This is a genomic window from Segetibacter sp. 3557_3 (assembly GCF_004354985.1).
Classification (GTDB): Bacteria; Bacteroidota; Bacteroidia; order Chitinophagales; family Chitinophagaceae; genus Segetibacter.
Genome location: NZ_SMSK01000028.1, coordinates 1 through 43,010, shown reverse-complemented (window position 1 = coordinate 43,010; position 43,010 = coordinate 1). Strand labels below are relative to the sequence as shown.

27 protein-coding genes and 1 pseudogene are annotated in these 43,010 nt (G+C 42.3%); 17 read left to right on the top strand and 11 right to left on the bottom strand.

Annotation, left to right across the window (positions count from 1 at the left end):
• Positions 1-178: 178 nt before the first annotated feature.
• From EXU57_RS24125 to EXU57_RS24115, 4 genes are read right to left on the bottom strand one after another with little or no spacing between them, the layout of a single operon-like run.
• On the bottom strand, positions 179-478 hold the full coding sequence (locus EXU57_RS24125) for a hypothetical protein (RefSeq protein ID WP_133270839.1): 300 nt from the start codon (positions 476-478) through the stop codon (positions 179-181).
• Positions 475-642, bottom strand: coding sequence for a hypothetical protein (locus tag EXU57_RS25995; protein WP_410528417.1), 168 nt, complete (start codon positions 640-642; stop codon positions 475-477). The genes EXU57_RS24125 and EXU57_RS25995 overlap by 4 nt, the downstream gene beginning before the upstream one ends.
• Positions 643-662: 20 nt before the next feature.
• Complete coding sequence (locus tag EXU57_RS24120; protein ID WP_133270838.1) at positions 663-1,544, bottom strand: hypothetical protein; 882 nt, start codon at positions 1,542-1,544, stop codon at positions 663-665.
• Positions 1,535-3,133, bottom strand: a complete 1,599-nt coding sequence (locus tag EXU57_RS24115) for a DNA polymerase ligase N-terminal domain-containing protein (protein WP_133270837.1) — start codon at positions 3,131-3,133, stop codon at positions 1,535-1,537. Before EXU57_RS24115 ends, EXU57_RS24120 begins: the two co-directional genes overlap by 10 nt.
• A gap of 351 nt (positions 3,134-3,484) precedes the next feature.
• Between EXU57_RS24115 and EXU57_RS24110 the strand changes: the two genes are divergently transcribed.
• From EXU57_RS24110 to EXU57_RS24090, 5 genes are all read left to right on the top strand, one after another.
• Positions 3,485-4,264: an SOS response-associated peptidase gene (locus EXU57_RS24110; RefSeq protein WP_133270836.1), complete on the top strand. Its 780-nt coding sequence runs from the start codon at positions 3,485-3,487 to the stop codon at positions 4,262-4,264.
• Between the two features lie 108 nt (positions 4,265-4,372).
• The gene (locus EXU57_RS24105) at positions 4,373-4,975 is read left to right on the top strand and encodes a thioredoxin family protein (protein ID WP_133270835.1); all 603 of its coding nucleotides are present in this window, start codon (positions 4,373-4,375) and stop codon (positions 4,973-4,975) included.
• 538 nt (positions 4,976-5,513) lie between these two features.
• Positions 5,514-8,465 carry a T9SS type A sorting domain-containing protein gene (locus EXU57_RS24100; protein WP_133270834.1) on the top strand — a complete coding sequence of 984 codons (2,952 nt, stop codon included), beginning with the start codon at positions 5,514-5,516 and terminating at the stop codon, positions 8,463-8,465.
• 425 nt (positions 8,466-8,890) lie between these two features.
• Positions 8,891-11,263, top strand: a complete 2,373-nt coding sequence (locus EXU57_RS24095) for a restriction endonuclease (protein ID WP_165958285.1) — start codon at positions 8,891-8,893, stop codon at positions 11,261-11,263.
• Between the two features lie 425 nt (positions 11,264-11,688).
• Positions 11,689-12,960 carry a hypothetical protein gene (locus tag EXU57_RS24090; RefSeq protein WP_133270832.1) on the top strand — a complete coding sequence of 424 codons (1,272 nt, stop codon included), beginning with the start codon at positions 11,689-11,691 and terminating at the stop codon, positions 12,958-12,960.
• Between the two features lie 268 nt (positions 12,961-13,228).
• Here the strand turns inward: EXU57_RS24090 and EXU57_RS24085 are convergent, their stop codons facing one another.
• Positions 13,229-13,558, bottom strand: coding sequence for a hypothetical protein (locus EXU57_RS24085; protein ID WP_133270831.1), 330 nt, complete (start codon positions 13,556-13,558; stop codon positions 13,229-13,231).
• Positions 13,559-14,468: 910 nt separating this feature from the next.
• Between EXU57_RS24085 and EXU57_RS24080 the strand changes: the two genes are divergently transcribed.
• The 7 genes from EXU57_RS24080 to EXU57_RS25990 all read left to right on the top strand — a co-directional run bounded on the left by EXU57_RS24080 (position 14,469) and on the right by EXU57_RS25990 (position 19,193).
• Positions 14,469-14,882 carry an antitoxin Xre/MbcA/ParS toxin-binding domain-containing protein gene (locus tag EXU57_RS24080; protein ID WP_133270830.1) on the top strand — a complete coding sequence of 138 codons (414 nt, stop codon included), beginning with the start codon at positions 14,469-14,471 and terminating at the stop codon, positions 14,880-14,882.
• Positions 14,879-15,334 carry an RES family NAD+ phosphorylase gene (locus EXU57_RS24075; protein WP_133270829.1) on the top strand — a complete coding sequence of 152 codons (456 nt, stop codon included), beginning with the start codon at positions 14,879-14,881 and terminating at the stop codon, positions 15,332-15,334. Before EXU57_RS24080 ends, EXU57_RS24075 begins: the two co-directional genes overlap by 4 nt.
• Before the next feature lie 464 nt (positions 15,335-15,798).
• Entirely contained in the window at positions 15,799-16,374 is a 576-nt protein-coding gene (locus EXU57_RS24070; RefSeq protein ID WP_133270828.1) for a DUF4062 domain-containing protein, read from the top strand.
• Between the two features lie 240 nt (positions 16,375-16,614).
• A complete protein-coding gene (locus tag EXU57_RS24065) occupies positions 16,615-17,223 on the top strand; it encodes a hypothetical protein (RefSeq protein WP_133270827.1) in 609 nt (202 codons plus the stop codon).
• Between the two features lie 469 nt (positions 17,224-17,692).
• Positions 17,693-18,466 (top strand): tetratricopeptide repeat protein, encoded by a 774-nt coding sequence (locus EXU57_RS24060; protein ID WP_165958283.1) that lies wholly within the window; start codon positions 17,693-17,695, stop codon positions 18,464-18,466.
• Positions 18,467-18,646 (top strand): hypothetical protein, encoded by a 180-nt coding sequence (locus EXU57_RS24055; protein WP_133270825.1) that lies wholly within the window; start codon positions 18,467-18,469, stop codon positions 18,644-18,646. It begins immediately after the preceding gene.
• A gap of 298 nt (positions 18,647-18,944) precedes the next feature.
• Positions 18,945-19,193: a DUF6934 family protein gene (locus tag EXU57_RS25990; RefSeq protein ID WP_410528418.1), complete on the top strand. Its 249-nt coding sequence runs from the start codon at positions 18,945-18,947 to the stop codon at positions 19,191-19,193.
• Between the two features lie 292 nt (positions 19,194-19,485).
• Here EXU57_RS25990 and EXU57_RS24050 read toward each other — a convergent pair whose 3' ends face one another.
• On the bottom strand, positions 19,486-20,328 hold the full coding sequence (locus EXU57_RS24050) for a hypothetical protein (RefSeq protein ID WP_133270824.1): 843 nt from the start codon (positions 20,326-20,328) through the stop codon (positions 19,486-19,488).
• Positions 20,329-21,502: 1,174 nt separating this feature from the next.
• On the opposite strand from EXU57_RS24050, the gene EXU57_RS24045 reads away from it, so the two are divergent.
• From EXU57_RS24045 to EXU57_RS24030, 4 genes and pseudogenes are all read left to right on the top strand, one after another.
• Positions 21,503-26,884: a hypothetical protein gene (locus EXU57_RS24045; RefSeq protein WP_133270823.1), complete on the top strand. Its 5,382-nt coding sequence runs from the start codon at positions 21,503-21,505 to the stop codon at positions 26,882-26,884.
• Positions 26,877-30,548 (top strand): hypothetical protein, encoded by a 3,672-nt coding sequence (locus tag EXU57_RS24040; RefSeq protein WP_133270822.1) that lies wholly within the window; start codon positions 26,877-26,879, stop codon positions 30,546-30,548. The genes EXU57_RS24045 and EXU57_RS24040 overlap by 8 nt, the downstream gene beginning before the upstream one ends.
• Before the next feature lie 5 nt (positions 30,549-30,553).
• A complete protein-coding gene (locus tag EXU57_RS24035) occupies positions 30,554-33,337 on the top strand; it encodes an OmpA family protein (RefSeq protein ID WP_133270821.1) in 2,784 nt (927 codons plus the stop codon).
• A 281-nt stretch (positions 33,338-33,618) separates the two neighbouring features.
• A pseudogene (locus EXU57_RS24030) lies at positions 33,619-33,951 on the top strand (transposase); the annotation flags it as partial.
• A gap of 610 nt (positions 33,952-34,561) precedes the next feature.
• On the opposite strand, the gene EXU57_RS24025 reads toward EXU57_RS24030, so the two are convergent.
• Genes EXU57_RS24025 through EXU57_RS24005 form a run of 5 tightly spaced genes read right to left on the bottom strand, consistent with a single transcriptional unit; the run spans position 34,562 to position 38,872 of the window.
• The gene (locus EXU57_RS24025) at positions 34,562-35,098 is read right to left on the bottom strand and encodes a uracil-DNA glycosylase family protein (RefSeq protein WP_165958282.1); all 537 of its coding nucleotides are present in this window, start codon (positions 35,096-35,098) and stop codon (positions 34,562-34,564) included.
• A 10-nt stretch (positions 35,099-35,108) separates the two neighbouring features.
• Positions 35,109-36,494 (bottom strand): B12-binding domain-containing radical SAM protein, encoded by a 1,386-nt coding sequence (locus EXU57_RS24020; RefSeq protein WP_133270818.1) that lies wholly within the window; start codon positions 36,492-36,494, stop codon positions 35,109-35,111.
• Positions 36,495-36,496: 2 nt separating this feature from the next.
• Positions 36,497-37,300, bottom strand: coding sequence for a hypothetical protein (locus tag EXU57_RS24015; RefSeq protein ID WP_133270817.1), 804 nt, complete (start codon positions 37,298-37,300; stop codon positions 36,497-36,499).
• Positions 37,301-37,302: 2 nt separating this feature from the next.
• Positions 37,303-37,815, bottom strand: a complete 513-nt coding sequence (locus tag EXU57_RS24010; protein ID WP_133270816.1) for a hypothetical protein — start codon at positions 37,813-37,815, stop codon at positions 37,303-37,305.
• On the bottom strand, positions 37,799-38,872 hold the full coding sequence (locus tag EXU57_RS24005) for a helix-turn-helix domain-containing protein (protein ID WP_133270815.1): 1,074 nt from the start codon (positions 38,870-38,872) through the stop codon (positions 37,799-37,801). The genes EXU57_RS24010 and EXU57_RS24005 overlap by 17 nt, the downstream gene beginning before the upstream one ends.
• A 314-nt stretch (positions 38,873-39,186) precedes the next feature.
• On the opposite strand from EXU57_RS24005, the gene EXU57_RS24000 reads away from it, so the two are divergent.
• Positions 39,187-42,276 (top strand): YecA family protein, encoded by a 3,090-nt coding sequence (locus EXU57_RS24000; RefSeq protein WP_133270814.1) that lies wholly within the window; start codon positions 39,187-39,189, stop codon positions 42,274-42,276.
• Positions 42,277-43,010 lie beyond the last annotated feature (734 nt).

The window sequence follows — 43,010 nt, the reverse complement described above, 5'->3', positions numbered from 1 at the left end:
TATACATTCGAGAATTACTTAACTCCAGTTCATAACCGCTCTTTGCTTACTGATCATCCACTTTTACAAAGGGGGTCAACATCACCGGAATAGGGGGGTCAATATCAGCGGAATTTACAGTCTTGATCATTCAAGTAAGACACTCGATGCCTCATCCAGTCTAAGTTGCCTCGCTGGTCTACGTAGATTGCTCCGAAGCAAATCTTAGTTGAACAAGATTTGACAGTTCGTTCGGGTCTTCTGTGGCCCATAATCCGTCAGTATAAGATACGTAATGACCCATATTTTGATAGTTATCTAATAGCCGCTGAATTAGAACAACTTCTTGGGATGAGGCTGATTTCCCTCTCAACAGGCCATTTAGAATTTTTACAACTTGCTTTTCTTCCTCAAAGGTCAATCGACGAGCTTCAGACCTGTCTTTACTTTCAACTTCAAGTAATTGAGTTGAAGCTTCCTGATGCGCTGCTGTAGTCATAACAATAGCTTTAATCTTTTGCTGTTTGTACTTGCTATTTTGCGGTCATTCACCGCAGCAAATAGGTCTCCCTTCTTTTCCAATCGTGCAAAAATCGTGTCAATAGTAAACAGCGAAGGATCAAGTCCAGGCTTGATCTCTCTCCATTCTAATGGCGTAGACACCTGCGGATGATGATAGGGTCTTAAACAATAGGCTGCAGCAACGCAGCAACGGTATCTGCTTCATCATTCTGGTTAGGATCGATATATAACTTATCACCCCGCTTGGAAACCGTCACTTGGGTTGTGGTAATGTCCGGGAAAAGCAAATGCACCTGCTCACAAATGTGTTCGGCAATCTTCCGTGCCTGTGGGAAGGAAAAACCTTCACATGGAATGTAAAGATGTAGACCGGTTTTGCCTGAGGTCTTTGGATAAGCCTTAAGCTTCAACTTATCAAATACCTGTTTTGCGGCTTGTGCTGTGGTAATGGCTTTTTTAAAATCTTCGTCTGAAGGATCCAGGTCAATGATAATATAATCCGGTTGCTGGTAATTATGGGTGCGGGAAGTCCATGGGTTAATATCAATACAGCCAAGGTTAGCCATGTACAACAAAGTAGCTTCATCGTTACAAACAAGGTAATCAATCTGGTCCCGCTTTCCCTTCTTTTTATGCTTCCGCGGGGTTGAAAATAGCTCTGCCCATTGGGGTTGTCTGCCTTCCATATCTTTGATATACATACCCGGTGCACCAGGGCCATTATGCTTGATGTGCAGCGATTGTGGACGGTCTTTGAGGTAGGGGAGGATATACTCAGCGATATTGTGATAATAGATAATCAGATCGCTTTTTGTAACTCCCTTCCAGAGTTGGCGTTCAACATTGGTTAAGCTTAGATCCTTACCCTCAATGGTAAAAACTTCCTCGGTGGTAATCTGCTGTGCCTCCAGCTCTGGCCAGTTGCTGTCGGCCATTGTTGTGGCTGCAGTAGCTATAGGCTTGTTGGTAGTCTGGGCAGATTTGACTGGCGCTTCCTTCTTCTCTTTAATAACTTTTACCTCCTCCTTTTCTGTCAGCGGCACCTCGCGGGAGATTGTTTGAGCTGGCTTGTCATCCCTAAATCCAAGAAATACCGCTGGTTTCCTGATCTTTTTGGCAGTGGTCCAGGTCGCAAACTGTATGTTAGCGACCAGCTCTGGTTTACAAAGTGAACCGGGGTGTCGGTGTCTACCTCATTTACAAATGGGTTCTCTATAACCTCAAGCTTTTTCAAACGGTTCAGAATGCCCTTTCTGTCTTCATCTTTAAAGCCGTGGCCAGCGTGGCCGATGTAGGTGAGCGATCCGTTCTCGTAAGCCCCAAAAACAAGTGATCGAAAGGCGTGGCCGGAGCCACTTTCTGTCCAGCCGCCTATGACAAACTCCTGCTGGATACTGGTAGGCAATTTGAGCCAATAGTTACCGCGTTTCCCGGGCTGGTACAGGCTGTCCTTTGCTTTGTAAATTATACCTTCCAGGCCCGACTCCTTGATAACATCAAACATAAGAAAGCCCTCTTTCAAATCCTCACTAAACCTGATATAATCACTCTCCCTCACCAGTTCACGCAGTATTTTCCGCCTGTTCTCCAATTTTACCCCCATCAGGTCATATCCATCCAGCCACACCAGGTCAAATACATAGTAGACCAGCTGGGCAGCTGCCTTGTTTCGCCGATAGCGCTGCAGGGCATCGAAGTCCGGGTGCCCGTTTTCATTTAAAACCACTATCTCCCCATCAATAATGAAATCCTTTCCGAGGGATTTAAGGGGTGTCAGCAGTACTTCATAATCCTTTGTATAATTCAACCCACCGCGTGATTGAAGCTTCACTTCGCCGTTCTTGCACCAGGACAGCACCCTATAGCCATCTAATTTAAGTTCATAGATCCAACCTGGCTCATTAAATGGTTTTTGGATGAGCCGGCACTCCATCGGGGCAAGGTTATTGGGCATAGGCGCCTTTACGGCTCCTGGAACGTCACTTAGATCACTTTCGCTCTTAGCAGACTTTTCAGGCTTGCCAGTGCGATTACTTTGCCAGGCAGCTGCATTAGGATCTTCAGCTACCTGTTCAATCGTGCGTCCGGACAACGCGGACATATCCTTTTTGATGATATCGCTTTTTAAAACATAACGGTCTGGTTGTTTTACCAGGTACCAGGACTTTTCATCTTTATCCTTTGCACGACTGATTTCGAACTTGCCTTTTAGTTTAGTCCCGTGAAGGGTAAAGGTGATCTTCCCCTTATAGTACTGGCTTAATAGTGAGTGTTCCTGCGCCTTCTTATCTTTGTCCTTGATTAAGGTTGTCTCAAAAGTACCGGCATCCCACACGATTACCGTTCCGCCCCCGTATTGACCTTTAGGTATAATCCCTTCAAAATGCAGGTAATCAAAAGGATGATCTTCGGTTTGCATTGCAAGACGATTTTCACCAGCTTTCATGGAAGGACCTTTAGGGACTGCCCAGCTGATTAAGACACCCCTGACCTCCAGTCTGAAATCATAATGCAGGTGGGAAGCAGCGTGTTTCTGGACGACAAACTGCAGCTTACTGTTATCGGGCTGCCCACCTGTGGGTTCAGGTGTTTTGCTGAAGGATCGTTTGCTATTGTAGGTCTCTAAGCTCATGGCTCAATTCTGCTTACTTAAGGTAGTAATAAGCAAAACAAAATCGTACCATTAAAGGGCGGTCTGATTACCGGACACTTGAGTATTAGAGCTGTAACTACAAACAGCACTTGACTCAAGCCCTGAGCTAATGGGAACAACCATCATTGTCTCTGGGCCTAAGTTGCCTTGCGGAGAGATAGAGATAGAAAATGATTTTCTCGGATATAGAGTAGCAATAAGTAAAGGCTAATAACTCGCAAAAAGCTGTATCCTTAACATCAACGGAACCGATCCCCCGATACTTCTGAAGGGAATTTTAAACTTATTAAGCAAAATGCGATTTCATATTAACCAGCTATCTTAGAGACTATGTGCTATGATATTTCCTTTACCATAGATGTACGGACGTTGGGCGACTACTTTCCTGATCTTGTTACCGACACCCAGATTTCAATGAATTTCGATGGTACCCACATCATTGGGCACACCTACAATGAACATCCGATCATCTACAGACATCGTGAGGACAACCTCCCACATATAAGAATGATGGAGTGGGGGTGTATACCATATTACGTTAAGGAGCTGGAGAAGTTTAAAAAACAGCGTGCAACGATGCTCAATGCCCGGAGCGAACGTATATTGACCGATACAAAAAGTTACTGGAATAAGATAAAATCACGACGCTGTCTAATCCCTGTTACTGGCATATATGAACATCGTGCAATCAAGGGATGGAAAAACAAAGTACCTTATTTTGTGAAAGTAGCGGGAGAGCACATGTTCTTTCTCCCAGGGCTTTATTCAGCAACGGAATTAGTGGATACTGAAACGGGAGAACTCACCAAAAAGTGGACATATACAGTCGTGACACGAGCAGCAAATGGGTTAATGAAGCAAATTCATAGTGAAGGGGAAAACAAGTGGAGGATGCCGCTGTTTGTACCATTTGAAACGGCTCTCCATTGGCTAGAGCATGATTTGACGGATGAAGAATATAAGCAGATACTTGACTTCGAGATGCCGTCAGACAATCTGGAAGCTATACCTGTATTTAGCATTAGAACGTCCAAACTTCGTCCGGACGACAAGGCCAAAAACGAGAGGTATGAATGGGAAAACCTACCACCTCTGGAGCTTGCAGATTGACATGCAAAACAATCCCGACAGTGAACCACCGTTGGTAACAGGTTCGAATATTTTAGCATGATGATACCAACTTCCGTTTAACCTTTAACACCGACATACACCACCTTCATGAAATTTCAAGAATACAGCGACTACTTCAAAAGTATCTTGGACCAAGCCAGCACAGAACATCAGGCACCTTATAACAACGCGGATTACATGGACTATACCAAGTTGAATTGGTCACGTATGAACCGTTGGTTTAAGACCGGTAAACTTACAAATGAAATCATCAACATCGTTTTAAAAATAGACCGACCTCAAAATTGGATCATTATCACCGAACCCTGGTGTGGCGATGCAGCTCACAATATCCCGTTCATTGAAATGATTGCAAAGGAAAACCCCTTGATAACTACATCCTATGAATTACGCGATGCACCGCCTAATAGGATTGAACATTACCTCTTCCAAAACACAAAATCAATTCCCAGACTTATTATAAAGGACGAGCAAGGTAATGATTTGGGAACCTGGGGACCTCGTCCAAAAGATTGTCAAAAGCTGTACGCTGAACTACTTAAAAATGAAGTTGATTTTGAAAAAATGAAATTTGAGTTACAGAATTGGTATAACTCTAACAAGGGAGAAGATCTCCAACGGGAGTTGTCAAGTTTGCTTGCAAGCCTGATTAGTACTCAGATCGGCAGTAATCATATTGAAAAGGAATGATTTTACTGATACTTGCAAGACAGCTGTGACAAATTATTCCCTTCTGGGAGTTAGGTTCAAAAAGTAGAAGAGCCCGGCGTGTTGTTGTTTGTCTTGAGGGATCATACCCTTGGCAGAGCGTTGAGTGAGTCCATGAAGGAAGAAAAGGCCTTAATGGCACTCAGACAAGCCTTAGAGGAGGCTCTGGAGATGCCTGTGCAACGAGCATGGCTGGCAATGTTTGTTGAAAAAGTGTGCCAGGCATTTGACGAACGAATAGGCTGAGCGGGTAAAGTAATGTTATAACAGGAAACTATAAGTTCATTAATAGCGCTGCAATACTCATCTAGGAAACGACGGTACGGGCGAGACTCAGCATGCCGGATCATACCACCCACATCGCAAAGTCGAGGCATGTATGAATGGGAGAGAAGGCAGGAATGGCACGGAGCCAAGCACCTCCAGGAGTTTATCCGTAAGTAGCGAACAATTTATCAAACTTCCGTTTGCAACCGTTCGAATAGCTTAATTTACAAGTACACCCTTTCAAACCCTCCATATGAAAACGTTTCTTACCCTGCTGTTTTTTACTTTTTTATCATACGGACTTTGCGCTCAACCCGGCACTTTGGATCCAACCTTTGGTAACGGTGGAAAAGTTCTTATCCCAATCAGATCAAATACAAGCGACCAGATTAGTGATATCGGAATACAAAAAGACGGTAAGATAGTGGCTGGTGGTTCTACTCAAGGATCCATTAATAATACACGCGTACTAGACTTTGCCCTTGCCAGGTTCAATCTGGATGGAAGTCTTGATAATAGCTTTGACGCAGATGGTAAAGTGACTACCCTTATTGAATCAATCAGTGCGATTTTAGCAATTGCCGTGCAGAATGATGGCAAAATTGTAGCTGCCGGGTGGAGTAGTGGTGTTAATGATTATCCCAGAAATATCACTCTTGCCCGTTATAATGTCGATGGAAGTCTTGATCAGACTTTCAACGGTAACGGTATAGTCATAACGCTATTTGGAGGCGACAGCTATGCACATGCTATTGCAATACAAAATGATGGAAAGATAGTCGTTGTAGGTAGGGCAAACAGCCGTTTTGCGTTAGTGAGATATAATCCCAATGGAAGTCTCGATAACACGTTTAACGGAAGTGGAATAGTAACCACTCAGATTTCGCCTGCATCACAAAGTGATGCTGCTTATGCACTGGCGATCCAGAAGGACGGTAAGATAATAGCAGTAGGTGATAATGCTACGGCTAACCCTTATTTCAATGTAGCAGTTGTGAGGTACAACACCGATGGTAGTCTTGACGTCAGTTTTGACGGGGATGGTAAACTTGCCGGTCCAGTTAGGGGACAGGCTCGCAGTGTAGCGTTACAAAATGATGGAAAGATTGTCGTAGGAGGTTATCCCGACAGTGGATTTTTCTTGCTTAGCAGGTTCAACTCTGACGGTAGCCTTGATCTGAACTTTGATGGAGACGGGGTAGTCAATACCAGGATTCAATCAGCGTCATATGCCCAGGAAATTGCAATTCAAAACGATGGCAAAATTGTAGCCGGTGGCAGTTCTTACGACAATCGAACCAGTTCCGACTTTGCAGCGGCCCGGTATGAGACCAACGGAAATCTGGACCAGACATTCGGTAATGGCGGGATAGTAGTAAATGACTTAGGAACTGCAGCGGCTCATAATGACTTTGCCCTAGCAATGAAAGTAGCCCCGAATCGAATTTACCTCGCAGGGTATGGTTCCGTGAGTACGCAATTCGCAATTGTTGCCTACAAGAATGACGAACCCACTCTGGACTGTTCAAATGAGTTTACGCCACCGTCAATTACAACAAAAAATGTGATGATTTCTTTGGATGCATCCGGCCAAGCTAACATAAAGCCTTCTGATGTTATCCAAAGGATTTTTGACAATTGTTCCCTTGATAGTTCGAGCATTACGGTAACGCCTAACACATTTACCTGTGCTAGTATCAGTTCGGGTGAGAACCATCAGGCTTATATTGCAAATACAATAACGGGTAATCAAGATTTTTATGGCGAGTTAGGGCTAGACTTTACAGTAAACGTTCCGGATGGTATCGTTGTGGATCAATTAGGCGCCTTCGATGATCAGGGAAACGGTATTACTGGTACACAAGATGGAGGTATAAGGGTATCTATTTTCAATAAGGTAACTCAAAAGCCCATCCCTGGGTTAGATGTTAGAATTGTAGGTAAAGGAGATTACTATACAGCGAACTACCGTTTTAAGAAGATTGCTCCAATTTCTTTACCAAAGGGCACCTATGTGATCGTTGCAAAAGGGTACAATCTTTACGAGAAAAACGGCAATGTCGGTTATAATGATGGCCAATATCCCCTGGGGGACTCAGGCAGCGGGGCTATTACGTTTGGCACTACTGCCTATTGGGGGGAAAATATTCCTGAAGGCTTTAGCTTTCCGAATCATTCTGCAAGCCTGACCTCTCCTGCTTACCTCGCTGGAAGCTTTAGTTATTCTGGTAATCAATCGAAGTACCAGGCATATATGTCCTCTACATCGACTGGAAATCAGGAGTTTTTGGGCGAACTCGGTTTGGAGTTTGCCGTAAACAGTTCCGGCATCATCATCAGTCAATTAGGTGCCTTTGACCATCAGGGTAATGGGGTCAAGGGCACGCAAAATGGAGGAGTAAGAGTTGCGATTTTCGATAAACAATCACGTTCTATTGTATTGGGCCTTGACACCATCGTAGTTGGTAATGCGGATAGCTATTCGTCTAATTACCGGTTTACAAACATTACCCCGGTATTCTTGCCAGAAGGAGAGTATGTTGTAGTAGCGAAAGGTTACAACCAGAATGAAAAAAATGGCAACATTGGGTACAGTGGCGGCCCATATCCAACTCAGCAAGATGGTGCGGGATTGATCAAATTTGTAAATACGCCCTACTGGGGCGAAAACATAACAGAAGGCTTTAGTTTTCCAAATCATTCAAGTAGTCCCGGAAACTTACCTGCCTATCTTGCCGGAACCTTCAAGTTCGGAACATCAGCGCCATCATCAGACCATATCGTTACAATTTCTGCCAAGGATCTAAGTGGAAATGTTGCAACTGCGACAGCTCATGTCGTCTTACAGGATCCGCATGGGATTTGTAAAACCTTACCGAATACTATAAATACAAGCGATCTCCTAATAACACAAACAAAAAACTCCGCGGAAGTACTGTTGCGAAAGGAAAACATCGTGGTGTATCCAAATCCCAACCGGGGAAACTTCAGGGTTCAATTGAAGGATCTCAAACTAGGTAAGGCATCAGTGCAGGTCTTCAATACAGATGGGAAGTTGATTGAGCATAGGCCAATTCAAGTTAGTTCTGCTAAGGTTAGCCTAGAGGAAAATATCAATTTAACTCATCTGCCATCGGGTATATACATCATCAAAGTAATCGATACTGGGGGAGTGCGCACAAGTAAAGTAGTTGTTGAGCATTGACGTAAGTCAATTACGAGGGTGCGATCGCTTCTGTAGTGGTAAGGATGCCGCTGTTTGTGTCATTTGAAACGGCTCTTCATTGGCTAGAACATGATTTGGCGGATGAAGAAATAAGCAGATAGTTGATTTCGAGGTGCCGTCAGAAAACCTGAAAGCGATACCTGTATTTAGCATTAGAACGTCCAAACTCCGTCCGGATGACAAAGCTAAAAATGAGCAGTTTGATTGGGAAATCATCCTCCATTGGGGTTGGCTGATTAGAATGTTATCCGCTTTTTACCGTTTTTCCAGCTCCGCGGTTCGTCAGTTGAATTATTATCAAGTTCAGCCATAGCTAATTAGGTGGTCTAGCTCATAATTTGAACCGGCTATGTTAATCTATGACCAGTTATCAAATCTTAATATTAAACAAACAGAAGCTTTCTATGGCAACTTACGAGCTTGAAAAACTGAATGATAAGGAATTTGAGGAACTTTCACGTGACTTGCTGCAAAAAGAGATGGGGGTACGCTTCGAATCGTTTCGCAGAGGAAAAGACAAAGGAATTGATCTACGGCACAGTGTTTCTGAAGAAGACAATGGAATTATAGTTCAAGCCAAGCACTATAAAGGCAGCGGGTTCAACAAGCTGTTAAACATGCTTCAAAGGGAAGAGCTGGCAAAAGTGATTAAGTTAAACCCGTCTCGTTACATTTTAATTACATCAGTTCCATTAAACCCTGGAGAAAAGGATAAAATAAGGGCAGTCTTTTCAAAATTCATTGTAAGCAGTGCTGACATTTACGGAGAGGATGATGTCAATAACAGCATATCCCGGTTTCCAGAGGTGCTGCGCTTGCATCCAAAGGTCTATCTCGCCAGCTTGCAGGTTCTAAACGAGGTTTTGAATGCTCATATTCATTCACGCTCCATTGACAAGATAAAAGATATTCAGCATCGTATACATTTGTTCGTAGCTAATGAAAAATACAGCAATGCCGTAGAGATCATAAACGAGGATCATTTTCTTATTATAACTGGTGAGCCCGGAATTGGAAAAACGTCGCTAGCGAACTTTATTTCTTTTCAGCATCTGGCTGAAGGATTTCGGTTTACTTACATTCTATCTGATTTAACAGATGCGGAGAAGTTGCTAACAAATGATGAAAAAGAATTATTCTTCTTCGATGATTTTCTAGGCGCCAATTACTTACGAATAAAACATTCTCCCCACCATGATGCCATGTTGCTAAACTTTATAGGCCGGGTAAGGACTTCTAAAAATAAACGCCTCATCTTAACTACACGAACAACAATTCTCAACCAGGCACGAGCAGATTTTGAAAAACTGAAAAACCCGACATTGGATCTCGCCAAACATGAAATCCATATTTCACACTACAACGACTTACATAAAGCGCAAATTCTATATAATCATGTATACCATTCAAGCTTGGATGTGGCATTTCTAAAGATATTTATGTCAAACAAGAGCTATCAAACTATTGTTAAACACCCCAACTACAACCCAAGACTGATTGAATATATAACGGACGTGATTAGGCTGAAGAATGTACCTGCGGAATCTTATCACAAATTTATTCTGGAAAAGCTCGATAAGCCTGAAGATATATGGCTTGACCCTTATGAATCTCAGCTTAGTGATGCAGCAAAGTTTTTGCTGCAGACGCTATTTACAATGCCGGCGCGGACGCCGGAGCACCAGGTGCAGGAAGCTTTTAACGAACGCGTCCGTTATGAAGTTAAAACAAACGGATTTCAGAAGGGTCCAAACTTATTCATTCGTACGCTTTTTGATCTTTTGGGCGGCTTTATTCATCGCAGGGCAGGACTCGAGACAAGTTATTTAGAATTCTATAATCCGTCCTTTGCTGATTTTATGAGCAATTACCTTGCATCTAATGAAGAAGAAGTAGATCAAGTCTTAAGAAGCTTGCTCTATACTGATCAGTTTAAACATGCGTTTAAATTGCAAGAACAACCTGACCCCGGCAATATTAATTCTTTGAACGTTCTGTTTAATGATTTATTCTTCGTAAGAACCCTTTCAAAAGTCAAGGTTTCAAGGAAAAAGCTGATGCAGCATATACTTCCGCGTCTAGAGGTGTTGAAGCCGATCAATGTTGGGAAATCCAACGAACTAAACCTTTGTTCATTTTTGTTAACGCATTTTCCTCTTTCGGATGTAGGTACCTATATTTCAACCATTTATCCATACATTGAATTTTCGAGTGTTCTGTACAACCAATTTCAAGACCTTTTTACATTAATAACAGTTCTTGAAGACAAAGAAGTACAAATAGCAAAACTTATAGATGAGGACTTTGACAAGATCGTGTGGCGAATGTTCGAGATAGCGGAGTACGAAGATGACTTCTTGAGGGTCAAAGAATTATTTGATGAACACAGCAAAAGCTATGAATCGTTTAGAAGAAAGCACGGCGCTAATTTGCAGGCGGTTATAGACTCCTTCTGGCTTAGAGGTGAAATCGATGCTCGGTTAGCAAAAGGTGACTTCTCAAAAATCTATGATGAAGAAATAATGATCGCAAAGCTAAATCAACTTGAGGCAGATGTATCTCGAATTAATGAGGAGCTTGAACTTAGTCCTTCACCAAGTTTTGAAAAAATCTTTAAATGGGACTACAAAGAAATGATTGAAGAAAATCGACTAGAGTATCAAGAAGGTCATTACAAAGTTCGCGCTCTTGGAAAAAATGTAGCCGAAGACAACCTATCCACTACAGATGTTATAGAAAATCTCTTCGATGGTCTAATTGATCAAGCCTTAACTTAAGGTTTTAAAACTTTTGGAGAAAAAAACAAGGTGAATCATTTTTTTCGGCCCATGAATCAAGGGCATTTCAAGTGGCGCGGATTTAGTCAATAGTAACTAGTAAGATATCTCCAAAGTCCGTATTGCTTAAGGCTCTACTGTGGTTTAGGTCTGCAATAAACGATTTTTTGAGCGATGCCTCAACGAAGTAACAACGTCGTTTAAGAACAACTTGCCAGGAAACATAGAAACTTTCTGCGGCAGCAAGTTGCAATTTGTCTGGGAAAAAGAAAAACTCCTTCAGCGGTTGCCAACATGAAATCCCCACCAGCACAAAAACAAGATGGCAGAACTTACAATGGATTTGCCGACGAAAGCATAATTTAGCCACTTGCTTAAAAAGCCTACGCATGCGAATGGATCGGATAAGTTCCCAATTGAGGTGGATGAGCCTATTTATAGCTATGATTGTAGGTTGTACAACCACAGCTAGTTCCCAAGAGACATATCTTCTATCTACTCCTGATACCCAAAATATAGTGACTATTAAAGATATTGCTCGGCGAATAAAATTCAACTTTCGTATTAATGTAGATGTAGATAGTAGCAGATATTATTTAGATGCTGGAAAACTGTGCGGACGAGATTGCAAGCAACTTGACAGCATCAAAATACAGGGACGCACAATGTTTGTCCACAAAGGAATCGATATGAAGGGTCTAGAAATTATCAACTCCAAAGCTGATTTCGTGTTTGTAAAAGGAACTTTCTTACACGCTGACATTGTGATGAGTAACGTGAAAAATGTGTTGATAAGAAATATTAAGTCGGACAACATCAACTTAGTTAACGATTCATTGAAGGGGCTTGATCTAGTAAATGACACAATTGGCGAACTATTGATAATGGAAAACGATATTAAAAGATTATATATGAATAATTGCAAGATTAAGAACCTAATGATCTTGCGAACACAACTTCCTGACTCAGTAATACTGCATAACACTGCTAATCATTACAGTCAAGAAAATCCACTGGATTTGACGTTGTTCGAAAACACCGATAGAAAAACATCTTTATTAGAAATCCCTTTCAGCGATATCCCGCGAATAAAATTTAATTATATTGACGTGCAGTTGGCACTGCCAACTGATGAACTTTATAGAAGTCTGGGTAAGGAAAACTTTTTCAAGCAGAATATAATGCCGTTCAAGCACCGGATGTATAGAGAACTGCTTGCACAGCAGCAATACTTCGGATTTTCTGATGGTTATGCTAAAGCTGACAAAGAATTTAAGGCATTTCAATATGCAACCCAAGGAACAACATATGCATATCTTGTCAACTTAGTTGAAAAATATTGGTGGGATTATGGTTATAACAAAGGACTTATTTGGCGAAATACCGTTTATCTATTCTTGATGTTTTCAATTATCAATATAGTGTTATATAAACGATTGATACTTGAAACATATCGGATAGACGAAGTGGTAAGGGCAGATCAAAGACTCAATACCGAAAGGCTTACCACCTTCGAGAAAAAAGTGAAAAAGATCGTAAACTGCTTTCTATTTACAGCATTTGTATTTTTTAGCTTGAAACTGGACTATGAAAGGATCAAACTAAATAGCTTTCTTTTAGCTGGCCTTATCATATTTGAATGTATAGTTGGACTCGCCTGTATTACAAATATTGCTGCTTTTTTCTTTACTAAGTGATTATGAAGTGAGTTAATCAACCTTGTAGAAAGAATAAAAATCCGTCGTTGATGGTAGACTGTGCTATATTTACTCCTGCCCTCAGGAAGTGTTGCAGTTGACGATGGAGTTCTAAGGTGATCAACATATTTTTGTCAACAACCATCTGAGCTCACCTTGATAAGATTAAAACCGATGGTTGATACGATGTACAAAGATTTGCTGTACAAAAACATGTTCTCATCTAAAAAAACCATTGGATGAACCTTTAGGTATTTTGCCTAGGAGTTCATTTATCATCCTTCTTCTTAAACTCGCTCCATGGGACTTTGCTGCTATTCTTGGCTTGTTCCTTTCTGGACTGAAAAATAAATGGGTCCTCTTGTTCAGGCCATTTCATGTCTTCTCTTCGCTTTGCTTCTGCTGCTTTGTACTTCCGTACGGCCGTCGAGTTGTTCGACAATAAGGCAGCTTCGATATCGACCATATCATGAACATGCTTTGATGCCTGTAGCCTGAAATAATTTGTTGCAAATTCAACATTGCTGTGGCCTAGCTCCCGAACTCCTATAAGCTTTTTACCTGTTTTGCGCCATATAGTTACCCGATAGTAAGCCAACTGGATGTTTTATTAGCTTCAAAACTAATAGTTCTGCATCAACAATACTAAATTTTTTAGCAATCTTATTTAGAACATAAGGCTAGCGGCGACAAGTTGCTATATTCTAAGAATACTATAGAGCAGAAATAAGGTTAAGGGTATCCAGACCAGGAATACTTTAACGGAGATTTCTTTGAAGCTAACCTCCTGTCCAAAAACTACAAGATATATCCAAACCCAAAACAACTTGAATGCAGTCCACATATATCAAATTAAATTATACTGGTGAAATCTGCAAGGCTTTGATCAAGTAATGTTTAGGGGTGACCAGCATTATACGTCAATATTGCCCTAATTTCAGGGGAAAGATTCAGTTTTGCCAAACCACAGACAGCGACCATACAGCCAGGCAATCAAACGCAGATTTCTAAGAGCGGTTCAGGAAATCTATAAAGAACGTTACCCGAACGTTACAGAAGGTGAGATTGCCCGCAACGTTGGCCTTCAACCCTCATACTACTCGGGGTTAAAAACCAAGTCAGGAACTTACCCGAACTTGGAACACTGTGCCAGGCTTTGTCAAGAATATAACATATCCGAGGCTTGGCTCCTAAGCGAAAAAGGACCAATGAGGTAATCCAAAACACGCAGAGGAATGGGACTGCAGGCTGATCACCGCCAGGTAAGCCTATAGGGTTCTGAGAACCATCTGCGGAACATTTAGCATCCACAATCCTGAAAGAGGTAGAAAGACGGCTGCTGCCTGGATAAAGAAACAATTTTTTCTTGCTGAGTTTCCCGGACATCATGTGTGCACTCGAGTAGAGTTCGGTTTTTAAATTTAAGATGGGTAATGCGGCCAGTTCATCCGGTTGTCTATCGTTTGTAGAATTATGCGACATTTGTCGTATATTTACCAAAACAGGTTATGAAGTCGATTGAAACTTTGCCGCATAGCGTTAAAACTGAAAGTCAAACTTTAGACATCATTGCACTTCTAAAAGAGGGTATCAGTTACAGCAACTTCGATAAAATCTATAGAGAGCTACCACTTACATTAGCCGACTGGGCCAGTTTCCTGGGCACTACAACCCGAACTCTTCAGCGATGGAAGAAAGCGGACGCTGTACTACCTAGCTTGTCGGCCGAAAGAATTGTTGAGATCTTCCAGTTGTATAAGTTAGGGGTTGAGGTTTTAGGAGCAGATGGTTTCAAAAAATGGCTCCACAGCAATGTAGAAGCTTTAGGTGGTAAGCAACCCATTGAATTCCTCTCTAACTCTCAAGGTATAAACCTCGTTCGAACCAAGTTAGGAAGAATACAACATGGCATACTAGCATGATAGTGTTTAGGCTCACCGCAGAAAGGTTCAAAGACGATTTAACCGGAAAAGGAGCAGCAATATTCGGAGGAAGATGGAATCCTATCGGTTTGGCGGTTTTGTATACCAGCGAGTCACGCGCCTTAGCAAACCTTGAGTTAATTGTTCATACCAGCCAAGGTGTTATTCCTGTAAATTACTTCCTCTTAGACATAGTAATACCAGATGACGCACCCATTTTCTGCGTAACAGAACAGAACCTACCAAAAGAATGGCGTCAAATGGAGCATTTAACGCAGCTCATAGGTTCTGATTTGATGAAGCAAAATGAATTTTTAGCCTTAAAGGTTCCATCGGCTTCAGTGACTGATGAATTTAACTTTGTTCTAAACCCTGATCATCCGGATTTTTACAAGATCAAAATCGTCAAGTCTGAGCGTTACATGTTTGACGAACGTCTTTTTCGAGATTGATCATCCGTTTACCAAGGTTAACAAACAGCATAGAGTATTATGTTAATTGATACCCATAACTGGCTTATAATCATACTGTTAAGAATTCCTATAATTTATGTTATGTTAAGTAGGTGAATGAAACAGCGTAGGAGTTCTCACCTTCAAGAGCTAATTTTCAAGCAAGTCAGAACTTCTTTCTATACTCAGATGCAGGATAGCTTGGAATATGCTCGCACAGTAAAGTTATAGCCTTAATCAGCCATATTCAGAAGTGGGGCCGCCCGGGAAATCATTCTTCGAAATTCTGCGCTGCCAGGTAGTAAAATGCATTTCATATAGTGTCTTACTTTATCAGCTAGGATGTGCATTCGGGGGGCTCGTAACCCGCTGTTGAAAACAAAAAATGAGAGTCGATACTCTCACAAGTAGAATTTTTATTTTCTAATGCTTATATTAAGCTGGAAATCTATTTATGAAAATCGATGCCACAAGTTTGTCTTTTTATTTCATGTGTAAGCAACGAGTTTGGCCAGTACCGCGATGCTATGCGAAAGGACTTTAGCAGGCCAAATCTTACTACCAAGATCCAGGAAGATTTCATTGCCTATGGCGTCTCTGCATTGCAAAAGCTGGATGAATACATTAAACACTGTGATGCTGTTATTCATATCTGTGGCGACATGACCGGCAGTATGGCAAATGCGCTTTCACTGGAGTATATCAACCATGTATATAAGGACTTTGGAACGCGCTTTCCTGTGCTGTTACCCGCGCTGAATGGCAATGAGCAATTAAGCTACACGCAATGGGAAGCGTGGCTGGCTGCGTATCATAAAAAAACATTACTTATAGCGAAGCCCTCAGCGGAAGCAGTGAGATATAGCTCATACGAGTTTCAGGCTGAACAACAAAAATCTCAGCAATTGCATTTAAGGCGATTAACAAGCTGTGGACATCACAACGAAATTAAATTCAGCAGTGAGGATGAGCTGATAAAAATACTCTATCGCTCTATCGATCAAGCTTGTTCGAGCTATTTTCCAAGCTATCCACCCTAGTATTGATTCCACGTTGAATGATACCAGTTCTCAATACGGCAAAAAAAACTACAAAAATTTCTGGGTGCACAGCCGTTTTTTTCAGAAAGTTTTCTGGGCCGAGACAATGATCTACAAGCAGTACACCAAAAACTGTTTGAAGGTAATAACCTGTTGTTGTTGGTAAATGGGGAAGGTGGGATTGGCAAGACTACCCTTGCTGCACACTATTACCTCAAGTACTAGGAGGCCTATCAGCACTTGGCATGGGTATTTACAGGCAATAGCCTTTCGGAAACTTTGCTTACCCTGGCAATACCGCTGGAAGTCAGCTTTGAAGAAACTATGCCTGCTAATGAAAGACTGGTGGTGCTTCTAGATGCATTGCGCAATTTGAAGAAGCCTTGTTTATTGGTGATAGACAATGCGAATGAGGTTACAGAGCTGGAAGATCACTACTTGGCCCTAAGGAGTTGCGCCAATTTTCATGTGCTGCTTACTACCCGCATCACAGAATTTGAGCATACAGCGACGCATAGGATAGAACCGTTAGAGAAAATTTCAGCGTTTGAATTATTTAAAAAGCACTATCCCGGTCATAAGGCAGTGGAAGATGTATTACTGAACGAAATACTAATTGCTGTTGGCTATAATACATTAGTTATTGAGTTGCTGGCAAAAAACCTGCATAATTTAAACCGGCTTAAAATACATTACAGCATTACTGAGCTGCTTGATGACTTGCAACACAGGGGTTTACTTGGTCTAGGTAAGTCTGCTGCTGTAGGTACTGCTCATAAGGCTTCAGGCTATACGCTTCTAAAAGAAAAGCCTGAATTGGATAATTTCAGCAATGTACGAGCTAAGTAGGCTCAGTCAGAATGAATCCAGTCTACTTTCTCTACTTGCGGTATTACCAGCTGAGAGCATTCCATTTAAAATATTGGAAACGCTGATACCTGATACAGCAACTTTAGAACAAAACCTTCTTTCCCTGTCACGAAAGGGCTGGCTGGATTACAATGATACATATGCCTCTTTTAAGGTAAGCCCCCGTCATACAGGCCATTACAAAAAAGAAAAATCCTGATCTCCTTCAGGACTGCAAAGGAGTCTTAAATAATCTAATAACAAGATTGTCCTATGAAGCAGGAACAGGTCATTTTATTTATGCTACTTATCAGGAAGCTGCTCTATATACTCGGTATGCTGAAGCTGCAGTAAATACCTTTGACAAAGCAGATGCGGCTATCGCTATTATATAGAAAGAGCAGGCAATTATCATCTAACAACAGGCAACCTGGACAAAGCCATGGCTTTTTACCGAAAGTTCAATTGTTTGGAAAGAGAACTCCACCAGGCCCATCCCCAAAATGTAGATTTTAAAAATGGGTTGGCTATTTCTTACCTAAAGCTCGGAGAAACACACACTGCTCTCGGCAACATGAACGAAGCGCTAGCTTTCTATAAACAGGACATTGAATTAAGTAAAGAACTCTACGAAACCTATCCTCAAAATGTAGATTTCAAAAATGGGTTGGCTATTTCTTACTTAAAACTCGGAGAAACACACACTGCTCTCGGCAACATGAACGAAGCGCTAGCTTTTTACCAAAACTGTAATCGTTTGGAAATAGAACTATATGAAGCCTACCCTGAAAATGTCGATTTCAAAAACGGCTTGGCTATTTCTTACTCCAAACTCGGCCAAACACACACTGCCCTAGGTAATCTCAATACAGCTTTAGCTTTATATGAAGATGAAACGGAATTATTCGAAGAACTCTATGAGAGCTATCCTCAAAATGTGGATTTTAAAACCGGCTTGGCTGTCTCTTACGAGAAACTCGGTGAGACACACGCTGCGTTAGGGAATCTCGACAAAGCCTTAGCATTCTATGAACAGGACGTTGAATTAAGTAAAGAACTCTATGAAAGCTATCCTCAAAATGTAGATTTTAAAAATGGATTGGCGATTTCCTACTTAAAACTCGGCGAGACACAGGCTTCACTAGGCAACCTCGGCAAAGCTTTAGCTCATTACAAAGATGAAACAAAATTAATTGAAGAACTCTATGAAGCTTATCCGAGAAATGCTTTTTTCAAAAATTGATTGGCTATTTCTTACATTGACTTGGCTTCAGTGTTTGAGCAAAAACAAAATAAAAATGAAGCAAAAATCTATTATCAGTTTGCAAAGCAGCACTTTGCTGAACTGGTTAGCAGATTCCCTGAAAATCATGAATTTAAAGATAACGAGCTTTGGGTTGAAAAACGATTATCGGAAAAATGAGACAGTATAGCCAATAGCGTCTCATTTAATAACTATGGCACCGGATCGGGTGACAAGATCTAAAAAGCTATTATAAATGGATCACCTTTCACATCTGGGGATAACGTCCGAATAAACGCATGGCTCTGTCCAGTACTTTTAGAAATGGATTTAAACAAATATGAAGTTAGCGAGCAGGAAGGTCGAGACGATAGGTATTGGTTCATTAGCGAAGGGCCAAATGGAAGGATTACAAAGGTGGTGAGTTACAGCCTACGATCGAGCCAAACATTTACAATCTAGCTTTTTAGGAGACGAGATCAAAGGTTGGGTTACCTTCCATAATATTACGGACAACCACGACACAAAAAAAAAACTTTGGGCATCTATAACCGATGTGGTCGAACACTATACAGAAGCTTTTCGTCACCAATGGATACATATAACAGGAGATACGTTGGTTAAAACAAGGTTGTACAGAATGCACATTTCGAATAACTTAGAAGAAATTAAGGATGCTGGTTATATCCTCCTTGAGCTAAAAATAGGGCAAGCTCGGAACCTTTAAAAAAAGGTGAAACTTATAATGGCTTTTTGGTTAAAAGAAGGTAATAGGGTACTTTTGAATTCATGAAAGCGGGGCAAAATCCTGATCCGAAAACAAAGACGTCTAAAATATAGGCAAGGCCATACCCGGCCAGTTACCTCAAGGCACTCTATTTTCTGAAAAACTTCAGATAGCAAATAAGCTCTTACAATCGGTTAAAAACCTAAAAAGCGCTTTAGGTAAGCCCCAATAAGATATCTTTGTAGCTATCCTCGCCATAGCTTGAATGGGCTCCTTCGATTAGCGTAAGACCTCAGTTACTCAACTCGATATTAACAACGATTTCATGGATATCAATTGTGTTGTGGATTTTTAATACAAATGGTTCGCTAATTGATTGCATTTCCCATGCTCCCATAAACTCGAAAGATATAAAATCCCACATTTGAGGATAGAGTTCAAATATTCTGTCCTCATGAATATGCATATATCTTCCATCAGGGAGTCTGATTACTTTGACATCTGGATTGTTGTTTTCAAAAAAGATGCTCGGCGCAGTCATTGTAATTTGTTGTTCAGCCGTTAAAAGTCGGTTATTGGGATTATAAATGTCGAGCTGAAAATTAATAATACCTGTCGAGTTGGACTTTTTTTGAGAAATTAAATAAGGATGGTCTTTGGGGATATGAATTGTACAATTGTTTTCAAGCTTTTTTCCTCTAAAATAATATTCCAAATTAGACGCGTTAGGTAGCTCTTGCTCTGATGGATTTTTTATGTACCAATCAATCCTCTTTACAAGTTCTTCTTTCAATTTTATTATTTTACCTCCATAAACGATATGGGAATAGTGCTTAAGGTCAAAGGGTATATCATCTGCATCTTGCGTTAATAAAATAACTTTTTTTCTAAGGGCATGAGCAAACCCTGTCTCGTAGAAGACGTTTGGACTTCTGCCAGTCATATCTGCGATGATGATATCGGCTTTACTTAATTGATTATAAATCCTATCCAAGATGCTTTCAGAAAATATCTGTTCGTCAACTCTCTCACAATAAACCCCTAGTTCATTACAAGCCGCCTTTATACCAAGGCCATATATATCGTCAAAGACTGAACTGAAAGGCATTATAACGAATACAAACTTGTCTTTCATTATGGGTTGCAATTAAGTTTTCCGCTAACTCATAAATATAAGAAATACGAGCCAATCGCCCGTTCCCGCGATTTTTAATCTACTAGAAAAGTACCCTCATGTAGATTTCGGTTCACCTGGTCCGTTGCTTTCATGCCCTGGAACGTGCAGGGCAGTATGAAGGCGAATTACTAAAATCTCTGCTGAGAAAAACCAACACCTTTAACATCATGGATGTATAACCGAATAGTCAATTCCTGAAGAAAACCACATCATCAAGAGCGCTTATAATTGCTTGTGAGACAGTATAGATTATACTGTCTTACTTCTTTTAAGCGCTTAAATGCGCAACTGAGAAGGGCTGTAAAGTCGCATTTATCCTTTATTCGTCACCTTTGTATAAGTTGCGGAGGGCGTGTGATGCCAAACTTTTAAGATTTTGCGGTCTACCAATAACACCTCTCATAAGCTGAGATAGATCATTTATCACTCTCAACATAATTCATGTAGATGTCAGACATAGCATGAATTTACATTTCTTAATTGATAATTCCTACATGTATTCTGGGAAGGAAGCCGATCAGATAACAGCAGAAATTCGAGTTCACAGATCAATTCTTCTGTGCTGCTCTTTCTTTCGACCTTGGAACTTTGCCATGGCAATGCTTTGGATGGAATTAGATTGAGAAAACCAGTTTTCGAAAGACAGTTGAAACAATGAATAAGTATCCCTCAATTGATTATTCTTCCAGTGCAATAAAGAGAATAGATGCGTATCGAGAAGAAGAGTACTCCGATACAAAATAATACCTCGCTTCTTGGAACTATCATTTTTAGATATTATTTTGTTATTCAGATTAGGTCTTGGTTTCCTCCTCTTGGAATTTAAGAATGGCTTACCTTATTGAAATTCTCAGAGAAGTCGTGAAAAGATTTACCGGTACAATTTTGTAACAAATAACTAGAGTCCTTATCGGAAGGCAACAATGAGGTAATACAATTATGAATTGCCTGCCAGTTTATTTTCTTGAAAATAATGTGGTCCGTTACCTCGCAAAGGACAGTGCTCCTAATGAATCTTAACTCTAGCTGGTTGCAATCGGTAGTAAGATTGCTTTTGTAGTTGATAACATATTTGGATGTCCAGCTTGGTGGATAGATAATCCCGATCTCTCATGTAATCATTCATTGATGTATGCCTGCTATTTACGTACCACTGGGCGATGTAATTGCCGGAGCGTGGCCAGCTTTTTTAGGTAGTGCTCCTGATCTCGGGGAAACGCTTGACAAGATCGGTATTGCTGGTATCAGGGTTTTGCGAGATGATCGAGGACTCCCGGTAGGTGTAGAACTCGACGTCGCAGTACTGGATGAGCTTCGCCTTGCACTTCCGTTCTTGCCCGGTCTAACACTTCATACCGGAACTAGTCCAAGAGAAGGAGATACGGAGGAGGGTAGTATAACAACTTTCACAGCCGGTTTTCGTTCTCTCCCGCGACCAACTATTTCCCTAGCGCGTTTTCCAATAAGACTGTCTCTTCCACCTTCGCTTATACAGCTTTGGCGGTTAAATGAACGGGGCTGGCGCCGGGCAGAGGGCCCCGATCATCAACCACAAGGTATTGAGATAGGGCTGCAGACCGGTTTTACAATTGATTTAGCCACTCCTGCCGTCTCTCTAAATACACCCCAGCTTAGCGCCTTCCCTAACGGCTCAGGAGCAATGCTAGGTAGCACTGGTATTTTGTTACACGATTTTGCAGATTGGCAGATTGCTTTGGATGAAGCTACAACCCCAGCGGAAAGAGGTGTTCGTATCGGACGAGCTTCAGTAGCTTTTGTTAGGGATGGTAGTCCCGTAAGTAACCTCACAGCAACTCTTTCAGAATGTTCTTTTACTGCTGGAGGATTTGCTGGAGCTATCACATTAGGAGCTGCACAAGGATTAGCCAATGATCGTTTACCTGGTTTTCGCCTCTTTGGTATTGATTGCAGGCTTCGAAGCGTTTCTGCTACATTCCGTCAGTCTGTTCCGGTGGCTTCTCAGCTAACCTTTGTTTTAAAGTTGCCATTCTTCAGTGACTCGAATGTTCAAAATTGGTTACCAGTATCTGCCTCCTTTTCGACAGGTGGGGATCTGGCGATTAGCCTCGGAAGTGATCGACGGGGAGAGCAACTCATCCGAATCCGTAGGGACAACCTATTTGATCTAACTGTTGAAAGTTTGGCGTTCCGTCGAGTAGAAGGCGTTGCAGGTGTGGAAGTAAGCGGCAGTATACGATTGTTGGTTCCTGGAGTAACCTGGCCAACAATAACAATTAGAGGGTTACGAATAGACGCTAATGGACAAGTCGTTTTACCTGGAGGCCATTTGCGTTTGGAAGAACCTTTGCGTGTGGTACTTGGAGGATTCGGTGCAGAAATAAGAGCCATCACCTTTGGAAATGAACAACGAAGTGATGGTCTATGGGCCGGCTTTGGTTTCTCAGGAGGAGTTGCACTTGCCGATGGGCTTGCGGCCGCAACTTTTGAAAATCTTCGCGTTTGTTGGCATACGGCTAACCCCAACCAAACGGAATTACGCTGTGACGCAGTAGCCGTTAATGGAAGGGTTCCTGGGGTATTCCGTCTAAATGGTGCCATTGGTTTTCGCAATGATGAATTTGCAGGTGGACTTGATCTCACATTTGAAGGTTTACGAGGGCTTCGAATTTTTGCAGATTTTGTTGTAGGCTGGCGGTCAGATTTTACCTACTGGTTTTTCCGCGCGGGGCTGGAGTTGCCGGCCGGACTACCACTACTTTCAACGGGACTCGCTCTTTATGGAGGACGGGCACTAGCAGGTCAAAACTGGGCAGTTCAGCGCTCTGCTGATGAACCATGGTTTGATGGCTGGTATCTTCGTTCTCCAAAAGGACTTGGTTTCGATAGCCCAGAAGCTTTACGCCAAAAGTGGGAACCACGAGCAAATACTTGGGTCTTCGGAGCAGGGGTAACAGTTGGAACCGCCACTGATGATGGATACGTGTTAACGGCAGAATTACTACTCGTTGTCACCTTACCTGGACCTGTTATATTCTTGGAAGGTCGAGCTGCGGCGATCCGGCGAAGGGCTGAGTTTCCTCCGGATCCACCATTTCGTGCTGTCGTGATTCTTGATTTACTGAGGGGAGAACTGCTGGTAGGTCTTGATGTTCGGTTTACCTTAGTTCGAGTATTGGAAATTACGGGCAGTGCGGAGGCGTTTTTTAGTTTTCAGGATCCGTCGGCCTGGCACCTATATATTGGACGAAATGAACCCGAGTCCAAAAGGGTCACTGCCCGCATTTTAGCACTTTTTCAAGCCGGGCTTTATCTAATGTTAGATCCCCGTGCTTTACGGCAAGGGGCAACGGTGCAACTTGGCAATACATGGCGTTTTGGTCCTGTCGAACTGACCATGCGTGTACGATTGGAAGAGCGTGTTGAAATCTTTTGGCAACCAATACAATTAGCTGGCTTCTTAGGGCTTGACGGCGAACTCCGCTTAACAATTTTCGGCGTTGGAATTGGCTTGTCTGTAGTAGCGCAACTTAGTGGTCAGGCACCAAATCCTTTAGAAGTCTCCGGTCTTTTACGCATCCGAATAACCTTGTTCTGGCCTATCCCTGAGATCGCTACTCAAGTAGAATTTCGCTGGCGACAAGAGGCAACGTTAGCTCCTTGGGTTGATCCGATGGCAGGGTTTGACTTAGTCGACGAAATAACAGGAAGGTCTTTTCAAGCTCTGGAAAGAAATGGTGCAGACGGCCTACCAGTTGAACTGGATCGTGAAATACCGATCCCGCTTGATGCAAGGCCAGTAATTCGCTTTAGCAGGCCTATAGATGCCGCAGGTTCTGTGGTGAGCATACCGATGCCATCAGCTCTGGCAGAACCTGGTTCATTGGGTCAAATGGGAGAAGAATTACCCGGTATCCCTGGACGATTTATTTCTCGTTTAATAACAGCTCAAATATCTCGATGGGTGGAGAACCATTGGGAAATTATTGCTCAAACCACGGATCCGGATGCACCATTCACGGAAGAGGAAAATAGCCAACGTGCGGTTTGGGGAAGCTGGCGGCCAATGCTTGATCGTGAAGGCAGAGATGCCGCTATGCAGTTTGAACTATTCAACCGCTATGGCTTTCATTTTAGAGACGATCCACAAGATCCGTATAGGCGTTCTATGTTAGGACAAAGAGCACAGAACATTTGTGTTGGACCAAAGACAGCACCACGGATTTGTGCGGACTTTAGCGATCAACCTGAAGGCAAACGCTTTAGCAGGTCGTTTGTACACCGCCCGGGGGTTTTTACAGCTATTCATCCGAGTGTGGTGAAGATAATTGAAGGTAGTGAACCGCGTAAGGCTTTAAGTTTGCGTCCGGCGACGAGGCTTGTTCTTGATCTTGACAACCCAGCTTGCGAAATTGAAATTGCGACCACGGGAGTAGCACCAATGGAAATTACTGGCTTTAGCGGAACTGATTTGATTGGTCGCTATGAGGTGACCAATGAGTCTACCATACAATTCAAATCAAGTATAAGTAAACCGATCACCAGAGTTCAGTTTGATACAAAAGGATTATCGTCAACTGCTGTTGCTCCTGAATTTAGAGAGGACCTGGTGAATGTACCAACTGTCCTAAACCCTCTAAAGTTTGGTACTGATTGTCTTCGTTATCTTGAAGACCTATTATTAGCTTTAGAAAGACTTCTGCTCAAAGATCAAGGTGCTCTCGAATTAGTCGAAGAGCCGGTTTTCATAAATGACCGGATAGCCCTACGGCTGAGTAAAAATGAACCTGATAAGATTTCAGTTATCATCATTCCACAGTCGTTACTGCCTTATGCAATTGATTTTGCAAAGTGTGTTAATGATAAAGGGGAAAGTAGGAGGCTTGTGGAATTACTAAGCGTCCCAAAATTGAGTACAGATTCTTTGTTTAGCGCTGTTGCTGATGCCGCAAACGACTATTTCGTTCAAAGCAAAAATCATACGGGACCATGTAGAGTTAGCTATCAACTTGCTAGTAATGCATTTACCGGCGTTATTGCTGTTCTGAATTTAAACGCTGCAAAGGGCTCTAGAGTCCTTTCTTTAGAACGAGCGGTTTTAGATGCACGAACAGCAAGGCTTTTGCTTCTTCGTTGTGCGCAAATCGATGGTAAAAACAGGTCGGGATCTGTTCGCATTGGAGAAGACGAGGCTTTTCATAATCTTCCAACTGCAGCGGCTATAAGAAAGTTCTGCTGGGTATCAGCGCGCGATGAGCGTACGATTGAACGTGCAGCCCGGGATGCAAGGCGCTTTCAAAACCTGCATCGTGAGTTTTCAGGTTCAGAACGCATCATGGAACCAAATACACGCTACAAAATTCTGGTACGTTGTCGGCAAGAGAATACTAGTATCCCTCCAGGGTTTAGTGAATGGTCACATACGTACTATTTTAGGACTTCAGGGCCTCCCGGGGCTTATCAGCTAAATGACAAACTTGACTCTCTTGATCTTTATGTACGAGCTACTGCTCCCTCTGGGGACGAAAAAGAAGTTTTCCGTTCTTACGGATTTGCTGTGGAATTTAATAGAAATTATCTACCCGGTATGTATGCTTGGCCGACCACAGCGTTACGGCTCGAATTACGCGAAGAAGACGATCGGCCGGCCGTAATCCCGGACGAGCTTGGGGAGGAGAACCACCCTCTTATTTTACGCCTGCAATGGGAGGAAGCAAGGAATGCCACTTTAAGGGCGCATGAACGCTTTGGACAACAAGCGTTTGCTGCCGCCCCTTGTGTAATAGATATCCAAATACCTAATGACCCTAGACTAATAGCTGAAATGCCGGCGAATTCTGCTTTATATCCACAACGACGCTATCATGCGGTTCTGTTGGGAGGTAATCGAGATGCAGTGAGAGAGTTGTACAGATTTACATTTACAACTGGCAGGTATTGCCATTTAGCTGAATTAATAACCCGTGGTCGATTGCGTGGACCTATTATAACGTGTTCTGAGAATATTATGCCAATAATCAATAACATGCGCTCTTTCGTTCCTTTTGATCCCACGATCGAAACAGGACTTTTTGATGCAGCTCTTAACAACCTCGGACTAGCTCCGCGAACGGGCATGCCGGGCGAACTCCAAACCGTGATCGTTAGGGGAAGAGATCGGGTAATAGTCCTACTAATTGAGTTGCCACAATCTATGGACTTCAATTGTTTGACCATAGGACTTCTACCTAATGTAGATACAAGCGTTGCACCGGCTAGAAATCTTACAGGTCGCGAATTAGGCGATCACTTACATACAAGAACAGATCTTCATATTCCAAGTGTTATCCGATCGGCGGATAAGAGTCGGCTGCTACTCAGTGTCCCGGAAACAATAAATCCCTCGCGGCCTGTAGCATTGCTTTTTCGATATACAAGAGTGCCCCAAAATTCAGTTGATCCTCAACCATCAGCTTCTATGGTTTTTGGAGCAGAGCCTGCAGAAAATGTAGGGATCATTATTTATCACCAAGAAATCAACAACGAAGATGCGTAACCGTTTTGTACTTTCTGCCGTGGGACTTGGCATAAATGCACCGGCTTATGGATGGCCAGCAGGCGCCGGACTTCGTTGGAATCTTCCTGCCGGGACATTTCTGCGTGGAGAGGGTGTTTCTTCATCGGAACCTAAAGGTTGGCCAAATTCCTATAAAATCTTTCGTTTACCAATAAACTCAGCTGCAAAGATGAGCTGTGTTTATCTAAACCAATTACAGTCCAGTTCCGTCTTGCCACTTCGTTTAGCTGCTGGAATGTGGATTGACTTCATTTCAAGAACAGGAGTCGCAACGGTCGGTGAACAGGTTACCCTTGCTGGCTTTTGCACTATACACAATGATCAACCTGTTCTTGCTATGCGTTTTAGACTTGCCCCCAAAACTAGAAGGCCTGCCAAGTTTAGCTGTGTTGCTTACAGTCCTGATGGATTAGTAATTACAACATCAAATGTAGGCTTTGAAGTATCAACTGAACTTTTTATTGATGGGCCGGAAATAGCTCGATTAGAAATTCAACTCATCAATAGTAGTATAGATGAAATATGCGTATATGAATTGATCAACGATGGTCAGGTTTTATTTTCCTCCCCATTTATCGCGAATTTGCGGCCGTTAACTGATCCAGCTGAAATTAGCAGAAGGCTGCCGCCCGGGCACAATGGTGAAGGAGCTGAACTCTCCAGATGGATCACCCAAACTATGTCAGATCCAAATGCACTATTTGTCAGGGAAGGTCAAGGGCCTTCGGAAAGTGGTAGTCCCCTAAACTTGCGTATACCAATATTAGATCTGTTATCAGTTGCTGCTCTGGAGCCATGGATGGCGCAAATATTGGGTCTTCTGTATTGGGATAGGACAATACCTGCCACCGGAAAACATATCTATGGCATAACAGCCAAATGGCGAGAAGAGGAGTATAATTGGGTTCTTGCACCAATGTCCCTTCGCCCTCCAAGTCCTTTTCTACTTCCGGCAGGCTCAACGCCCTATACCGAAGTACTCGCTCCGGCCCCTGTCATCACTGAGGACCGTCTGACAGCAAGACCATCATCAACAGTGGTAATTCGTTGGCCGCTTTTACCTTCTTCGACATCAAACCCGACTCATTTGGCTGATCATGCAGTCCGCTATTTTGTTGAACGTTCTAGCGCCCCATCTAATTTGGATAGTGTCGCACGTACCGCATATTTTGCCGACCTCTCCCACTTCGCACAAATTGGGCCAGCAGTTCCGGCGACATCTCCTGATGAAGGAAGATGTATAGACATGGCCGTACCTAATGGATTTCATGTCTGGAGAGTCATTGGTCTTGATCTTTTTAACCGCCCATCGCTACCAGTCCAAACTCCTGAATCAGAGGTCTGGGATTTGCTTGCCCCACCGCCTCCATCAGCGGTTCGCGGCGCTTTTTTGAGCCGGGCCGCATTACCGCAAGTTGGTAGTTCTTCGCAAGACCCATTTATGACAACTGCTCATGCAGCGTGGTTGCGTGAGCACTCAGATATTAATTTCGGCATTTATATAGGTTTTGATTGGCCCATTGTCAATGCATCTGCTATTCCCGACATAACCCATTTTAAAGTATATGCTAGGGCATCAACCTCAGTAGTTCAAGTGAAATCTCGCATTATTTCCGTGACTACTGATTTAGCAAACGGAACTGCTCAAGTTCAACTTGCTCCCTTGAATGATACTCTTAGGGATTCGCTTGTTGGAGGCTCACTGTCTGATGGGAAAGCGGTGTTTGAAATTGTCAGAAGTATTGCAAGTAGTTCATCATTTGCAGTAATTGTAAAAATGCGGCAGCAACCTCGACACTTTGTTACTGTACCGGATGCACTGTTAGGTAGACGCTTAGAAGGATCATCGGATGCAATAAGTTACGTTGCACCTGAAGTTCGCAGAGAAGCTACCCTTACAGCCGATCTCCGGGATGCTAATAGTTGGGGGTCGCCGGTTGCCATTGTTCGTTTTCATCAACCGCTTAGAACAGCAATTGCCGCAATAATCGAGGAGTATAAAAATCCTGAGCCAATTATTCACCTTAGGCTTGTTGATGCTATTTCCCATCCGGATCCTTTGAACGGAGTGTACTTGGAAGGAGGATCGCTTTACATAGAAAATGATAGTTATTCAGTTTTTACCGTAGTTACTGAAGGACCTAATCGTCATTTACCTGATGGCGGTATTCAGGTGATGGTACGTTGGCCGTTAGACAGACCCTTACCTCGCATTAATGAAAAGGCGGTTTATTATCCAGGGTATGGCGTGTATCATGCATATCCTTCGTTTAGAAGCGGTGAAGAACCTGTAGCATATGGTTTGGTAACCGCTACGGCAGTTCGCCCTGGACGCGGATTAGCTTCGGGCTTCAGTGAACTGGAAAGTGCAACTGCGCCGTTAGCAAATATTGTTGACGTTAAACGCAACCAACCTGTTGCTCCACAAATTACCGGGCCTTCACTAACAGGTTGGCCAGATGCCGAAGGAATGAGTAGTTATCCCCTACGGTGGAGTCCAACCGCAAATGTTCGTTATGTGGTTTTCCGCGCTCTTGCTGAAGAAGTGTATGAAAAGGATCGTGCATTACGCCGACGTCTAGGTGATCAGTATGGGCAAGATGAGTTAGGAGCAACACGAGATCTCCTCAACCTAACTCTTCCGAGAGAATATCCTGACCCTGAACATCCTGATACACCTGCTTATAGTCGTATTACCAATGCAGCACTACTACAACGTATTGCCTCTCTCCCGGGCAATGCCCCGGCCTTTGTTGCTCTGTCGGATACTGCAGTTGGCATTGAAGATATAGGAATGAGACGAACATCAGAGACACATGAAACAGTAATCACAAGCCTCGGTCCCGGTTTTTGGTACAATGAGAGTAGACGTGAAATCATTTATGTTGATCGTATTCCCGGGGTAGGGCGTGCTCGTTATTTCTATAGATTACAGGCTATTGATGGCGCTCAAAACCGAAGTACACTTGGCATCGCGAGTGTACCTGTAGCCACCAGAGTCGAAAGGTTACCTTTGCAACCTGCACTAACAGAAGTACGTTTAGGTAATCGATCTGTTACATTGCTATGGACACATCCAGTTGATAATAGTGTAAGCCGATATGCTGTTTTTTTTGCTCGTAATCAATCTGAACTAAATTGCTTAGAGCTCCTTAGGCCTGAGTTTGTTCGCCGACCACATATTACTCTCGGTTCTGATGCCGATGAAGATCTCCAAAATCCAACCTCTGAAAATGCAGCTTGGGGTTGGAGAGGTATAGAATTACCGGCTGGAGCTGCTGCTATTGGTGTTGTCGCAGAACGTGAATTGGAAAATGGTATTGTCCTTCACTCCCAAATAGCTGTTCGGCAAGTTGAGGTTCTCGAGCAAAATCCACCTAACTCTCCCACTATTCAATCGGTAGAACGACGCGGCAATACAGTAAATGTAAATTGGATAACAGCCGAACCCTGGCATGACTCCTTGGTTGAATGGAGAATAGAAGGTGAGGAGCAATGGCGTTCGGTACATGGGTGGCTCTTAGCCTCTACTCCTCCCACCTTGTCTATATCAGTAGGGTCGGATGATGCTATTGAAGTGCGTATAAGATCCCGAAACAAGGTCGCTTTATCAAATCCCGTTCGAGCATATCTACCAAATTAAGACTTATGCCAATTTCGCTTCCTTTTCGGTTTTACGGAACAACACTGACGGTTGCACCTGAAGACCGGTTCAATCTTGAGAGCCTTCAGGCTTATACCCGTTTTCGATTACCTGGAGGTACACAGGTTGTTGCGATGACGGATGGCCTTCTGTCAATTCGACCTGTGACTCCTTCTGGCCTTCCAAGAGCGTTGGTTTTACGGCCCCTCTTGCCTCACCAGCTTACAACGGGTTTGGGGGGTCGACTATCGACTTTGCAATTGTTGGGGATAGAGCAAATCATTTACACCGGTCTTAATTTTGACGCTGTTGCTCGAACAGCTTGTTACACATGGAATGGCAGCAGAAGAGGAAGCGCCAGACGGATAGTCCAACGTGGTGTTAGGGGTGCAAGCCATGTCTCGGAGGCCACCTTTTTGGCAGGACAGGCTACCATCCGGGTTAGCCGAAATGATTTTCTTTTTCGGTCAGAACCACCACCAAATGACCAGGCACATTCCTTTGAAGTAGCGTTGGGGTTAACAGCACAAACTGAACCCTATCTGGCAGATGTTATGACATTCATTTCATGGTGGCAGGAGTTCGGTATGCTGGCACATGGCCGAGAAGATCCTGTTATACCGCCTGGGCTTCTTGAACAACACACCCCAACACGTCTTCCTGTTATAGGTCCAAGAGCTGGTGATGCTTCGTACAAGTTTGACTCTCCTGAAACCTTGGTTATGCTACGACGGCCACCAGCCGATGCTACCCTCATTCCGCCGGAACTGGTTCGGATTGGCGTAGGGTATGACGCGCAGCTCCGTCTATCAATTACTCCCCCGAATCCAAGTTTTCGACTGTATGGTGAACCGCGGTCAGACCGGGGCCGTAGGGTGTTGGAGATTTCACCTGACGCGGGAAACGCAGGTCAATTCGTATTTGATCCCCTGCGTTGGGAACGATTGCCAACAGCTTTACAACGGAACTCCTTTGTCGATCTTGAAGTAAGGCACGATCCTTCTGGTAGTTTTTCTGGTATCGGCATTAGGGCTTTTCGGCCACCTCCAAACCCACGCGGTCGCGGTAGGATTGAAGATCATCATTCGGAAGAACACAGAGGCAATGATGTTACAGGTCGGTATGAACAATATGATGCAACACCACCTTGGCAAGCTTGGTCTATGCAAATCAATGCAGCAGGAACTCATCTTGAAGCTTGGGTACAAACACGACCATTTCGTCAATTGCATCTTTCTGGAGATACTACTAGTAGAACATTAAATCCGGTTCAGTTTGTTTTGACGGGTAGGGAGGTATTTCCTTCGAACTCTGCTATTACTGCTAATCTTCAGTTTATACCAACGTCCTCTGGCTTTGATGCGGCTCTTCATATTGGCAGCGAGAATATCAACTTGCGCAGATTTTCGACTGTACCACGTCTGTCTGATGAAGTTTTAGACGGACTTATTCCTTATTCAGCGGAAATTCGAGATTTTATAAGATCTCATGAACTGACTCCGCTAACGCGGGGGCAAGTTGCTTCTTGCAGAAACTTAGTCGATCACTTAATACCACTAGTAAGAGAATACTTTCAGGTTGGTTCGGGTGAGGTGGGCAGTAGAGCTCGGCAAGGTGTAATTGCAATTCAATTAAATAACTTAATAAACGAGTGGTTCTCGGGTAGACTACTTTTGCAACAACATGTGCTTGGGCGATATCTTCTTATAGGATTACTTTCAAGGATTCAGTTAGACTTACCTGCATCAGGAGAGATTATTGTAACAAGAACTATTAGAGCAAATGCTTCAGCATGGCTTCGGGTTCTTTTAGATGAGCGGTCCGGAGATACCATGTCTGCACGTAATCATCTTGGTCTTTCAGCAACACCGACAACTGCAGTCTTCACGTATCGTTGGAAATTCCGTAGTATTGTAGGTCCTGAGGGATCAGCGGGCTGGTTTGGATTAGGATTGAGAGGGGGCCTGATGAGGGTTGAACGTGTTGAGCAAGGAGAGCCTGGTAGGCCAGTAGAGGTTATCTGGCAACAGGATTATGGGGTCGTAGTAGGATCTGTTTCAATTGGAAGATCGATCGGGTTTTCTGTCGGTGAAAGTGATTCTAGTTGGAACGATCTAACATCGTATACTGAGTGGTCTCGTACGGATTTTGTCGGAACTTTTTCTATAGTTGCAGCAAGCGTTTCCCATGATTTTGAAGGAGTAACACCGCCAGGTGCAGGCTCAGCAGTTTTCATCAGTAATAATCGTCGGGACGTAATAAGTGGGGGCGCCGATGGAAGCAGCATAACGTATGGATTTCAGATAGGAGCACAAGTTCAACAACGGTTTGGTAGTATCCTTGGCATAGGTGTCTCTTCACAAGGACCATCAACCACCCTACCTCGCCTCTTTTTACCAACAACGATAAATAGAACAGCTCCTCAACAATCATCCGTCCTAGACTTTGAAACCGGTGAAGCAAGAATAAATCCCGAGGGATGGGCATTTCTAAGATCTTATATTTGCCTTCATCTTAATGCTATGCGCAACCCTGCTACTGAGATCACAATAATAGGTCGTGCCAGCCGATTAGGGAGTGACATTGACAATCAAATATTAAGTGAAAGGCGGGCGGAGAATGTGCGTCGTGCAATTGATGATATCTTAGGCATGGCTCCACGAGCAAGGATCATTGATGTAGAGGCCTTAGGGGAAAGAAGCTCTTCCGGTAATCCAAACTCTAATGAGCCCGCCGATCGTAGCGTAAGCATATTTGTGAATGGGATAGAAGTGTTACGTCTAGACTGAGTTTAGTAGACTAATTAGCTAAGTGCTTGTGTCGATGATCTTCTTAGTATAACAATTATCGGTTTAAAGAACTTACTAAAATCACCTATCCAGCTTACTGCTTTTGAAAATTATTTTCAGTATTCCATCTAAAATTTCATTTTTTAATTTCCTTTTAAAGTTTAAGACGAGTCTGAGTTTTTTTATCAAACCAGGTCTAATTAGTCGACCCTCAAAAAGTCGGGAGTGGTTATCCACATTGAGTTTACTTAAAATACGGTAAAGAATAGTTACCCGGATATTTGCAAAATAGTCGAAAATCTTGCAAATTACTAGATGCTTTCTACCAAAAACACACTGCTCAGTTGGGGTTATTTCATGGTTTGGCAGACCAGCTTAACCAGAAACATCCATTATATCAGCTTGCAAATAAGATCAATTGGTCGTTATTTGAGACTAATTTCAAGAAGCACTACAGTGAGAAAATGGGTAAGCCGGCAAAGCCTATCCGACTGATGGTGTCATTGCTCATATTAAAATATGTTCGGGATTTGAGCGATGAAAACCTTGTCGAACAATGGGCAGAAAATATCTATTTTCAATACTTCAGCGGAGAGCAACATTTTCAGCCAACCTAGGTTCGGGTTATGCTTATACCAGGAGTTCATCACGCCGCCTTTGATCCGCAGCGCAATGTTATTAAGTTAAGATATTTTATTTGTTTGTTACAAGCAAATAAAATGAGGCCGAACTGATGCAGATAGTATACTTCATTCGGATAAACTAAAGGCAGTCAAAAACGAAGAGTCTGTAATTATTCTTATGTTAAGTAGCGGTATTGGTGGAAGCCATTTTGATCCAAGTTAGTAGAATTGAACTCGAAAAGCTTGCTGGTTAAGGCATCCTCAAAGATTATAAGACGAGCCTTTTAAACGTGTTTTATACTTAAAGTTCAGGATTACCTAATACAAGCGTCTTAATGGACACCGAGACTCTCTTGGAGTATATACTGTGGCAAATAAAGTCTGGTTACGCATGTAGTGTTTTGGGTCATACCTTTCCAGGAGCCGTTGATAACTCCATAAGTCTTCATCCATCAGCATTAACCCTCAACCATTTGAACCAAGGGACCAACGACAGAAAGTTGCTTCTACTCCTAACAGATTGTGGAAGTTAGTCAAAGGCCATTTAGTATACAAACCTTTTTACACTCATCACTAGGATATCACTTGCCATTTGTTTTTATTACTGACCTTTCTTCGGGCAGATACTTTTCGATATTAAATCTTGTATACCGTTAATATATTGTTGAATATATCTTCGTTTATAAATAAGCATATAAGAAGGATGGTGTACAGGTACAAAATACGTCCCGTCAATCAAGAACATATGGTATTGAAAATGCTCAGCTAAAGTTACTTTGGGTAAGTCAAATCGTTTCAAAACAAAGTCGGCAACTTGCTTTCCTAATAACAACACGACCTTAGGGTGAAGATGTTTTAATTCCCATTCAAAATTTGGAAAGCATTTTTCCATTTCATGCGTTAATGGATACCGAACTTTATCATCCTCGATGGGAGCGCATTTAACTAGATTAGTCTTGTAAAAGGAAAATATTGGTCGTAGCGGCGCTTCAATAGAATGGATAAGCGCCCCACTTGACTTTAATGGAGATAGTGGTAGTTTCTCTTGGCCTTCTTTAAACATAACGGCAGAAAGGCCAACCCAAAAAATTTGCGCTTCTTTAGCACGCTCTAAAGCCGGACCTTGGTATATATCCAAGCCGCAGGTTTTACAAGTTTTTTTGCAAAACTTGATTGCTAGTGGTAAACTCTGCAAAGAGGTTGTCGCCATTGAGATTAGTTGTTGCGTAAATATAACGCTGAACTATCTGATAATCCACAGCGGAATAATTTCCACTGTGGAAATTGAACTGTTGACGGCCTACAAGCCTTGAGAGAGCTTCATTAGGCGCAACTTGCGTCACGCACATCTTTTTTCCTAGCGCCTCCAATTCATGATAAATTTGTGTACTATGATAAGGGCGATACTGGAAAACACTTGTTCGAAAGTTCACTTTGAACTCTTGTGCAAGTTCCTTCAGCTGCAAGGCCAACTGATAGGTTTTCTCCATGTCTTCTTCTGTTTCTCCAGGAAAGCCATAAATGAAATATCCTTTCATATTTATGCCTGCCCTGAATACCTTTGTTAAATTGGCTATGATAGTCACCAAATCTTTAGTCTTGTTAATGTCGGCTAAAATTTTAGGTGACCCCGACTCTACACCGATAAACAACTCTTGACAACCGCTTTGTTTTAAACGCAGCATAAGCACCTCATCCACATCCCGGAAAGTTTGAACATGCGCCATTGAACGCCATTGGAATCGAAAAGGAGAAAAAACATTAACAGCTTTGTCAATAGACTCCTTTGACTTTAAAAATAAATCATCTAATATCCTTATCGACGAGACCTCGGTGTAATTAGTCGCAATGTTTTGCAACTCAGTCATGATTGATTCCTTTGTTCGTTCTCTTACGGGATAATCCTTATTAAGCGACCTTGCTGCAGCACAGAAAGTGCAATTGTAAACGCAGCCTCGGCTGGCCACAATGTTTCCTTCAATAAATCCTAATGGGTGCCGCACCGGCTCGTTCAAAAAGAAGCTTCGATCCAGAGTTACACTCGATATATCATGAACCAGGTAACGCGAGCTTTGATCAATCCGGAATACACGTCGATTTCCTTCTATTTTGAACGGGGGGTCCTTAACAGAGTCAGAGACTATGTCCAACATAATCAACTCACCATCGCCAGTAACGACATCGATAGGATTTGCCGTTCGCCAGCTTAATATCGCTTCATACAATTGCTTGGTTGAAAGTCCCCCAACTACAATGTGAGTTGAAAAATGCAACCCCTCAACCAATTCTTTTACCAGCTCGTAGTTTGTAGTAAAGATATTAACACCAACAAAATCAGGTTTTTGTTCATGTAATTGATCGATCAGGTCCACCAATGGGATGCGCTGATGTACGGCATCAATTAGACTTACATCAATGCCGTTGCGACGTAAGTGGGTACCAATATAACCCAAACCGATTGGCGGCAGCGAGTCTTCGTCGTAAAGAAGGTTCCGAGTCCGGAATAAAGGGCTATTCACCAAAACAACTTTCATAATTATTGATCTTTAGGTCGATAAAGGTGCCTGTATTCAGCTAATTCAGTAGGAGTTGGCTCCTTGGCTATTTCCCAAATTAGACCCCATAAATGACTGTATAAAGCCCCATCAGTTTCAGCGGTGTTTAGCTCAAGTGCTTCATATCTTCCAGGGGTAACCTTATTATAGATTAGGAGTCTCGCAACGTTATTTAGAGTTTTTATACGTCCTCTTACTTTAAGATCAGCAGAGGAGGGCCTATAGTATCTGAGTTGTACGGTTTCGAAGTCGGTGATGATCTTGCCATATCGCATTCTATCTTCGTTTGTCACAGGTTCTGTGCACAATATCTGAATTTGCCTAAAATCTTCTCCCTTAAGGCAGATGTATTGTGGATGACAATCAATTTCCGACAATGATTTTCCAAAAAAATCCAAGTTTCCCGCCAGAAGTTTGATGTTTCCCTTATCTGCATTCTTGGAAAATGCGTTGACCACTGGATTAAGCTCTTCAATCGTATACTGATGCTTTCCAGCTAGGAATTTTCGTGTCACCCATAGAAGTAAAACGCTTGAAATAATAGCAATAGTTAAGACTGCGATAGCATACCAATTTGGCTTCGCTATCTCACTCCGAAATACAAATCCTGTTATAATTGAAGCAATGATTATAACAGTAGCCAAGATGTAGAAACTAATGTGCAGCCAGTTTTTCTTTTTTGTATTTGCAAGCTTGGCCCGCAGAGCAGTTAAAAAAGCCCCTGCAGTCAGAGAACCACCAGCTAACAAAATTTTCAGAAGATTATCTAGTGATGTGTCATTCATTTTTAGTGTTTGTACTTAGCGATAAGGTTTTCCACTTCGACTCTTGGAGCACGCAAATTTACCGTTGTGTATAACTGAAGTTTTTCAATTAGAACATCTTTACTGATTATTTCTTGGCGAAACATCTCCTCTAATATCCACAGCAGCCCTCGTACAGTTATCCCCCGCCGAGTAGACTCATTCCGTAAACTTTTATCTGAGCTTAAAATAGTGGCTCCCCGCCGAGTTGCGGCTTCCAAAACCGCTGCGTCCGTTAGACTTAGCCCTGGGTTGGTCTCCAAAATACTTAGGTATGTATCAAGCGCATCAATATTATCGATTTGTAGACTACCCTTTTCGATAAACAACTGTATTTGCTGTAGCTGATTTTTGTCTGTTACTTCGGCAAGTACTTCTTCACGAGTGACTACAGTTAGTTTAAGTTCGTAAAAATTGGCCAATAGGTTAAGGTCAAACAAGTCAAACAAAATACAAGCGTCCTTAATGACTACTTCAACCTTAGTGGATGCTAACATACTCCTTTCTTAAGATATTAATATCGGTGTTACACAGAGATGCAGCTTTGCTCAAGCTAAGGATGCCTTCAGAAAGGCCTCGTGCAATTAGCAGATCGAAACCCTTTGAAGCTTCTTCGCCTTTGTATTCACCGGGTTCTCCCTTTTGTCCGTACTGTTTGCTCATGTACACTAACCAGCGCTGGTAATAATTGTCAGTAATAATGACTAACTCCCGAAGCCTATGTACAATGGCACGGATGGATATACCGTAGTATTCCTTGATTTTGATTAGTTCGTTGATATAGATATAGGTGCGCTTTTCTCCCCCAATCATTTTCCTAAGCATATGGCTTGGCATCAAAAAACAAGAAGAAAAAAAATGGCACCATTCCTCTTGGAGCTTGTGGCTACCTTCAACGACTGCAAGGTTTAGCAGCAAATGTGCCAGTTCATGCACAATCGTAAATCGGATGCGTTCAATCGATTTGTTCTTTCGATTAACTACCAATATTGGAATACCTGTAGAGGTAAATACAGCCAATCCATCCAAGGCGTCTACATCATCTACCACAATAACCTTTATCCCTTTAAGTTCTAGCATCTCCACCATGTTTGCAATCGGTTTATCTCCTAAGTTCCAGTCGATACGAAGTTTGTCCGCCGCCTTTTCGACGTCACTTTTTTGTTCGATGACAAAATCTCTTAACGGATTGATAAAACCGCTTTGAACATTTAGGATTTCTTCAAGTTCGATATACCTCTCTACATAGTCACGAACCTTTTCAACAATAGAGTCTTCGTCCTTTTTTGAGAGTGCTGCTCGTTTGCGAAATAGAATTTGCCCAAGAGCCAAACTTTTCTTTTTTAAAAAATAGTCCGGCTTAAGCTGCAAAGCCTTCGAAATAGCTAATAGCACTTGAGAACTGGGGTTCATCTCCCCCTGCTCATACTTGCTGAGAGCCTGCTTCGTAACCTTATTTGACAAAGCATCAGAAAGGTCTTGCAAAGACATTGCAGCTAGTTTTCGTGCAAGCTTAAGCCTAGTGCCGAAGATATTAATGTCCGATTGTCCCATGATCGTTGTAGTCTTGTTGACAAAGTTATACTAATTACCCATTTCGTCAACCGAATTTTGAAAATTTACATTGTTGTACTAGGAGGATCATCCTCGAAAGCAATTACAAGCTCAAGTCCAGCAACAGAGCCTAATCAAGTTTATGATGCAGTTCCAGTTGTATACTTACTATCCAATGCTCATGAAGAGTGTTTTCTGCAGAATGAGTGACTTTTCTTTGTTCAACCCACTTCCTCAATTCATACCTAGAAGAAAGAAGAGACAACATTGTTGTAAAATAGGAAGAAGCAACCTATCCTATACGCTAATGCTTGATGGAAGAATTGAGCCGGTATTTGCTTTTTTACAAAGTAAACTTAGCAACTGCGCACCAGTTCAATCTTCTGTCAATATTTTTGGGAAACACAAGCTATAAAATTGAAAATGTGGATAAAACCGGAAGGAATGCCCCCTGCCCGTGTGGTAGCGGAAAAAAGTACAAACGTTGTCACGGTCACGGTGGAACATCATCTCTTCCGAGAGCAAGTCAACTGAACTATAGAGATCTGATTAGCCGATTTAATCCTTTACCAGCGATTAAATTGTTGGGAGCACTTCAACTCGTTATAGATAATCATGGGAAGAATGTATTGTTTGAAGAGATGGCACGAATAGGTCTACTTGAGCAAAGGAAAAATGATGGAAACCGGGAGAACGCTTATTGGGAAGACTTAAAACCGGCCATAGAAACTTATACAGATCGTATTTACCGTAGGGATGAACCCACTAATGCGTTTACAGAGAATGTTGTTTTTGCAGAGGGCAACTATCTCGTTTATCCAGGAACTCATGTTTCGGGATCGCTTATATTAAACGAGGTATTGGACTGCATTTTTCTGGTACGAAACGAATACCCTGAACTTTTCAAAAACCAAGTCAATGACGCTGTAGGCCTTCTATTGCATCTCAGCGAAAGTTCTGCGCATTTAAGTCATCAGCGTAATTTGTTTGAAAGATCTACCACCTCAACTATAGTCTTACCTGACTTTGATACAGCAATGAGCTACTATGCAGCAATTACCTTTCCTAAAAAGTACGTGGAAGAGGTCTGCAAACGGCGAAATTATGATGCAGTTATCATCAATGAATTTTTAATTGACATTAATGATCCGTTGCTTGACAACGATGATCCCGATCAAAATAGAACGGTAAAAAGGCCGATCCTTTGGGACGGTAAAGATTTTGTTTTGTATATGCCTACCGGAGTGGTACCTGCTCTGATTGATTTTATTTATGAGAAAGCCAGACAGTACAACTGTCTGAAATCACTTAGACAACTCTTGCAGCAAAGACAATTTGAAAAGGCTTGCCTGGCGCTAAAACATATGGGCTGGTTCGAAATTGTTCTAAAACTACCTGAAAACTCATTAAATCTCTCAATTAAAGAAGCGATTTTTAGATTCGACAACGATAAATTAGGCTATCTCTGTTTCATTGGTAAGCATTTTGAAGGAACAGCAAACGAACAACTTTCGCCTGATTCGTTTCAGAAAAGAAATGAAGAGATCATCAAAACGCTCAGCAACATATTCCCCGAGCACCCTGCAAGGATACTGAGTGTTTTTGCTCTCGGTGAATTTAGTGACGATTTAATTTTCATGTTGCCTAATTCTCCTGATAATCACCAATCCATCGCCCTCTCCTTTACTGAGCTAGAAACAATAGCCTTTTCAGAAAAGGCTAATATCCTGACCCTATGGAAGTTTGCAAAAACTTTGAAACATACAAGCAAAACTTTTCAGATAGAGTCCCAAGGCGGAACTCTCGATGCATATGTGGCGTATCAGGAAAATCAAGGAAGCTTTTACGATCCCAACAATGAGAACCCCATAGGAGGTTCTTTATTCATTCCTGTTGGATTCTCTAATGACTTTCGAAGAGAAATGCAAAAAGAAAGGGATGAACATGCCACGCCAATCTTTTACAATAGACAACTTGGTTATATTAAGGTCATCCGGTATAAAAAATATGCACCTATTTATAGAGAAAAAGAGCCCATTGCAACAGACGAGGGGGAAGTTTTTCGACTGGCGATTGAAACATACAAGATGCCCATTTGGATAATCAATCGTTACAGTCAGGAAAAGGGCAGTTCCTATTTTGCTAAACTCATTTGCGAGGGGATTGCCTTTTGGCTTCAAAAAATGGAGATAGATCTCAAACCGGCACTTGAAACGTTATCATTTGTACAGTATGAAGTTGAGGCTATTGTTGATGAAAGATTGCAAGATTTGATACAGTATGAAGAGGCTCAAGCTAACGAGCAAGACGTCCGGCTAGGAATTACAATCGAGCCACCCGCAATTCAGATACATATTCCCTACGAGTTTATTTCTTTAGTACGAAGGACTGATAATTACGCTGACAAATTACTGATGCGAACCGTTCTTTCTGGCATTATGAACTATATTAAGGAAGCAAAAGACAGAGTTTTGCTTACCGAACATGACATCGAAGCAATGGTCGAAAAAAATCTCCAGCCAGAAAATGCAAAAATGTTTTTGTTTAATGACGCCTCATGGAGAGTAAAACTGGATACCCGCGGACTTTTGCCATTATACTTTATTAGTGAGACCGATACCTCCTACATCCTAGATCATTTGGCTAGCTATTTACCAAAGGAATACGTAATCCCAAAAGTTATTGAAAGGAAGGATAAAAAAAGGGAACTATGTAACAAAATAGTAGCTGCATTGATTGAACAGATAACAAATAAACTTCAGCCATTTAATGGGGAGGAGTTGCTTGCATGGCTCATTCGTTTAAACGAAAAAGCTATCAACATTAGGGAATTTGACAACATTTTAGTGCCTGCCAGGATTGCGTGTTTCAGTTCTGTGGAAAAAGAAATGGAAGAATTGCATGAAAAAGAACAACAAAGAGTTGCTACTGCACAAGCCTTGAGAACACTGATCGAATTTGTTGCAGCAAATCCTCCTAAGGGAACGCATCCGCCTAGTTTTGATGACATAGGTGAAATGCTTGCCTTGGTTGAAGAACTTATCGCCTGGGGTAGTATTAGTGATAGTATATGGAAGAATTTGGATGACCCCCAGATGGGTCTATTACCTTCTGGTCGCATCGGAGTAGGAAAAAAACTACAAACCGAAGTGCTACAGCCCTTTGCGCTTTCAAAAACAGCAGTGGAGGTACATCAGTATATCAAGGCATGGAACACCAACTATCAAAAGCCCTTAAATGAAAAAACTGACAAGGATCATCTCCTATTAAGTGATGAATTCGATAAAGCTTTTGAAAAGGAATTTGACATCAAACTCAGCCGCCTGACGACCTTCATACAAATACTGGCAGCGGCAACACAAGACACAAATGAGTCGCAAAATTCATCGCTTTCTTGCTTGTAGCACTCACTAAATGATTCGCCGGGTTCTCTTTGGCAAAACCCGGTTCCCCCATGGTACTCTTTCGCGAAGTGAGTCAGAAATTCTGGCTTAGTCATGCTCCTGATGGTGCGGCTGCCATTCACGAGCTCTATGATTAGCGACTCACCATTCTTAAGCAAACCAATAGAGCCGTTGTTTTCGTCCTGCATTTTTCTTGAGTAGAGTACCTCTGTCGTAGCAATCGAACCCTGTAGTTTTACGCCATAGTATTGATCCTTCTCCTTCAGCTTTACCAGGTAAACCGTAACATCTTCAGTGTCTGACTTGAAGGATTGCACCTGGGAAAGGTCGAGTTCCTCTTCCAGTTTCACGAACATTGATTTTTTCTGGACACTAACCTGTGGCAACTTCAGATCGGGAACGGTAGTTCGCATGTTGTAAGGGTGTTGCGACTTTCGTTCAACCTTGACGATTGGATTTTCACGTCTGCATGCTACTGCTGCCACTAAAATTATAAGGGTGGGAAGCCAAAACGATGGCTTAAAAAGATTGGTAATCTCGGTTTTCATTGTAATTAATTTAGTATGATTAAGGTCTGAACTTTGCAATCTCATGGTTGAAGGGAAAATCGTGTTAGTGTAAATTCCGCTGATATTGACCCCCCTATTCCGGTGATGTTGACCCCCTTTGTAAAAGTGGATGATCAGTAAGCAAAGAGCGGTTATGAACTGGAGTTAAGTAATTCTCGAATGTAT

What these genes read in the sequence shown, in the direction of transcription:
- EXU57_RS24070 (WP_133270828.1), top strand. Translation starts at nt 15,799, where the DNA reads ATGCCACAAGTTTGTCTTTTTATTTCATGTGTAAGCAACGAGTTTGGC.
- EXU57_RS24125 (WP_133270839.1), bottom strand. Translation starts at nt 478, where the DNA reads ATGACTACAGCAGCGCATCAGGAAGCTTCAACTCAATTACTTGAAGTT.
- EXU57_RS24050 (WP_133270824.1), bottom strand. Translation starts at nt 20,328, where the DNA reads ATGAAAGACAAGTTTGTATTCGTTATAATGCCTTTCAGTTCAGTCTTT.
- EXU57_RS24035 (WP_133270821.1), top strand. Translation starts at nt 30,554, where the DNA reads ATGCCAATTTCGCTTCCTTTTCGGTTTTACGGAACAACACTGACGGTT.
- EXU57_RS24000 (WP_133270814.1), top strand. Translation starts at nt 39,187, where the DNA reads ATGGAAGAATTGAGCCGGTATTTGCTTTTTTACAAAGTAAACTTAGCA.
- EXU57_RS24020 (WP_133270818.1), bottom strand. Translation starts at nt 36,494, where the DNA reads ATGAAAGTTGTTTTGGTGAATAGCCCTTTATTCCGGACTCGGAACCTT.
- EXU57_RS24105 (WP_133270835.1), top strand. Translation starts at nt 4,373, where the DNA reads ATGAAATTTCAAGAATACAGCGACTACTTCAAAAGTATCTTGGACCAA.
- EXU57_RS24110 (WP_133270836.1), top strand. Translation starts at nt 3,485, where the DNA reads ATGTGCTATGATATTTCCTTTACCATAGATGTACGGACGTTGGGCGAC.
- EXU57_RS24100 (WP_133270834.1), top strand. Translation starts at nt 5,514, where the DNA reads ATGAAAACGTTTCTTACCCTGCTGTTTTTTACTTTTTTATCATACGGA.
- EXU57_RS24115 (WP_133270837.1), bottom strand. Translation starts at nt 3,133, where the DNA reads ATGAGCTTAGAGACCTACAATAGCAAACGATCCTTCAGCAAAACACCT.
- EXU57_RS24045 (WP_133270823.1), top strand. Translation starts at nt 21,503, where the DNA reads ATGCCTGCTATTTACGTACCACTGGGCGATGTAATTGCCGGAGCGTGG.
- EXU57_RS24010 (WP_133270816.1), bottom strand. Translation starts at nt 37,815, where the DNA reads ATGTTAGCATCCACTAAGGTTGAAGTAGTCATTAAGGACGCTTGTATT.
- EXU57_RS24080 (WP_133270830.1), top strand. Translation starts at nt 14,469, where the DNA reads ATGAAGTCGATTGAAACTTTGCCGCATAGCGTTAAAACTGAAAGTCAA.
- EXU57_RS24075 (WP_133270829.1), top strand. Translation starts at nt 14,879, where the DNA reads ATGATAGTGTTTAGGCTCACCGCAGAAAGGTTCAAAGACGATTTAACC.
- EXU57_RS24040 (WP_133270822.1), top strand. Translation starts at nt 26,877, where the DNA reads ATGCGTAACCGTTTTGTACTTTCTGCCGTGGGACTTGGCATAAATGCA.
- EXU57_RS24090 (WP_133270832.1), top strand. Translation starts at nt 11,689, where the DNA reads ATGAGCCTATTTATAGCTATGATTGTAGGTTGTACAACCACAGCTAGT.
- EXU57_RS24005 (WP_133270815.1), bottom strand. Translation starts at nt 38,872, where the DNA reads ATGGGACAATCGGACATTAATATCTTCGGCACTAGGCTTAAGCTTGCA.
- EXU57_RS24015 (WP_133270817.1), bottom strand. Translation starts at nt 37,300, where the DNA reads ATGAATGACACATCACTAGATAATCTTCTGAAAATTTTGTTAGCTGGT.
- EXU57_RS24095 (WP_165958285.1), top strand. Translation starts at nt 8,891, where the DNA reads ATGGCAACTTACGAGCTTGAAAAACTGAATGATAAGGAATTTGAGGAA.